52 protein-coding genes and 1 tRNA gene (1 of these 53 running past the window's edge) are annotated in these 57,671 nt (G+C 41.3%); 17 read left to right on the top strand and 36 right to left on the bottom strand.

Going from position 1 to position 57,671, the window contains the following annotated elements; all coding sequences use genetic code 11:
* The 7 genes from HRT96_RS12890 to HRT96_RS12860 all read right to left on the bottom strand — a co-directional run.
* Positions 1-121, bottom strand: the 5' portion of a protein-coding gene (locus HRT96_RS12890; RefSeq protein ID WP_006032062.1) for a hypothetical protein. The gene continues 209 nt to the left of window position 1, outside the view; only the first 121 of its 330 coding nucleotides appear in the window; the start codon lies at positions 119-121; the stop codon falls past the left edge of the window.
* Positions 122-247: 126 nt separating this feature from the next.
* Entirely contained in the window at positions 248-1,087 is an 840-nt protein-coding gene (locus tag HRT96_RS12885) for a DUF4198 domain-containing protein (protein ID WP_293157257.1), read from the bottom strand.
* Between the two features lie 13 nt (positions 1,088-1,100).
* Positions 1,101-1,634 carry a DUF2271 domain-containing protein gene (locus HRT96_RS12880; RefSeq protein WP_293157254.1) on the bottom strand — a complete coding sequence of 178 codons (534 nt, stop codon included), beginning with the start codon at positions 1,632-1,634 and terminating at the stop codon, positions 1,101-1,103.
* 10 nt (positions 1,635-1,644) lie between these two features.
* Positions 1,645-2,349: a PepSY-associated TM helix domain-containing protein gene (locus HRT96_RS12875; protein WP_293157251.1), complete on the bottom strand. Its 705-nt coding sequence runs from the start codon at positions 2,347-2,349 to the stop codon at positions 1,645-1,647.
* Between the two features lie 109 nt (positions 2,350-2,458).
* Positions 2,459-2,749, bottom strand: a complete 291-nt coding sequence (locus tag HRT96_RS12870) for a hypothetical protein (protein ID WP_293157249.1) — start codon at positions 2,747-2,749, stop codon at positions 2,459-2,461.
* A gap of 40 nt (positions 2,750-2,789) precedes the next feature.
* Positions 2,790-3,173, bottom strand: coding sequence for a type II secretion system protein (locus tag HRT96_RS12865; protein WP_293157246.1), 384 nt, complete (start codon positions 3,171-3,173; stop codon positions 2,790-2,792).
* Positions 3,174-3,449: 276 nt separating this feature from the next.
* Positions 3,450-4,844: a PhoH family protein gene (locus HRT96_RS12860; RefSeq protein WP_293157243.1), complete on the bottom strand. Its 1,395-nt coding sequence runs from the start codon at positions 4,842-4,844 to the stop codon at positions 3,450-3,452.
* Between the two features lie 159 nt (positions 4,845-5,003).
* Here HRT96_RS12860 and HRT96_RS12855 point away from each other — a divergent pair, with 159 nt between their 5' ends.
* The gene (locus HRT96_RS12855) at positions 5,004-5,432 is read left to right on the top strand and encodes a hypothetical protein (protein ID WP_293133027.1); all 429 of its coding nucleotides are present in this window, start codon (positions 5,004-5,006) and stop codon (positions 5,430-5,432) included.
* Between the two features lie 87 nt (positions 5,433-5,519).
* Here the strand turns inward: HRT96_RS12855 and HRT96_RS12850 are convergent, their stop codons facing one another.
* Both HRT96_RS12850 and HRT96_RS12845 read right to left on the bottom strand, forming a co-directional pair.
* Positions 5,520-5,870, bottom strand: a complete 351-nt coding sequence (locus HRT96_RS12850) for a RidA family protein (RefSeq protein ID WP_293157240.1) — start codon at positions 5,868-5,870, stop codon at positions 5,520-5,522.
* Positions 5,871-5,969: 99 nt separating this feature from the next.
* On the bottom strand, positions 5,970-6,773 hold the full coding sequence (locus HRT96_RS12845) for a transporter substrate-binding domain-containing protein (protein WP_293157237.1): 804 nt from the start codon (positions 6,771-6,773) through the stop codon (positions 5,970-5,972).
* Between the two features lie 206 nt (positions 6,774-6,979).
* Here HRT96_RS12845 and rcsF point away from each other — a divergent pair, with 206 nt between their 5' ends.
* The 3 genes from rcsF to HRT96_RS12830 are packed head-to-tail and all read left to right on the top strand — an operon-like array spanning position 6,980 to position 8,743.
* On the top strand, positions 6,980-7,369 hold the full coding sequence (gene rcsF, locus HRT96_RS12840; protein ID WP_293157234.1) for an Rcs stress response system protein RcsF: 390 nt from the start codon (positions 6,980-6,982) through the stop codon (positions 7,367-7,369).
* On the top strand, positions 7,369-8,112 hold the full coding sequence (tsaA, locus tag HRT96_RS12835) for a tRNA (N6-threonylcarbamoyladenosine(37)-N6)-methyltransferase TrmO (protein WP_293157231.1): 744 nt from the start codon (positions 7,369-7,371) through the stop codon (positions 8,110-8,112). Before rcsF ends, tsaA begins: the two co-directional genes overlap by 1 nt.
* Complete coding sequence (locus HRT96_RS12830) at positions 8,105-8,743, top strand: acyltransferase (protein ID WP_293157228.1); 639 nt, start codon at positions 8,105-8,107, stop codon at positions 8,741-8,743. The genes tsaA and HRT96_RS12830 overlap by 8 nt, the downstream gene beginning before the upstream one ends.
* A gap of 57 nt (positions 8,744-8,800) precedes the next feature.
* Here the strand turns inward: HRT96_RS12830 and HRT96_RS12825 are convergent, their stop codons facing one another.
* Positions 8,801-9,415 carry a hypothetical protein gene (locus tag HRT96_RS12825; protein ID WP_293157225.1) on the bottom strand — a complete coding sequence of 205 codons (615 nt, stop codon included), beginning with the start codon at positions 9,413-9,415 and terminating at the stop codon, positions 8,801-8,803.
* A 173-nt stretch (positions 9,416-9,588) separates the two neighbouring features.
* Between HRT96_RS12825 and HRT96_RS12820 the strand changes: the two genes are divergently transcribed.
* On the top strand, positions 9,589-11,310 hold the full coding sequence (locus HRT96_RS12820) for a proline--tRNA ligase (RefSeq protein ID WP_293157222.1): 1,722 nt from the start codon (positions 9,589-9,591) through the stop codon (positions 11,308-11,310).
* Positions 11,311-11,592: 282 nt separating this feature from the next.
* On the top strand, positions 11,593-11,988 hold the full coding sequence (locus HRT96_RS12815) for a DUF3465 domain-containing protein (protein WP_293157220.1): 396 nt from the start codon (positions 11,593-11,595) through the stop codon (positions 11,986-11,988).
* 83 nt (positions 11,989-12,071) lie between these two features.
* Here the strand turns inward: HRT96_RS12815 and HRT96_RS12810 are convergent, their stop codons facing one another.
* On the bottom strand, positions 12,072-15,683 hold the full coding sequence (locus HRT96_RS12810; RefSeq protein WP_293157217.1) for an SIR2 family protein: 3,612 nt from the start codon (positions 15,681-15,683) through the stop codon (positions 12,072-12,074).
* A 348-nt stretch (positions 15,684-16,031) separates the two neighbouring features.
* Here HRT96_RS12810 and HRT96_RS12805 point away from each other — a divergent pair, with 348 nt between their 5' ends.
* A complete protein-coding gene (locus tag HRT96_RS12805; RefSeq protein ID WP_293157214.1) occupies positions 16,032-17,159 on the top strand; it encodes a patatin-like phospholipase family protein in 1,128 nt (375 codons plus the stop codon).
* A 1-nt stretch (position 17,160) separates the two neighbouring features.
* On the opposite strand, the gene HRT96_RS12800 is transcribed toward HRT96_RS12805, so the two are convergent.
* Positions 17,161-19,125, bottom strand: a complete 1,965-nt coding sequence (locus HRT96_RS12800; protein WP_293157211.1) for a cation:proton antiporter — start codon at positions 19,123-19,125, stop codon at positions 17,161-17,163.
* A 225-nt stretch (positions 19,126-19,350) separates the two neighbouring features.
* Between HRT96_RS12800 and HRT96_RS12795 the strand changes: the two genes are divergently transcribed.
* Positions 19,351-20,226 (top strand): GGDEF domain-containing protein, encoded by an 876-nt coding sequence (locus HRT96_RS12795; protein ID WP_293157208.1) that lies wholly within the window; start codon positions 19,351-19,353, stop codon positions 20,224-20,226.
* A 68-nt stretch (positions 20,227-20,294) separates the two neighbouring features.
* Here the strand turns inward: HRT96_RS12795 and HRT96_RS12790 are convergent, their stop codons facing one another.
* The 7 genes from HRT96_RS12790 to rplU all read right to left on the bottom strand — a co-directional run bounded on the left by HRT96_RS12790 (position 20,295) and on the right by rplU (position 27,809).
* Positions 20,295-22,637 carry a zinc/cadmium/mercury/lead-transporting ATPase gene (locus tag HRT96_RS12790; protein ID WP_293157205.1) on the bottom strand — a complete coding sequence of 781 codons (2,343 nt, stop codon included), beginning with the start codon at positions 22,635-22,637 and terminating at the stop codon, positions 20,295-20,297.
* 181 nt (positions 22,638-22,818) lie between these two features.
* Positions 22,819-23,445: an HD domain-containing protein gene (locus HRT96_RS12785; protein WP_293157202.1), complete on the bottom strand. Its 627-nt coding sequence runs from the start codon at positions 23,443-23,445 to the stop codon at positions 22,819-22,821.
* Positions 23,446-23,492: 47 nt separating this feature from the next.
* Positions 23,493-23,840 carry a metalloregulator ArsR/SmtB family transcription factor gene (locus HRT96_RS12780; protein ID WP_293134838.1) on the bottom strand — a complete coding sequence of 116 codons (348 nt, stop codon included), beginning with the start codon at positions 23,838-23,840 and terminating at the stop codon, positions 23,493-23,495.
* Between the two features lie 184 nt (positions 23,841-24,024).
* Complete coding sequence (locus HRT96_RS12775; protein WP_293157199.1) at positions 24,025-25,374, bottom strand: NCS2 family permease; 1,350 nt, start codon at positions 25,372-25,374, stop codon at positions 24,025-24,027.
* Between the two features lie 404 nt (positions 25,375-25,778).
* A complete protein-coding gene (cgtA, locus tag HRT96_RS12770; protein WP_293157196.1) occupies positions 25,779-26,951 on the bottom strand; it encodes an Obg family GTPase CgtA in 1,173 nt (390 codons plus the stop codon).
* Between the two features lie 275 nt (positions 26,952-27,226).
* Positions 27,227-27,484 carry a 50S ribosomal protein L27 gene (rpmA, locus tag HRT96_RS12765; RefSeq protein WP_006034530.1) on the bottom strand — a complete coding sequence of 86 codons (258 nt, stop codon included), beginning with the start codon at positions 27,482-27,484 and terminating at the stop codon, positions 27,227-27,229.
* A gap of 16 nt (positions 27,485-27,500) precedes the next feature.
* Positions 27,501-27,809, bottom strand: coding sequence for a 50S ribosomal protein L21 (gene rplU / locus HRT96_RS12760; protein ID WP_006034531.1), 309 nt, complete (start codon positions 27,807-27,809; stop codon positions 27,501-27,503).
* Between the two features lie 332 nt (positions 27,810-28,141).
* Here rplU and ispB point away from each other — a divergent pair, with 332 nt between their 5' ends.
* The gene (gene ispB / locus HRT96_RS12755) at positions 28,142-29,113 is read left to right on the top strand and encodes an octaprenyl diphosphate synthase (RefSeq protein ID WP_293157193.1); all 972 of its coding nucleotides are present in this window, start codon (positions 28,142-28,144) and stop codon (positions 29,111-29,113) included.
* A gap of 138 nt (positions 29,114-29,251) precedes the next feature.
* Here the strand turns inward: ispB and HRT96_RS12750 are convergent, their stop codons facing one another.
* The 5 genes from HRT96_RS12750 to HRT96_RS12730 form a co-directional block, all read right to left on the bottom strand.
* Positions 29,252-30,550 carry an adenylosuccinate synthase gene (locus HRT96_RS12750; RefSeq protein WP_293157190.1) on the bottom strand — a complete coding sequence of 433 codons (1,299 nt, stop codon included), beginning with the start codon at positions 30,548-30,550 and terminating at the stop codon, positions 29,252-29,254.
* A 130-nt stretch (positions 30,551-30,680) separates the two neighbouring features.
* Positions 30,681-30,863 carry a DUF2065 family protein gene (locus tag HRT96_RS12745; RefSeq protein WP_293134813.1) on the bottom strand — a complete coding sequence of 61 codons (183 nt, stop codon included), beginning with the start codon at positions 30,861-30,863 and terminating at the stop codon, positions 30,681-30,683.
* 121 nt (positions 30,864-30,984) lie between these two features.
* Positions 30,985-32,310, bottom strand: coding sequence for a branched-chain amino acid transport system II carrier protein (brnQ, locus tag HRT96_RS12740; protein WP_293157187.1), 1,326 nt, complete (start codon positions 32,308-32,310; stop codon positions 30,985-30,987).
* Positions 32,311-32,524: 214 nt separating this feature from the next.
* Positions 32,525-33,268 carry a methyltransferase gene (locus tag HRT96_RS12735; RefSeq protein WP_293157184.1) on the bottom strand — a complete coding sequence of 248 codons (744 nt, stop codon included), beginning with the start codon at positions 33,266-33,268 and terminating at the stop codon, positions 32,525-32,527.
* Between the two features lie 48 nt (positions 33,269-33,316).
* Entirely contained in the window at positions 33,317-34,282 is a 966-nt protein-coding gene (locus HRT96_RS12730) for an inverse autotransporter beta domain-containing protein (RefSeq protein WP_293157181.1), read from the bottom strand.
* A 322-nt stretch (positions 34,283-34,604) separates the two neighbouring features.
* Here HRT96_RS12730 and srmB point away from each other — a divergent pair, with 322 nt between their 5' ends.
* Positions 34,605-35,870 carry an ATP-dependent RNA helicase SrmB gene (srmB, locus tag HRT96_RS12725; RefSeq protein ID WP_293157178.1) on the top strand — a complete coding sequence of 422 codons (1,266 nt, stop codon included), beginning with the start codon at positions 34,605-34,607 and terminating at the stop codon, positions 35,868-35,870.
* A gap of 1,630 nt (positions 35,871-37,500) precedes the next feature.
* Entirely contained in the window at positions 37,501-38,529 is a 1,029-nt protein-coding gene (locus HRT96_RS12720; RefSeq protein ID WP_293157175.1) for a nitronate monooxygenase, read from the top strand.
* 377 nt (positions 38,530-38,906) lie between these two features.
* On the opposite strand, the gene HRT96_RS12715 is transcribed toward HRT96_RS12720, so the two are convergent.
* Both HRT96_RS12715 and HRT96_RS12710 read right to left on the bottom strand, forming a co-directional pair.
* A complete protein-coding gene (locus HRT96_RS12715) occupies positions 38,907-39,563 on the bottom strand; it encodes a general secretion pathway protein GspB (RefSeq protein WP_293157172.1) in 657 nt (218 codons plus the stop codon).
* Positions 39,560-41,200 carry an ExeA family protein gene (locus HRT96_RS12710; protein ID WP_293157169.1) on the bottom strand — a complete coding sequence of 547 codons (1,641 nt, stop codon included), beginning with the start codon at positions 41,198-41,200 and terminating at the stop codon, positions 39,560-39,562. Before HRT96_RS12710 ends, HRT96_RS12715 begins: the two co-directional genes overlap by 4 nt.
* 253 nt (positions 41,201-41,453) lie before the next feature.
* Between HRT96_RS12710 and HRT96_RS12705 the strand changes: the two genes are divergently transcribed.
* The gene (locus tag HRT96_RS12705) at positions 41,454-42,623 is read left to right on the top strand and encodes a multifunctional CCA addition/repair protein (RefSeq protein WP_293157166.1); all 1,170 of its coding nucleotides are present in this window, start codon (positions 41,454-41,456) and stop codon (positions 42,621-42,623) included.
* Between the two features lie 122 nt (positions 42,624-42,745).
* Here the strand turns inward: HRT96_RS12705 and HRT96_RS12700 are convergent, their stop codons facing one another.
* From HRT96_RS12700 to folB, 3 genes are all read right to left on the bottom strand, one after another.
* Positions 42,746-43,600, bottom strand: a complete 855-nt coding sequence (locus tag HRT96_RS12700; protein WP_293157163.1) for an undecaprenyl-diphosphate phosphatase — start codon at positions 43,598-43,600, stop codon at positions 42,746-42,748.
* Between the two features lie 103 nt (positions 43,601-43,703).
* Positions 43,704-44,210: a 2-amino-4-hydroxy-6-hydroxymethyldihydropteridine diphosphokinase gene (gene folK, locus HRT96_RS12695; RefSeq protein WP_293157160.1), complete on the bottom strand. Its 507-nt coding sequence runs from the start codon at positions 44,208-44,210 to the stop codon at positions 43,704-43,706.
* On the bottom strand, positions 44,210-44,578 hold the full coding sequence (gene folB / locus HRT96_RS12690; RefSeq protein WP_006033361.1) for a dihydroneopterin aldolase: 369 nt from the start codon (positions 44,576-44,578) through the stop codon (positions 44,210-44,212). Before folB ends, folK begins: the two co-directional genes overlap by 1 nt.
* 189 nt (positions 44,579-44,767) lie before the next feature.
* On the opposite strand from folB, the gene plsY reads away from it, so the two are divergent.
* The 3 genes from plsY to purD all read left to right on the top strand — a co-directional run bounded on the left by plsY (position 44,768) and on the right by purD (position 48,736).
* Entirely contained in the window at positions 44,768-45,367 is a 600-nt protein-coding gene (gene plsY / locus HRT96_RS12685) for a glycerol-3-phosphate 1-O-acyltransferase PlsY (protein ID WP_293157156.1), read from the top strand.
* Between the two features lie 349 nt (positions 45,368-45,716).
* Positions 45,717-47,309: a bifunctional phosphoribosylaminoimidazolecarboxamide formyltransferase/IMP cyclohydrolase gene (purH, locus tag HRT96_RS12680; protein ID WP_293157154.1), complete on the top strand. Its 1,593-nt coding sequence runs from the start codon at positions 45,717-45,719 to the stop codon at positions 47,307-47,309.
* 137 nt (positions 47,310-47,446) lie between these two features.
* A complete protein-coding gene (gene purD / locus HRT96_RS12675) occupies positions 47,447-48,736 on the top strand; it encodes a phosphoribosylamine--glycine ligase (protein WP_293157151.1) in 1,290 nt (429 codons plus the stop codon).
* A gap of 131 nt (positions 48,737-48,867) precedes the next feature.
* Here the strand turns inward: purD and HRT96_RS12670 are convergent, their stop codons facing one another.
* From HRT96_RS12670 to HRT96_RS12650, 5 genes are all read right to left on the bottom strand, one after another.
* The gene (locus tag HRT96_RS12670) at positions 48,868-49,467 is read right to left on the bottom strand and encodes a DUF4136 domain-containing protein (protein ID WP_293157148.1); all 600 of its coding nucleotides are present in this window, start codon (positions 49,465-49,467) and stop codon (positions 48,868-48,870) included.
* Positions 49,468-49,611: 144 nt separating this feature from the next.
* Positions 49,612-50,121 (bottom strand): S-ribosylhomocysteine lyase, encoded by a 510-nt coding sequence (luxS, locus tag HRT96_RS12665; protein ID WP_293157145.1) that lies wholly within the window; start codon positions 50,119-50,121, stop codon positions 49,612-49,614.
* A 243-nt stretch (positions 50,122-50,364) separates the two neighbouring features.
* On the bottom strand, positions 50,365-51,960 hold the full coding sequence (gene gshA / locus HRT96_RS12660; RefSeq protein WP_293157142.1) for a glutamate--cysteine ligase: 1,596 nt from the start codon (positions 51,958-51,960) through the stop codon (positions 50,365-50,367).
* An 85-nt stretch (positions 51,961-52,045) separates the two neighbouring features.
* Complete coding sequence (locus HRT96_RS12655) at positions 52,046-54,922, bottom strand: pitrilysin family protein (protein ID WP_293157139.1); 2,877 nt, start codon at positions 54,920-54,922, stop codon at positions 52,046-52,048.
* A gap of 45 nt (positions 54,923-54,967) precedes the next feature.
* Complete coding sequence (locus HRT96_RS12650; protein ID WP_293157136.1) at positions 54,968-55,387, bottom strand: YqaA family protein; 420 nt, start codon at positions 55,385-55,387, stop codon at positions 54,968-54,970.
* Positions 55,388-55,624: 237 nt separating this feature from the next.
* On the opposite strand from HRT96_RS12650, the gene HRT96_RS12645 reads away from it, so the two are divergent.
* Both HRT96_RS12645 and HRT96_RS12640 read left to right on the top strand, forming a co-directional pair.
* On the top strand, positions 55,625-55,792 hold the full coding sequence (locus HRT96_RS12645; RefSeq protein ID WP_293157133.1) for a hypothetical protein: 168 nt from the start codon (positions 55,625-55,627) through the stop codon (positions 55,790-55,792).
* A gap of 274 nt (positions 55,793-56,066) precedes the next feature.
* Positions 56,067-56,873 carry an alpha/beta hydrolase gene (locus HRT96_RS12640; protein ID WP_293157130.1) on the top strand — a complete coding sequence of 269 codons (807 nt, stop codon included), beginning with the start codon at positions 56,067-56,069 and terminating at the stop codon, positions 56,871-56,873.
* Positions 56,874-56,965: 92 nt separating this feature from the next.
* Here the strand turns inward: HRT96_RS12640 and HRT96_RS12635 are convergent, their stop codons facing one another.
* Together HRT96_RS12635 and HRT96_RS12630 are read right to left on the bottom strand one after the other, a co-directional pair.
* Positions 56,966-57,376, bottom strand: a complete 411-nt coding sequence (locus HRT96_RS12635; protein ID WP_293157127.1) for a DoxX family protein — start codon at positions 57,374-57,376, stop codon at positions 56,966-56,968.
* 126 nt (positions 57,377-57,502) lie between these two features.
* A tRNA-Ser gene (locus tag HRT96_RS12630) sits at positions 57,503-57,594 on the bottom strand.
* Positions 57,595-57,671 lie beyond the last annotated feature (77 nt).

Below are 57,671 nucleotides of genomic sequence, written 5' to 3'. Positions count from 1 at the left end.
CTACTTTGTCAGACTCGAACCAACAGCTCATTAAGGGGAAATGGGCACTTGCCGTCCCTGAAAATAAACCAGTCATCAATGAAAGCGCTAACAGCGTCGATTTGATTGGCATTTTTGTCATGAAAACCTCAACGATTAATAAGTAATAAGTAATAGCTAAAAAGCCTGTCATCAGATTGCGTCTAATTACAGGCCATAATATAAATAATTCAGCACCACACAGCGCTGACTTAGTCGTCGTTAAAAACTACTGTAATAGTGCTTCAAAGGTGAAATGCACGTTCACACTGGCTTTATCTGCCATCGGATCATTTTTCAATTCACCTTTGTAGTTAGCTTTCATCAGATAACGACCCGCAACATTTGGCGTGAATGTCACGTTACCGTCCTTGTCACTCACCACATTAATTTGCTCTTGGTGGTTACGGTATAACGTACCTTCACGGGTAATATCAGCAACAACACCAGCTTGAGGTTCGCCGTTAAAGAAGAATTGGAAGCTTACCTCTTCACCTTCAACAATGTCAGATGGGTGAGTCAGTGGACGCATCTCTAGGTATTTACCTTCAATTTCTAATGCTTTTTCTGTTGGCATACCCACAGTTACATAGCTCTCTGCACGGGTATAACTTAATTGTGTACTTACGTCGCGTGCTTTTTCTGGTAGCAGGTTGCTACGCTCAGCTTTATTCGCTTTAACGTATTTAACGGTATCGCGACGACCCGCTTTATAATATGTGTAATAAGACGGTACGTTGTTGATTGCTACTTTATGCGTGCCTTCTTCAACAAAATAAAAGTCAAAGATAGAACGGCGTTTACCGCGGATCACAAAATTAGGACATTCTTTACGACCGTCGGGCATGATAACTTGTGCAAATTCACTGCCCGCAGGTTTATCAAATACAAAGGTACCGTGTGATGCAGTTACATCAAACGTTAACCAATCACCGCCCTCTTTCGATACCGTGAAGTGTGATGGTAATACCCAACGTGGATGGGCGTTTGCAGTTGTGGTAGCCGCTAGTCCTGCGATAACCGTACAGGCTAAACCTAATACTTTTAATTTGTTTCTTGTAGACATCATCTTTCTCGCTCTATTATTTAATTAGGTAGTTGATACGGATATCGCCAGTTTCTTCTGTCGGCGCAATGCTGTGACTAAACGGCTTATCACCTAACGTCATTTTTTGGCGGATGAAATTACGGCCGCCGTGTTCACGTACTACTTCAACATAAAATGTATACTTGCCCGCTGCTACGCGGTTGCCATCATTGTCTAAACCATCCCACGTGAAACGATAATCTCCGGCAGGACGTGTTGCCGATGTAACGCCGTCAACTAAAGCACGATCATAGCGACCCACTTTTCGCCACCAGCTACGTAAATCTTTTAGCCATTCATCTTTACCCACCCATAACTCAATGGTACGCACAGATTTACGCTTAGAATTTTCGATCCATATCGCCACATAAGGGCGGGCATACATGGTGGTATCAATCTTAGGCAGACTAAATTCAACATCGAGTGTGGCAGTGGCCGGAATTGGCGCGGCCGAGGCAAAAAAAGCCGGTAATAACAGGCAACTTAACAGTGCAACGCACTGAGTAAGACGCTTAAATAACAAAGTCATATAAGATCCTTTAAGGAACGGCCACCACAAAAATAGCCAAGGTAACGAGAGAACCAAACAAGGTCCATTTCAATGAGGTTGCGAAGGTTTTCTTTTTTGGTACCAGTAAACACACACCCGTTAATACAAAGAACACCATCAACAGCGCGGTAACATCAATAAACAACTTCCATACGTCACCGCTGTTACGGCCTTTATGTAAGTCGTTTAATACTGCAATAACACCATAATGAGTTTTCTCAATCACCGCTTCAGTCGTGGTCATATCAATAAATACCGCCACGTTATACCCCGGCCCCTTGTAGTCCATGGCGATCTCACCTTCAATTAATTCACCGTCTTCAACTTCGGTAAATACGTCTAATGCAGAAGGTTGACCAGAAAGCTTAGCGTGTTCGGTAAGGTAATGAATAATACCGGCTTTATCGACAGCAACGCCGCCATTGGCATCGCTGAATAAACCTTGCGGAAGGGTAATAATAGTCTCTTGGATATCAGGCTGACTGCTGACAAATAGACTTGGACGGTTTAAGGTAATGCCGGTGATCGAGAAAAACAACACGACCAACAATAACGCCATGGAAATATAGATATGTAAGCGACGCGCCCATAATTGCACTTGTTTGTTTTTTAAGAATGTTTTGTTCTTTGAATTAGCCGCTTTGTTTTTCGATCTTGCAGGTGTCTGGGTGAGCGGTTGACTGAGGGAAGACATGATCGTAATAACACTGCTTGATTATGGGATTTAAGTACAGGCAATGTAATTGATAATTGTTTTCATTGGCATTGAATTTACATTATTTACGTTAACTCATGCCAATGTGCTAGTAGTGATAGTTAAGTCCATTGACTCCTTCATCATCTTCAATATCATCGTCATCAATAATGTCACAATAAGTCTTAACTTCAGCTTCGGTATGAAGAATGCCGACTGCATCAGCAAGCTCCCACGAACGCTCACAGCGTTGAGTTCGTTCACACCACAAATAACCCGCGGAAGGCAAGCAACCATATTCGTCACGATCGCCGCCGATAGGCTTAGACTCTAAGTCAGAATTACTGCAGGCTGTGATACTTAATACTAACAAGGTGAATAAACCATATTTTAAATGCATAGTGCGCTCCTGATCCTATATAAAAAATTCTGGTTCATCGTTAGTATCCTTGCATAATAAAAGTCGCACTTTTAGCAGAATCCGTATGGGTTAAGATGCAAGTCGCGGTGGTACTTTCAGCAATGCTCATTGGCGTAACAGTGTAACCTAAAGGTAATGATGAACCACTGAGTAGACTTCCGGCATCATCACAATTATCAATGTGTACAGCCTCCCCCGTCGATAATCCCGATTTCGAAATCATCTTGGCAGCGTAATTAAACGTATTTGCACTTTCAATACTGCGAGCAATATTAATCACACTGACCTCTAATGCTGCATCGGCAAGATCAATAAATCGGGGTACAGCCATCGCACCTAATATGCCTGATATAACTACAACAGCACTTAATTCAACTAACGTAACTCCAGCTTGTTTTTTCATATCTTAGACCATCCATGATCATGAATTCACGATTATTTTTGCTGATAAATATAGACAGCAAAAACTCACAGCCAATTACGATATTAATTGGTAAATCTTACGCCAACAACTAAGAGTATAGCTACAAAACAACAAAGCATAACCATTGATACATAACTGGTTTCATACATAGTAACTGTAGTGCTACAATTTTTGTTTTGCATTCTAAAATTAAAAAAACTACAAAAAAACGGGCTTAAAAGCCCGTTATCGGTATCATGAAAACCGGATTATTAATTACATATTATGCTCAGCAAAAGAGGCTAAGCGACTACGTTGCACACCTTTTAAGAACACATTGGCACTGCCATCAAAGTCTTTAAAACGTTCCACTATATAGGTGAGACCGGAGGTGACGGCGGTTAAATAACTGCTGTCAATTTGCGATAGATTACCAGAACAGACTATTTTAGTGCCCTCGCCACAACGGGTAATGATGGTTTTCAATTGTGCCGCAGTCAGGTTTTGACACTCATCCAATAATACAAAGGCATTTTGAATCGAACGGCCACGCATAAAGTTTACTGACTTAAACTGTAAATTGGCTTTTTGTTTGATGTACTCCACTGAACCATCTTTACACTCATCGTATTTATGTAAAACTTCTAAGGTATCAGTGATCGCAGCCAGCCAAGGCAGCATTTTTTCTTCTTCGGTACCAGGTAAAAAACCAATACTTTCAGCAATCTCAGGGGTATTACGGGTCACGATCACCTTGTCATACATTTTGCGTTCCACGACTTGTTCGAGAGCTGCGGCCATGGCCAAAAGAGTTTTACCACTGCCCGCAGGACCCGTTAAGATCACCAAATCAATATGTGGATTCAGTAAGGCCTCCAGCGCCATGCCTTGGTAAATGTTTTTAGGATGTATGCCCCAGGCTTTTTTTGACATCAGGCGTTCACGCCCTAAATCAACAAAACTAATTTCCCCCTTGTCCTTTCCGACAACACGGGCGGCAAAGTGATCAGTTTCGTCAATCAAGTATTGGTTAATAAAAGTATCTTTCAACAATTCCGTTTCGACCGTATGAATGGTTTTCGAACCCATAGTTTCACTTTTCATACTTTCACTGTGACATTCATTTATTTCTTGCCAAAAGTCACCGGTAAACTTATGAAATCCGGTGGCTAAAAACTTAATATCATCAATCAATTGATCAGAGCGGTAATCTTCAACATGTCTCAGCCCCGCACCTTTGGCTTTTAAGCGCATGTTGATGTCTTTGGTCACTAAGACAATTTCTCGCTCTGACTGGCCTTGTAAAAACAACGCCGCGTTAATAATACGATTATCCGGTTCGTTATCAGTAAAAAAAGCATCTGGATGCATGACACTATGATCGGCAAAAATTGAGATTTTACCCAGCTTATTTTTATTTTCGACTTTTTGTAGTGGCACCCCTTCGCTAATTTCTTCGGGGGTCGCATTTGAAAAAATATCTTCTAGTGCACGAATAGCCACACGCGCATCGCGGCTGACATCTCTTCCTCGATCTTTAATATTATCGAGCTCTTCTAAAACCGTCATGGGGATCATGACATCGTGTTCTTGAAAGGTGAAGATAGACAAGGGGGCGTGCAACAAGACATTAGTATCGAGAATGAACACTTTATTGTTGGTACTTTCCATAGAAACACCTCATTTAGTTCGACTAACTCTTAAAGTTTAGTCGTTGACCTCGTTGATTTCATTTTTAGCCATTTTTTTACAATTTCTGTGCTGCAATACGATATACTTACAAAATACATATCTCTGATGACCCTATCAGGCTTTTATTACGGAAATAAGATGACAGCAACCAAGACAGCACTCGATCCTAAACTATTTAAAAAAATCGAAATCATTTGTGAGAAAGGTGAAGAGCAGCTCGAAGCTGAAGAATACAAGATTGCGATAGAGACTTTCATGCAAGCTTATGATCTTGTTCCTGAGCCAAAGATCCACTGGAACGTTTCAACTTGGATCTTAACTGCGTTAGGTGATGCTCATTTCATGTTAGGCGACTGGGCTTCATTAGAAGAAGCAACAGGCTTTGCTATGTTATGCCCTGAAGGTGCGATAAACCCTTATTTACACCTGCGTTTAGGTCAAGCACACTTTGAACTAGGTAACATGGAACCAGCTAAAGAACAGCTAGTAAAAGCGTTTGAAGCGGAAGGAGCTGAGCTCTTTGGTGACGACGATCCAAAATATTTAGCATTCGCACAAGCTGCATAGTGAGTTAATTACTCATCACGAGCTTAATAACTCAGTCGATAGCGAATACCACCCACAGCAGATCCACTGTGGGTGGTATTATCGACTTTATACTATCTCAGCCGCAACCACTGATATTTCAACCAATAACGCTTCACGCGCCATACTCGCTTGTACACATGCACGTGCAGGTGCGTGACCAGCAGGAACCCAAGCATCCCAAACCGCATTCATTTCAGCAAAATCTGCCATGTCTTTAATATAAATAGTTGCCGATAACATGTGATTTTTATCACTGCCCGCTTGGCCTAATAGCTCAGTCACTTTTGCTAACATAGTTTCTGTTTGCTCTTTGATACCATACGTTGCATCTGCGCATACTTGGCCACATAAGTAGATAGTGCCGTTATGCTTTACAATACGACTCATTCTTGGTTTCGTTCCCATACGTTCTATCATGCTAAATTCTCTTCGTTAAATATCAAGGTGAATACCCAAGCATTGGGCTAATCTATTAGTTTAGTTTACCTTGCCTAACGAATAAACTTCAGCAAAAAATTAATAGTTATGCTCTAGACTCCATTTACGTAAAATTTTGTTTTCCACTTTCGGCTCAATTTGCATGATCGCCTTGTCTAGAATTTTACGTAACATGGCTTGGTCTTTACGTACCCCAAAACGATAACGGTTCACGTATTTGGTACGTCCTGAAACGGTTAAATTCTTTAGCCCCAGTTTAGCGATTTTGTAACGCAGTACGAATAAGGATTCTATGGTCGCGACGATCTCACCCTTAGCCGTTTTCAGCAGTGCTTCATCCGTGTTATCGACTCGGCTGACGATCACTCTGGGATAGTTGTTACGGAGATATTCTTCATACACATAACCTTCAACGACAGCGACGGTTTTACCACGAAGAGACTTTAAATTACGGATCCCGTGCATATTTTTCAAGGTTGCTAGTGCAGCCTCAGCTTCAACATAAGGCGCAGTAAAGATCAACCATTGCGAACGTCTTGGCGTTTGATTAAGAAATGACAGTAGATCACAACCACCATTACGAGTGACATCTAAACTTTGTTGCCAAGTCTTGGTTTGTCGCACTTTAAATTCGACATCGAGCATCGCCGAAAACACCGCAATATAATCAGCAGCAATACCAATATAACCAAGTTTAGGATCCCACGCTTCATACGGCATCCAGTTAGGATCAATACACAGCTTTATCGGTGCTCGATCAGAAAGATAGTTACGCTCTTCAGCTGTAAGGCGTATTTTATCAATCCGGGCATGGGCAGATAGACTAATACTGGCTAAACTTAGTGAACATAATAGCGCGATAATACAGCTCGTTTTTGTCATCGTGATACTTACCTCATATTGCGTTTATCCAATATAAGTTAAGACTATAAATCACCAGCTATCTAGTAAATAGTCACAATTATCCATCTGTAATACCGATAAACAGCGTAACAAAACCGCCTAATAGATAAATCAGGCTAAAAATAAATGTCTTTAAGTCAGTGATAGAATTATAATTAAAGCAAATATCATTTGATGAATATGCCATGAAATATTTACTATTACTGACGATACTCTTGAGCGGTTGCAGCAACTACCCGCTACAAACCAACTTAGATAAAAATAACTTTACCGAATACTTCTCAATTTCTGGCGTCGAGTATTACACCGCTAGCGCATTACAAAATTATCACGTTGAACAGCTTGGTTTAGTGGAAAGCGAAAGCTGTCAATCTGCCAAAAATCTGCCACCAGCAGAACAACAACAAGCTAAAATAACCGCCAAGCGCAAGGCCGCAGCACTTAATGCCAATGGTATTATTATCCGTTCATGTATCGCCCCACCTGCATCAAAAGCCTGCCTCAGCAGTTATGTGTGTTATGGCGATGCAATCAAAGTAACCCCTTTAACCAGCAGTAATAACGATAGCCAATAATGAAACTAGAACTCGATACAGTTGGGATCATCCATACCCCATATAAAGAAAAATTTGCCGTACCGCGTCAACCAGGTTTGGTTTCTGCCGCAAAAGCAAAGCTCATTTTAACGCCACCCTATGATGAAGCCGATGCGCTGCGCGGCATTGAACAATTTAGTCATGTGTGGCTGATTTTTGCTTTTCATGAAACCATGGATAAAGGTTGGAACCCGACCGTACGTCCGCCACGTTTAGGTGGCAATGAACGTTTAGGTGTCTTTGCCACACGTTCGACTTTCCGTCCGAACCCATTAGGTTTATCGGTAGCGAAGTTAGATGGTATTACGATTAAAAATAATCAGTGTATTTTGAATCTATCTGGTGTTGACCTGGTCGATGGCACGCCAATTTTAGACATCAAACCTTATGTACCTTATGCCGACAGTTTACCTGATGCCGAAGCGGGTTACGCGACGGATGCGCCCATTGCTGATATGCCTGTCGAGTTTACCGATGAAGCCTTAACACAAATATCGGCGCAGCGAAAAAAGCATCCTGAATTGCAGATCTTTATTGCACAAGTACTGGCGCAAGATCCGCGTCCGGCCTATAAAAAGAATAAAACAGCACGCCAAGAATACGGGGTAAAACTGTATGACTTTAATGTGCGTTGGGCAGTGGAAGATAATATCACCACTGTATTTTCTGTCATGAAAACAGTAGCTAAAGCCGTCACTGAATCGGAAAGCAGCAATGATTGATTATATTGCTCAGCATAAGCGCCGCTTGGCGTGGATGCCGGGCTTATATTACAAACTCAAACCGAAAGCATTAAGCTGGGCAAGAACATGGCAAGCCGATTTGCAGGCTTATGTCATGTCGGTCGAAACGGTGGAGTTTGGTCACCACTGTTTTATTGCCCCCGATTGCCATATGTTTGCCGAACCCGGTCGTAAAATTACCATGGGCGATCATTGTTTCTTTGCTTCGGCGAGTTTTATGCACGGGCCAATGACGCTGGGAAACAACGTTGCAATCAACCACAGTTGCTCTTTCGATGGCGGTAAAAATGGCATTAGCATTGGTGATGATACCCGTATTGCCAATAATTGCGTTATTCATGCCTCTAATCACGGTATGCATCCTGACCAAGTGATCTGGCAACAAGCCTCGACTTCCCAAGGGGTGTGCATAGGTAAAGATGTGTGGATAGGGGCGAATGTCGGTATTGTCGATGGTGTGACGATTGCTGACCATGCCGTGATTGGTATGCACAGCATGATCACCAAAGATGTGCCGCGGTGGGCGATAATGGCAGGCAATCCCGCGCGCCAAATTGGCGACAGACGAGATAAACAAGACAGTCTGCTCAAACACATTCAGGCAGACTAATGCTGATTTAACCGCGACAGTCGCCTAAACTATGCCCTGCTATGACAACATTCGCCGTTATAAGAAGAATAGACGCCACAACCAATTGGAGTCTAAATCATCTTTACAGGTACGATATTGGCCCGCGTATTTTAATGAACGCTTATTCACTTTCTTGGCGACTTTCTTCAACCAAGGTTTCTTATTATAGCTTTTACGCTTATAACCGCCCCACCCTTCGTGGTAATTCAAGTATTGTTTTTCTGCATCCCACTTAGATACACCGTTGATTTTTTGGGATTTATTAATAAACCAGCCCATAAAATCCATGGCATCATGAAAATCAGAACGACTTGACCAACTATTGCCAGTTTCCTTCACGTAATCACCCCAGGTCACCGTTTTTGCCTGGGCATAACCATAAGCAGAGCTGGCGCGACCTGTCGGAATGATCCACCAATACTGCATTGGCGGCTGGGCATTATGCTTAAATGAGCTTTCTTGGTACATCATCGCCATAGGCACGTGTACAGGCACGCCCCATTTGTCTTTACTGTCGATGGCAGCTTCGTACCAATCGTATTTTTCAATAAAGATATCGCAAATATTTTCCGGATTACGAGGTTGCGAAGCACAACCAAATAATAAACTGCTGACCATTATAAGTGCAGCTAACCTCAGTATTTTATTCATTTTTAATAACACAAATCCAATTTTGGCTGCCAGTATATGACCTCCGAGAAACGAATAAAAGGACAGCAGTCAAAAATAAATAAAACTAATCATTAACTTTTACTGTTTACTCTGGCGTCGCCCTGTTAAAATCACGCTCTTAAATCGATTTTATTAGTAAATAAAGGAACGTTATGCGCAGCAGCAATTACTTGCTTTCAACTTTGAAAGAAACTCCAAATGACGCAGAAGTAATTAGCCACCAGCTAATGCTTCGTGCAGGTATGGTTCGTCGTCTTGCATCAGGTCTATATACTTGGTTACCGACAGGCTTACGAGTTTTACGCAAAGTAGAAAACATCGTACGTGAAGAGATGGACAAAGCAGGTGCTGTTGAAACTCTAATGCCAATGGTTCAACCAGCAGATTTATGGCAAGAAACAGGCCGTATTGATAAGTTTGGTCCAGAGTTGTTACGCATTAACGATCGCCACAACCGTTCTTTTGTTTTAGGTCCAACGCACGAAGAAGTGATCACCGACATTGCACGTAAAGAGATCAACAGCTACAAACAACTGCCGTTGACCCTTTACCAGATCCAAACGAAATTCCGTGATGAAGTTCGTCCTCGTTTCGGTGTGATGCGTTCACGTGAATTCATCATGAAAGATGCGTATTCGTTCCATATATCAGATGAATGTCTAAACGATACGTACAACAAAATGCATCAAGCATATTGCAACATCTTCGATCGTATTGGCCTAGAGTACCGTCCTGTACTTGCTGATACCGGTTCAATTGGTGGTGCTGTATCTCACGAATTCCACGTACTTGCAGAAAGCGGCGAAGACGATATCGTCTTCTCTGACGGCAGTGATTACGCAGCAAACATCGAAAAAGCAGAAGCACTAGCACCTGCTGGCGAACGTCCTGCAGCAACGCAAGAATTAACAGTTGTTGATACACCAGATACGCACAGCATCGAAGACGTTTGTAAATTGTTAAGCGTTGACGCAACACAAACAGTAAAAACACTGCTTGTTGCTGCTGAAGCAGAAGAAGGCGCAGTACAAGGCGTTATCGCACTTGTTCTACGTGGCGACCATGAACTAAACGAAGTAAAAGCAGAAAAAATTGCAGGCGTTGCGTCTCCGTTAACATTTGCTAACGAAGAACAAATCCAAGCAGCAGCAAACTGCGATGCGGGTTCTATCGGTCCTAAAGGTCTGAACTGCCCTGTTATTGTTGATCGTTCTGCAGCACACCTAGCAGACTTTGTTTGTGGTGCTAACGTTAATGGTCAACACATGACTGGCGCTAACTGGGATCGTGATATTAGCGATTACACAGTTGCAGATATCCGTAACGTGGTTGAAGGTGAAGCAAGCCCATGTGGTAAGGGTACACTTTCTATTAAACGTGGTATTGAAGTGGGTCATATCTTCCAACTTGGTACGCAATACGCAGAATCAATGAAAGCTGGCGTATTAAACATGCAAGGCAAACAGCAAATCATGACAATGGGTTGTTATGGTATTGGTGTTTCTCGTATCGTTGCAGCGGCAATCGAACAGAACCACGATGAAAACGGTATTATCTGGAACGAGTCAATCGCACCATACAAAGTATCTATCATCCCAATGAACATGCACAAATCAGCAGACGTGAAAGAAGCAGCAGAGAAGATCTACGCTGACCTGCAAGCGGCTGGCATCGAAGTGTTCTTCGATGATCGTAAAGAGCGTCCAGGTGTTATGTTCGCAGACTCTGAACTTATCGGTATCCCACACAACATCATCATCGGCGATCGTAGCCTGAAGAATGGCCTGGTTGAACATAAACTACGTCTAACAGGTGATAAGACTGAAGTTGCTGTTGCTGATATCGTCGCGCACGTTAAAAGCCTACTAGCATAAGCTAATAGACAATTAACTGACATCGGTTAAATCAACAATCAAAGCCAAGCATCTGCTTGGCTTTTTAACATCTAGAGAAATATGACAATATTTTTTTAGATAATCATACTTAAAATCTGAGAGTTTAAACTCGTGCAACATACAGATTGTTAATATAGTTTATACTTGTTTTTTAGTTTCACTGTCGTTTTTAAAATAGTTATATTGACGCCTGCATAACAAGCGCAATAGATAGGTATTTATTCGTTAAGTGTAAGTAGTCAAAAAGAAAAGGTCATCACCATGAAACGGTTTTTTACTAACCTATTAATACTTTTAAGCGTGTTGTCTTTCAACGCTTGGTCAAATGACGGCGTCTTGAAGCGTGCTTATCAATCGCAGCAAAGTGATATTCAAGTTAAGGGCTCAGGTAAGGTGACGCGAATATTGCCCGATGACAATGACGGTTCCCGCCATCAAAAATTCATCTTACGTTTAAAGAATCGTCAAACCATCTTAGTCGCCCGTAATATTGACTTAGCACCTCGTATTAACAAGTTAAACGTCGGTGATTTTGTGCAATTTTACGGTGAGTATGAGTGGAACAGCAGAGGTGGAGTCATTCATTGGACCCATAAAGATCCGCGTAATAATCATCAGCACGGTTGGTTGAAGCATCGAGGTCGGGTTTATAACTGATTCACCTAAATTCGATTAAGTGAACAATAAAGCCAAGCATTTTCTTGGCTTTATTGTATTTTATTTAACTATTTCCAATCAATTTAGTTTTTGATTTCTCTTTTACAATACTTGATGTAATTTTGAATATGTCCACTAAAATCTATTCCATCTGGAAGTGGATAATCAGCTTCATTATAAACACTTTCAACTTCACAGGTCAGTTGTAAAAAACTATGCTGTAAATACCTATAATGAAATTCTTTTGAAAGCATGACCCCTTCTTGATTAATTTCATCAAAACTCGGCAAGTTATTTTTTTTCAGCCATTTAGCATATAAATAAAGAGCCTCTACATAAGAAAACTTAATATGAATTAATTCAGGTAAGCTCAATTCAAAAAATTTTTTACTTTGCTCTATATCATCACAATGTCCTGCATACAGTAGGTATTTAATACCTTGAGTATAAGGGTTTACCACAACTAACGAGTCTATTTCAGTAATATTTAAAGGTACTAATTTGGATTTTATAAACAAAAAGTTCGCTATGGACAGATGATTTTTAGGGTGAATATGTTCAAAAGCAGCGTTAAATTCTTTTATACTTAATTGACCTAAAGCAAGTTTGACATCAATGCTAGATTCATCTTGTAATGCAGAACCAGCATAGTCAGCATCAAATACACCCAAATGACTTAATTGGGGATTATACCAACTAGACATTTTATTTTTTTTATCAAAATGGTTAAGAATAGTTTCCATCTCATACCCCTCATTTAAGTATATTGCTGAAGCAGTATTCCAACAACCATATTCAATATCATCAGATACATTAAAAGCACACCAATCATCAATAGAAAGAAGCTCTTTTAATTCATACAAGGCACGATTAAAGTCACCTGAAAAGTATCTCAATGTAAGCAAGAGTATTTTTATATATAAGTTCAACTTTTTTGACCGATTAAAAATAGATGAAATCCTTGATAAAGCATCTCGAAACTCACTATAAGCACCAACTTTAAATACTAACAAACTGACTAAATTTAAAAAATATGCAACTGTGTGATCGTCATAATTCTCATTTATATTTTCTACTGACGTTAAAATATTCCTGAGCTGTGCATCAAATATCATATCGGCCTTAGCTCGTTTTTTTACATCACCAGATCTGCCAAGTTGATTAAGTGATGAAGCTAATGCTGCATTATAATCAAATACAATTTTTAGATATGTTACTTCTTCTTCATTCCTAACTACCCCCCTCGCAAATCTTACAACTAAAGGATGCAAGCGAATATGTTTGTTGTTGGTTTGCACTAATGATTTATCTTGTAGAACTTTAATTGTCGCATCTTTGATCGCAGCCTTACCTCGAGCTTCAGTATCATTTTCAGTCAACTTTTTAAAATTCTCAAGATCAATTCCATCAGGAAAATACGATAGTTTAATTAATGCATCCTTCTGAGTTTCATGTAATGCCCGATAAGAATAATCAATACTATTATAAATTGAAGATTTTCTATCAATGTTACGTTCTTCAGGGTTTGTAAATGAGGCTTGTTGAATTTTCGTCAACTCAAAGAAATTATCTTCTAGTTCAGACTTTAAGGCTTCAAGACTTTTTCCTTTAACCAAAGAACTAGCGACCAATGAAATAGCTAATGGATTATTATCAAGCAACTCTTTGAGAATATGCTGTCTTAAGTATTCACGTTCGCGCTCAGTAAAGTTTCGATTTGATTTTTCTTCAAATAATACAAGAGCTTCATCAGTTACAAAATCTCGAAGCATAAATATTTTTTCTGAAGTGATATTTAATGGTTCACGGCTAGTGACTATAATCGTCGCATACTCAAGTGTACTGCCGATCAGTCTACATATTTTATCTTTCTCTGTTAATTGAAGCAGGCTCTCTGCATTATCAATTATAATTAAGCGGTCTCCTTCTTGGAGATCCTTATTTTTCTCAATATGAGCTATAAAATCAATGGCATCTTCTAATTCAAAAGCACCAGCAATGAAACGATGAAATTGTTGATAATTACCCAGGTTTTCACAATCAATAAAAGTAATACTTTGACCAAAATTCTGTCGTTGGCTATACTCAAACGCAAGTTTTTTAACTAGCGTTGTTTTACCTAGCCCTCCTGTCCCTTGGATGGTCAAACATTCTTTATAGATACTCGCATCATAAAGCGCTCGACTACAATCTTCTAAGTCCTGCTTGCGACCTATAAACTTCTTTATTTCTTCTTTTGAGATTTCTTTTGGTAATTCTTGAATAACCGCCTGCTTCTTACCTTTGAATTGCTTTACAGGTATCCCCAAGTCAAATTTACTTATATTATGCAGTAAGCAAGTACTTTCAAATGTTGTAAACGATTGTTTTTTAAATAATTGAAACCAAAGTTTATCTAAACAATTATCTGGCATATCTAATTCAGGTATAAAGAGTATAGGTAAAGTAATATTCTCAAGAGCATCCATAGCTGGATTCTTATCACAAATAACAATCACACCTTTTAGATCGTCTAATTCTAGGTTAGCTTCTAGCTCTTCAATTGTTAGGGGCTCTCTGCCCAACCATTCATTTTCAATTAATAACTTATTATTTTTGATTCGACACGCGAATACAAGATAGTCATACCCGGTAAGATCTTGTAGAGAAGCTTCAGTCAGTGGAAAAGAATGCAGATCATATGGTAGGCGTCTTTCTAACTTATTGTCTAACGCGATAAAGTCACAATATGTGCCTAATGGATTTGCACTTAAGTAAGCTATTTTTGGTTCTTGTCGTATTAAATCGTCATTTGGTTGATTAGCAGCTTGAACCGTAATTTCTTCATCGGTATCTGGTTCATTTAGGGCTGTATTTTTATGTACTGCAAGTTCGTTGATTAAATCAACGAATGGTTGACCAAAATCGGAAAAAGGGATGAGTATTATACTTGGGAAATTCTTTAACCTTTCTTTAATTACATCTTTTTCATTTTCATGAACAAATGCAAAATGTAGTTGGGTATTACCTTCAAATAAATCATGTTGAGCGGCTAACTCAGCCAATAGTTCAACATCATTTAAACTGCAGCCAATAAAAATTAGGCTGCGTGTAGCAAGCACTGTTTTTAAAGCTTTTAATGCAGCAAGATACTCTGTGTTGTCATCATATAATCGGTTATATCCATCAGGTGTTAAAACTAATTTGTCTGGCTCATCGACATGTCCATGCAAGTGCCATATCATTTTATCATCACTAACGCTTTGCATTTTATTAATACCTGCAAGCAAGTAATTTTTGATAATCTGCGTTTTACTAGAATCCGAACAGAACTCCATCACTTTATCATAATTTAAGGTGATAATTTGAGAGCTTAACTTCCAAATAGCTTTAGGTAATGCAAAACTATTTTTATCACATGCAAGTAATTCAATGTTAAATTGAGATTCTATAAACTTGAACCACTCTGAAGCAGGCAAGTTTTTTTTTGCTAAATCCGCAGCTGTATGTAGTTCATTTGCTGTAACTAAACCTTTAATCAACGGTTCGAGAGAATCTCCCACCTGAATAGCAGCATTGTTTAGCAATTCAGGCCAACTAGGAAAAACCCTTTTGCCTTCAGTATCCTTGATCGACATTGAGACTCCAGCACCAACAAGGGGTAGCAAAGTACCATCCTTAAGTGCTGAAATAAGAGTTTTATGAAATTGGCTCATGAGGTGGCTCCGGCTTGAAAAGAAACAAAAAATCACAGAATAAGGTCTGAAATAGCGTTTTGATTAACAACACAACAACGTTCCAACATTGTAAATTAAAAACACTTTAAATCATACGCTTACAGCCAATGTAAATTGATAACTGCAGAGAGTATCTAATTGAATCCCATTTATTATTTACCCAGTTCCAGTTACGTAAAGTTTTACTTCGCTCTACCACCCGAATCCCTTAAACTTCCCCCTACTCCACAGTATTAATCTGGCGAAGGCGTTAGTCTTTAACAATAATTAATAAAGCACACTACAGTTTTGATTAAACAGCGCTTTATCGATAAATTTGGGGGGATTATGACAGACACGAAACAAGGATTGTTACTGACTGGCGGTGGCGCGCGGGCGGCGTATCAAGTCGGTGCGCTCAAAGCCATTGCCGAATTTTATCCGCGTAATCACGGTACACCCTTTAAAATCATCACAGGTACATCGGCAGGGGCAATCAACAGTTGCGCCATCGCGTGTTATGCCAGTTGCTTTCGCTTAGGGGTGAAAAAGCTCGAATATATCTGGAATAACTTCCATGCCAACCAGGTATTTCAATGCCGTTTTAATGAAATATCACGGCACTTGCTGCTGACCTTCTTATCCAAATTCCAATCACCGCATGTGGCGCGCCAACCGGTATCTCTGCTTAACAATAAACCCTTACATCAACTGCTGGATCGGTATTTGGATATGCGCCGTATCGATATCAACATTCAACGCCAGCACCTGGATGCTATTTCGATTACCGCGTCTGACTATAACAACGGTGATTCCATTAGTTTCTTTCAAGGTAATCAACAATTACAAGAATGGCAGCGTGCTCGTCGCTGTGGTTTGCGTACGCGCTTACACCCCCACCATCTGTTAGCCTCGTCCGCCATCCCCTTGGTCTTTCCTTGTACCCAGATAGGCCGTGATTTTTATGGTGACGGTTCGGTGCATCAGCTATCACCACTCAGTCCTGCCATCCACCTCGGCGCAGAGAAAATACTGGTAATAGGTGCAGAGCAGCCACCGCAGACATTCAAACAAGGGGAAGAACGGCAAACCCCATCCGGGGCCGATATCGCCGGGCATCTGCTTGATACGATCTTTACCGATACCTTAAACTCGGACATCGAGCGCTTGAGCCGTATTAATGATACGCTCTCGTTAACACCCACGTCACAGCAATCGTCGTTAAGCATGAAACCCATCGGTTTGTTTCGAGTCGCCAATGAGCATGATATTAATGCTATTGCCGCTAAATACTTTCACGATCTGCCGATCACCATCCGCACCCTGCTACGTACTATTGGCGTTAACCAAGGTAGCAATTCTTCAATTACCTCTTACTTAATGTTTGAACAAAACTATACGCGGGAGTTAATTAACTTGGGCTATCAAGATGTGCTAAAACAAGAACTGGAATTAAGAGCATTTTTACATATATAACCTAACCTGCCCAACCGCCTAACAAGCAATGTTCCGCTCGTTTAACATAACGTGAAGGCCCACAAAGCAGTACCACATCGCCCACTTCGAAGATGAAATCTTGATGAACCTGAGTAAGCTCAACCCCTTGTCGACGAATGGCACGATAACTGACTTCTTTTAATTTTACTTCTGCAACGGTTTTACCAATCGCATCAGCACCAAACTCAAGGCGAATAGCGTGTAACCGTTCCAGAACTTCACTTTCTTCAAAAGACATCGTACTTTCGCCACCAAAATAAAAACCGTGTAAATGGTTATAATGGCCTTGCCGTTCGTACTGTAATCGCTTCAAAATACGTTTGATCGGCACCCCTGAAATAGCCAGTACATGCGATACCATCATCAAACTGCCCTCTAACGATTCAGGTACCACATCTGTCGCCCCCGCATCATGTAATTTTTGAATATTGGAATCATCGGTGGTTCGCACTAATACCTTGGCTTCGGTTAAAGGTTTAACGATCTTTAATAACTCGATGGCTTTTTCGGTGTCTTTGAAGGTAATAATAATCGACTTGGCTTTTTCGACCCCCAGCATCATTTGAATTTCGCGGCGACTGGCATCACCAAACTCAATTTTTTCACCTCCATTTAAAGCTTCCTGTACCCGCACGGGATCACGATCGATCACCGTATAAGGTATGCCTTCAATTTTTAAGAAACGGGCAATAGTTTGACCGCCGCGACCATAACCGCAAACAATCACATGATCCATATATTGCCCTGGAAGTGGTGGTGACAATCCGCTTTTAGATTTCGGCTTAGACTGAAATAACAACCGCCTAACGACCTCCTGGTGGCAATCAATTAACCAAGGTGTCATCGCCATACTGATGATCCCAACACCCACCAGCGTCGAAATTAACGGTAAGGGTAATAATGCTAACTTGCCTGCTAATGCCAGTAGTACAAAACCAAACTCGCCCATTTGCGCTAACACAAGTCCAGTACTAAGGGCATTACTGCTACTTTCACCGAGCAGTTTGGCAAGGATGAATACCAAGACGATCTTAGTTAACATCATCACCACCAGTACCATGATCAAGCGCGGCCAATCGGCCAGCAAACTAGGTAAGTTGAGTAGCATACCGATAGTAATAAAGAACAGCCCCATTAGTACATCACGAAAAGGGCGAATATCAGCTTCGAGCTGGTGTCGATAAGGTCCCTCGCCTAACATCATGCCCGCTAAAAAAGCCCCGAGTGCCATCGACAACCCTAACCAATGGGTGATCAGTCCTGCAATTAACGCCACTAATAGAGTCGACATCACAAACAATTCATCAGAGCGGGTTAAGGCAATCTCTTTAAACACCGCAGGTAAAATCCAACGCCCGACTGATAGGATCAGAAATACCGCAAACAAACCTTTAACTAATGCCCAGCCCATCTGCTCGGCAATCAAGATAACATTGCCACTTTGCTGCGCCAACAAAGGGATCATAATAAGGAAAGGGACTACTGCAATGTCTTGAAATAACAGTACACTGATCGACAATTTCGACATGCGGGTATTGAGTAGCTTCGATTCTGCTAACTGCTTGATCACGATCGCGGTCGATGACATTAACAACGCCGAAGCCACCACAAATGCTTGAGACCAATACAATGAAGCGAATAACCCCAGCACTGTAAAGAGCACACCGACACTCATCACCTGACCACCACCAAGCCCTAATACCAGATGCCGCATCGATAATAACCGGGGCAGAGAAAACTCTAAACCCAATGAGAACATTAGAAAAACGACGCCCAACTCGGCAAACAATTCAATATCAGCTTGTTCGACAATCAATTGAAAACCAAAAGGCCCGGCAATCACACCGGTCGCCAGATAAGCGAGGATCGGCGGTAGGTGAATACGCTGAAATAACGCGACAAGCGCAACTGCGAGAGAAAGTAATAGAATGATATCAATAAACAAATTATTACCTCCGAAACAGTTAAGCAGACGTTATCGATAAGCAACCAACAATAATAAATACAATGCCATTAAAGAATATGTACTAGCGCCCGATTTAACAAGTCAGTGCAAGGATCAATAAAAAGATCACCATTAATTTAACTATAGGGTTTTTTAAATAATGGTACGCAATATGCATATTTTATCGTGATACTAATTATTGTAATTTTTTTGACAGAGGTAAAAATGGATAACTTAAGCATCATCAATACCCCTAAAACACATACATATTATGGGTTTACTGCGCCAAAACGGCAGCAGAAATTGACGTCGTCGCAAACCATTGCTACTTTAAAAAAGTTACAGACCAGCTTAGATGTCGATTCTTTGTTACATAACTTTGCCGCTATAGCGGCACAGCATGTCCGTTTTACCGCGCTGAGCTTTACAGATGCTATGAACAACATCCATTTAAAAACAGACTGCTCTGCGACGTTTCAACAAAATTACCATTTGGCTGTCGAAGGTAAAGACCTTGGCTCCTTGCGGTATAGCTCAGTAAAACCATTTAAGATTAGTGAACTGAGCATATTAAAAGAACTACATCAGCTATTAGAGACCAACCTGATGCATGCCTTGATGTTGCAAGAAATGCAGGTCCGGATCATGAAAGATCATCTAACCGGTTTAGATAATCGCGCCAGTTTTGATGAAAACATTCAACGTTCTTACAGTCTTTGCCAACGTCATAAATCAAACATGGCGTTATTAGTGACTGACTTAAATGATTTCAAACGGGTAAATGACACTTATGGTCATCCCTTTGGCGATAAGATCCTGAAACATTATGCGCACGTATTACAACGATGTATTCGTAATAGTGATGTGGCATTTCGGTTGGGTGGTGATGAGTTTGCGATCATCTTACAACCTGCCTCAGTCCAGTCAACACGCTTAGTCATCGAGCGAATTGATAGTGAAATTAAAAATGATGCTTTGCTTAGTGAGTTCAATATCACGTCGGCAATAGGCTCGGCAACTTGGCGTGCCGGTGAAACCATTGAAAGTTTGTTTAAACTCGCAGATGAAGACCTTTATAACAATAAATTCAACACCAAATAAAAAAAGCTCAGCAAATTAAATTTGATGAGCTTCATTGAGTATAGAACAGCTTAACGTTACATTGTCTGTTATTTACGTAATAGTCTTAATGCATTTGCTGTTACCAATGCAGTCGCACCTGAATCCGCTAAGATAGCCACCCACAGTCCAGTAACCCCTAATAGGGTTGTCACCAAGAATATCGCTTTAAGCCCAACGGCTAAACTAATATTTTGTTTAATATTGGTAAGGGTCGCCTGACCCAGTTCCACCATTTGTGGTAATTCAATTAACCGATTATGCATGAGAGCTACATCGGCCGCTTCTAATGCGACATCTGTCCCACCGCCCATCGCAATACCTAAATTGGCACTTTTCATGGCTGGTGCATCGTTAATACCATCCCCTACCATCGCGGTATCTTTACCTTGGCTCAGTTCCCCGACAATGCGAGATTTGTCTTCTGGCAATAGTTCGGCGCGGAATTCCATGCCTAACGAATCGGCAATCACTTTCGCGGTGCGGCGGTTATCACCGGTTAGCATCACCGTATTAATACCGAGTTTTTGCAATTGTTCCACTGCTTGACGGGCATCGTCACGAATACTATCAGCCAGCGCGACTAAACCAATAACGTGCTCACCTTGCAGTACTACAACGGTCGTATTCCCCCCATTTTCAAGATCTTCGATAGCCGTGCGTACATGCGCTAATTCAGCCAGTTGCGCGGTCATGTGATGTGGCGCAAGCAGTTTAATTAACTGTGCCGAACCACCCAACTGTACTTCACCTTGCACACCTAAACCTGCTAATGTTTGGTCATTGCTAACCGCCAATAAAGCCACTGATTTGAGCTCCGCATGGGCGAGGATCGCAGTTGCTAATGGGTGATTTGAGGTTTGCTCAATACTGGCCGCAAGTTGTAATACTTTGGCTTCATCATCAATGAAGCTCACCACGCTTGTTACTTTTGGTACACCTTGGGTCAAGGTACCGGTTTTATCAAAGGCGATTTGTTGAATACGACCAATCTGCTCGAGCGCCGCGCCACCTTTCACTAATACACCACGTTTACTGGCTGATGATAATGCCGATGTTACCGCTGCGGGTGTTGAGATCACCAAGGCACAAGGACACGCAATCAGTAACAATGTTAAGCCTTTATATACCCACTCCGTCCAATCACCACCAAATAATAAGGGTGGCACGACGACGACCAATAACGCTAAAAACATCATTGCCGGTGTATACCAACGACTGAATCTATCGAGGAAACGTTCGATTGGCGCTTTGTTTTCTTCTGCTTCTTCAATAAGATGTAAAATACGATCAATCGCATTATTACCCGACTCTGATACCACACGTAATTGCGCGAGACGGTTCACCGCCAGACTACCAGCCATCACAATATCGTCAGCTTGGTGTTCAACAGGGACTGATTCCCCCGTTAATGCACTTTCGTCAAAGCTAATACCAGATGCTAATAACGCGCCGTCAGCAGGTAGCCTATCACCGGGTTTAATTTCGATAATATCGCCTGGTTGTAAATCACTTGCGGCGACGACGATACGCTTATCATCCACAATTGTTGTGGCTTCTTCAGGCACCAGCGACATTAATGATTTAACACCTTTACGTGCTTTACCTGCGGCAAACGATTCCAGTTTCTCACCGACCATGAACAGTACTAATACCATCGCAGATTCTGCGGTTTCGCCTAAGATAAGGGCACCGACAGTCGCCACTGCCATCAATGTTTCGATGGCAAATGGGGTACCCGAGCGGGCTAATTTAATCGAACGGTTAATAACAGGAATAACACCAAACACACTCGCAAAGGTAAATAACCACTGACTGGCATCGCCGTTAAATTGCGTCAGAATAGTGGCAATAACAATCGCGCTGACTAAGGTAATAGCATGCCAATGCTCGCGCAGGTTTTGCTTTAATGAAGCGTCATCGTCAGTGTTTGTGGGCTTTTTACCCACTTGTTGTAACTTGAAACCGACATTAACGACGGCGTCATTGACTTGCATTTTGATGCTATCAACAGCAGTACTGCTATTGTCGTGGTCAATATCAACAAGTAATTTTTCAGTCGCGAATGCAACACGGCATTGCTTAACTTGGGGTAAGGCTTGAACGGCTTTTTCTACTTTACGGGCACAACTTGGACAATCCATGCCAGTCACTAACCAAGATAAACGGGCAGTTAAACTACGGGACTCGGGTTCCTCATCATCAGCAATAATGTCATTTGATTCTGAGTGTGCGCAGCAAGAATCACGGCTACTGCTTGCAGATGTTGAATGGTGTTCATCACTGTGCTGGTGTTCGTGTACGTGCGTTTTGCTGTGATCGTTAGCACAGCATCCTGATGTTGTTTTTGCTGCAGTCGCAGTGGCAGTGGCAGCGTTACCGTTACATGACATAAGTTTATCCTCGTAAATAGAATTGGTGTTATTGATATAAATACCAGTTAAGCGTTCAAGCTAGTTAACTTACATATTAATATATATTCATATTAACTTTCATTCAAGTGTAATAACAAAAAAAAGCGAACACAAATGCTCGCTTTTCGTTTTGGTCATCACTATTTTTGAGTCTATCGGCTTAATTCGACGATAACAATTCCGACTGCAGTTGGACTAAGAAGTCACGCATATACACACTGCGTCGTTGTGCTTCCGCCTTTGCCGCTGGTGTATGCATGCGATCACCCAGCGTTAATAGCTTGGTAAAAAAATGATCTAAGGTATACACATTATCATCTGGTTCGCGTTCTGCACAAAGTGGATCAATACTGCTATACAACTGACGGTTTAACTTGCCCCCGACTAAAATACAACGGGCGATACCAATCGCACCGAGTGCATCCATACGGTCAGCATCTTGTAATATTTTCGCCTCCAACGTTTCAGGCGTAATATCAGCACTAAAGCTATGTGCGACGATGGCATGATGAATAGCCCTGTGGTATTGCTGAGGGTAGTTAATCTCTTGTAAGTACGCCACAGCGCGATCGGCAGCTAACAACGAGGCTTGCTGGCGCTGCGGGTGATCTTTAGCAACTGAAACACAATCATGCAACCAAGCAGCTGGCTCTAAGATCGCCAACTCTGCGCCTTCACGCTCGCCCAATAGCCTCACGGTCGCAACCACCCGTTCAATATGATCGATATCATGGGCGCGATCGGCACAGCCCAGTTGGGTTAAAAATTCAATAAACAGATTGCGCATGATACTCTCGTTAAAATAACGCTTTAAGCTAGGAGCTTTAATACAAATTATTCATGCTCGGTCACGTGACAAGCCAGATCATGCACCACATGACGAATATGGTGATCATCCAGTCGATAGAGGATTTGTTTACCTTGACGTTCAGAACGTAAAATACGCGCTTCACGTAAATGACGTAAATGATGGCTGGTCAGTGATTGTGACATACCAGTAACCGCTGATAACTCAGAGACAGGAACAGGTCCAGCCATACAGGCCAGCACTAAGCGGATACGGCCTTCATCGCCTAACAAATGAAAAAGATGCGCAAGAGTAGCAATATGCTGATCATCTAATGCAGGTAATTCAGCACTACATTGTGGTTCTGGGCAACATTGAGATTCTAATTTTGGCATTCTGCCCCGCTAAGATAAAAATGGATGAAAGGAAAGTGTAACACTTAAGGTCATAGGGGCAACACCTACCGGGTTTGCAGATCAAAAATGCCAGCCTAATATACACGCATCGCGCATACTCAGCTGGCACTTTTTTATCCCATTAGCGGCACACAGGTACCGTCAATGTTGGCTATCTAACGCATTAGATAAACGCGAGTTTCGCAATGAATACCACCGCCAATACATTCATACCTAAAGACACATCGGCAGAACGACCTGTACCATGCTTAATGATAGTGAATGATAAGAAGCCTAAGATAATACCGTCAGCGATTGAATACGTTAACGGCATCATGATTGCAGTGATTGCCGCTGGTACATAATCGGTGAATTCATCCCAGTTAACTTTATGTAAACTGCCAACCATTAAGAAAGCAACGTAGATCAACGCACCCGCAGTCGCATAACTAGGTACAATCTGGGCAATCGGCGCAAAGAACATCGATGCTAAGAATAACAGACCAACAACAACCGCAGTTAAACCAGTACGGCCACCTTCGGCAATACCGGCATTACTTTCAATATACGTTGTTACCGGTGGACAACCAATTACCGCACCAACCACACTTGCCACACTGTCAGCGGCTAAGGCTTTGTTTAAATTTTCAATTTTTCCATCTTCGTTATACATATTTGATTTTTCGGCCACCCCAATCATAGTGCCGGCAGTATCAAACATGTTCACAAATAGGAAGGCGAGAATAACACTTACCATCGATACGTCTAACGCACCCATGACATCCATTTTCATGAATGTTTTTGATAAACCGGTTGGTAGTGATACAAGCTGGTCAGGTAAGGAGACTAATCCCAGAACCCCACCCATCACAGTAACCGTAATAATACCAATTAATACGGCACCGAATACTTTACGTGTGGCTAAGATAGCAATAATAAGGAAACTGACGGCGCCTAAGATCACTTTCGGATCATTAAAGTCACCCAGTGTCACGAGTGTTGCAGGGCTTGCAGTGATAATACCAGCAGCTTTTAAACCAATGATACCTAAGAACAGACCAACACCCGCAGTCATTGCATAACGTAAGCTACTTGGAATGCTATCGATGATCCAGCTACGTAGTCTCGTCACACTCATCAATACAAATACAATGCTTGAAATGAATACCGCACCTAATGCAACTTCCCACGTATAGTCCATGCCCTTTACGACAGCAAAGGTAAAGAAGGCGTTAAGCCCCATGCCTGGCGCTAGACCCACAGGCCAGTTCGCATAAAGACCCATGAAGATACAGCCAATTGCGGCACTTAATGCTGTTGCAACGAATACCGCTTGGTAGTCCATGCCTGCAATAGACATGATATCAGGGTTAACAAATAGGATATAAGCCATGGTAACGAAAGTCGTTAAACCTGCCATTACTTCTGTTTTAATCGTGGTGTTATGTGCTTTTAGCTTGAACAACTTTTCCATCAAAGTTGCAAAAGCAGAGGTGTTTGTTGCTGCCGGGGTAGACTGACTCGCGGAATTCATTAAGGTACTCACTTTTGGTTTTGTTCACCTTACTCACTGTATGACAGTGGCTGTCTGACCTTATTGCTCTTTAATGCAACTGATAGATACAAACCAAGGTGACTGGCTGTTTAATAAATGGCTGTCGCTTAGCGGAAAAGTGGAAAGTTCTAAGCTGACAATTATTAAATAACCGGATTTAAAATATAGGTAATTATTACCTGCTATATTCACTTTGTGAACGGGCGGGATTATCTGCTAATTCATATTAGAATGGAAGTTTTTTGTCATAAAAGCATACCTTATTACATAAAACTATGATTTCAGTAAGAATTACAAATCAAATGCCTAAAAGTATAGTTTTAATTAAAAAAATACCAGCACGAGGCTGGTATTTTCACTATAAACATATATAAAGTAGACGCTTAGTCACGAGCATAGATAACGTGGCCGTCATCTTCTTCGTCCCAGTCATCCCAATCATCATCTTCTTCGATAACGGCGTGATTAGCAATTTGATCTTTATGGTATTCATCCCATAAGAAACCAACATCACCGTCATCTTCAACTGGCATTTCAATCTTCGGACGCGGCAGTGATTCAATTTGCTCCATCATCGCGCGAACAAGATCTTTGGTACCAACACCACTTGAAGCAGACATAGTATATACTTCGCCTTCCCAATTAATCGCTTCTACAACGCGTTTAATTGTTTCGTTCGCTTCGTCTTCTAATACAAGATCGGTTTTGTTAAATACTAACCAACATGTTTTTGCTGCGAGTTTTTCACTGTATTTCTTCAGCTCACTCACAATAACTTTTGCGTTTTCTGCTGGATCACTTATGTCCTCAGGTAATAGATCAACAATGTGAACCATTAAACGACAACGTTCTAAGTGACGTAAGAAACGGATACCTAGACCAGCACCATCAGAAGCGCCTTCAATAAGACCAGGAATATCGGCAACCACGAAGCTACGTTCAGGCCCTGCACTTACTACACCTAGGTTAGGTACTAATGTGGTAAACGGGTAGTTAGCTACTTTTGGTTTCGCTGCAGAGATTGCACGAATAAAAGTAGATTTACCTGCGTTTGGTAGACCTAATAGACCTACGTCAGCAAGTAACATCAGTTCTAGGCGTAAACTACGCACTTCACCTGGTGTACCTAACGTCTTTTGACGTGGTGCACGGTTTACACTGCTTTTAAAACGGGTGTTACCAAGACCATGGAAGCCAGCTTTCGCGACCATTTGACGTTGGCCATGCATAACAAGATCGGCAATAACTTCACCAGTATCATCATCAGCAACACGCGTACCAACCGGTACACGTAAAGTAATATCTTCGCCACGTGCGCCAGTTTGATCTTTAGCACGACCATTCTCACCACGTTCAGCTTTATGGAAACGAACAAAACGAAAATCGACAAGCGTATTTAAGTTTTCATCAGCAATCATATATACATGACCACCGTCACCGCCGTCACCACCATCTGGGCCACCACGGGCAACATATTTTTCACGGCGGAAGCTTACACAACCACTGCCGCCATCACCGGCTTCAACTTTGATTCGGGTTTCATCTACAAATTTCATTTCGCTATCGCTCCTACAAATTAGGAATGCAGTTAGTTGCACGGATTAATTAATCGCGTACTGACCTCATTTTCACTCGGTTGGTGAATTAATCAATCCGTGCAACTATCAACTTATTATGGAGTATCATGACTAACCAAGCTTAACCAGCAAGTATGGGTCAATATTCTCTCTCAATGTTTACTATTTTAGTTTTTTATTGCTCATATTAATTTTAGCAATAAAAAAACCCCGCCATATAGGCGGGGTTTTAAAATTCTTAGTTTGTACTGAAATTATTCAGCTACAATGCTAATGAACTTACGGTTTTGTGGTCCTTTAATTTCGAACTGCACTTTACCGCTAGCTTTAGCGAATAGAGTGTGGTCACGACCACAACCTACGTTTGTACCAGCGTGGAATTTAGTACCACGTTGACGAACTAGAATGTTACCCGCAAGAACAGATTCGCCACCAAAGCGTTTAACGCCTAAGCGTTTACTTTCTGAATCACGACCGTTGTTGGTACTACCACCAGCTTTCTTATGTGCCATCTTTTAGAACTCCTAATTAAGCGATTTTAGTAATCTTAACTTCTGTAAACCATTGACGGTGACCCATCTGTTTACGAGAGTGCTTACGACGACGGAACTTAAGGATTTTAACCTTGTCCGCACGTCCATGAGATACCACTTCAGCAGTGATTTTCTTACCTTCAAGGTAAGGTGCGCCAACTTCGATATTCTCGCCGTTTGCAACCATTAATACTTCGTTAAATTCGATGCTTGAACCAGCTTCAACGTCTAGAAGTTCTAGACGAAGAGTTTGACCTTCAGCAACGCGGTGTTGTTTGCCACCGCTTAGGAAAACAGCATACATGTTTTCTGACTCCGATCCGTGTCCAGCATACCTTAGGTAGCGACACGTCATGATAATTTATAACAATGGCGCGAATTCTACTCAAAACTCCCCGGTTAGGCAAGCTCATTTTTAAAATAAATATAAATAAGCAGGAAAGTAGTAAATCGCGACCGCTTAATCCTTTCTGCAATTGCAATTTAGTGTACAATTACGACATAAATTTGACAGGGATTTTATCTTATCACCTACGACCAAGATAGGGCTTGCGATGAATGTAGCTATAAACATTCTTCAATAATAGTCTTAAAAAATCGTCATACAACTATAAAAGTAGCACGGAACTTATACACATGGACATTAAAGCCATTCAAGCGTTATCGAAACAAGATATGGACGCTGTCAATGAACTCATTTTAGCTCGACTGCAATCCGATGTTGCCCTCGTTAATCAAGTGGGTTATTACATTGTAAATGGTGGCGGTAAACGCATTCGTCCACTAATAGCAACGTTAAGTGCACGCGCACTGGGTTACCAAGGCCAACAACACGTAGATGTAGCTGCTATTATCGAATTTATTCATACTTCAACCTTATTACATGATGATGTGGTTGATGAGTCTGACATGCGCCGTGGTCGCAAAACTGCGAATGCGGCATTCGGCAATGCGGCAAGCGTGTTAGTGGGTGACTTCCTTTATTCACGTTCTTTCCAAATGATGGCAAAACTGAATAACAGTAAAATTATCGATATTTTATCTGATGCAACCAATGTGATTGCTGAAGGTGAAGTATTACAGTTAATGAACTGTAATGATGCCGACACTGACGAAAAGCGTTATATGGATGTTATCTATTACAAGACAGCCAAGCTATTTGAAGCGGCAACGCAACTGGCTGCAGTTATCTCTGAGCAACCAGCTGATATTGAACAAGCTATGATTGATTACGGTGTACATTTAGGCGCTGCGTTCCAGCTTATTGATGATGTAATGGACTATACTTCTGACGCCCAAGAAATGGGTAAAAACGTTGGCGATGACCTTGCCGAAGGAAAACCAACACTACCGTTAATTCATGCAATGGTTCATGGCACCGAACAAGAAGCATTAATGGTGCGTGAAGCTATCGAGAAAATGAATGGCATGGATAATCTTGAGGCGATCTTGGCAATTCTTGAACGTAACGGGTCACTGAACTATTGTTTTGATAAAGCCCAGCAAGAAGCCGAGTTAGCCGTTAAAGCAATTGCGGTACTACCTGAGTCAGAATATAAACAAGCGCTTATTTCACTGGCTTATATTGCAGCTAACCGCAGCAATTAAGCAGTAACCGATTAGCGATATTAAAAGCCGCCTGATTACTCGATAGCGAATAATCAGGCGGCTTTTTTGTACCTGAAATTCAAGATACAAAAAAGCCGCACCAGCGACCTTTTATTTATCAGTTATAACCAAATAGACTTATACGTCGTATGGGTTAACTAATATTATTGTTTCGTTACGATCTGGGCCAGTTGATACGATATGAATTGGCACGCCCGTAATTTCTTCAATACGCTTGATGTAAGCGATTGCAGCTTCTGGAAGTTGCTCTAGTGTTGTCGCACCGTATGTTACGTCGCTCCAACCTGGCATTTCTTCGTATACAGGTTCAACAAGTTCATAACCGTCAGCAGCCATAGGTGGCACGTCAAGAATTGAACCGTCTTGTTGCATGTAGCCAGTACAGATTTTCAACGTTTCTAAACCATCTAATACGTCTAGTTTAGTTAGGCAGAAACCTGTGATGCTGTTTAACTGAACTGCACGTTTTATTGCAACTGCGTCAAACCAACCACAACGACGTTCACGTCCAGTAGTTGCACCAAATTCATGGCCTTTAGTACCTAGGTGATTACCGATTTCATCATCAAGTTCAGTTGGGAATGGACCAGAACCAACACGTGTAGTGTAAGCTTTAGTAATACCAAGAACGTAATCGATGTGACATGGACCAAAACCACTACCAGTAGCTACGCCACCTGCAGTTGTATTTGACGATGTTACATACGGGTAAGTACCGTGGTCGATATCGAGTAACGTACCTTGAGCACCTTCAAACATGATGTCATCACCGCGGCGACGTGCATCATCAAGCAGTGACGTTACGTCTACGATCATGTCTAGCAGAATAGGGGCAACTTCGTGCATCTGTGCTAGCACATCTTCGTAGTTTACTTCTGGTTCGTTATAGTAATGCTGTAGTTGGAAGTTATGGTATTCCATTACTTCTTTCAATTTAACAGCAAACTGTTCCATGTTGAATAGATCGCCAACACGTAAACCACGACGCGCTACTTTATCTTCGTAAGCGGGACCGATACCACGACCAGTTGTACCGATTGCTTTTTTGCCCAGTGCTTTTTCACGGGCAGCATCTAGCGATACATGGTATGGCAGGATTAATGGACACGCTTCACTGATAAGCATACGCTCACGAGCTGGGATGCCTCGTTCTTCAAGCATTTTAACTTCAGTCATTAATGCATCAGGTGCTAGAACTACACCATTACCAATGATACATTTTACGTTTGAACGTAAAATACCAGATGGAATTAAGTGAAGAACTGTTTTTTCACCATTGATTACTAATGTGTGACCAGCATTGTGACCACCTTGGTAGCGCACAACATATTTAGCTCTGTCAGTTAGTAGATCAACTACCTTACCTTTACCTTCGTCACCCCATTGTGTGCCGAGAATAACTACATTCTTTCCCATGATACCGTCGCGGTTGTTGGTTAAAAGAGGATTCTAGCAAAAATTAAATCAAAATGTTTAAAAAATTTGATTTCTATCTCATTAAAATCAGAAAATACAAGTTTACTGGTTGTTCTGCTGTACAAAAAAATTACAACATAAACAATAAAACGACACCCGTCACCACCAGGCAACCAGCATATTTACGTACTTTGTCAGCGGGCTGCTGGGTAATCAACGAGAGCATTTGTTGCCATTGCTTAGGCAGCAACAGCGGCATAATACCTTCAATGATAAATACAATCGCTAACGCCAACCACAATTCATTACCCATCAAACCACCTCATTATAGTGTGACAAACCATAAGCACCAAAAAAATAGCATAAAAAATCCGTTCACTCAGGAACGGATTGTAAATTAGTTTAATCAGGTCTCATTTAGAGCATATGATCGACTATTTTGCGGTAGCGGCACTCACATTTGCTTGCGGGCGCATTGCAACAATCGATACTATGATAGCAAGTGCAGTCGGTAACACCCAAGCTAAACCTTGATCAAATAGTGGTAAGAAGTCAAAACCACTCATTGCAAGACCCGCCACTTTCATGCCGTCTAATACACCAAACATGAATGCAACAACCATGACGAAACGGAATGCAAACTGTGGATTAGGGAAACGTTCTTGCAATAAAATCAGCGCAACAATCGCAATAGCCAGCGGGTATACCGCAAATAATACCGGTACAGAAATACTGATTAATTGAGATAAACCAACGTTAGCAACAATCGCACATGCGATGCAGTTAATAATAACCAGCATTTTGTATGACCATTGTGGTTTTAATTCATGGAAGAATTCTGCCACTGCACTTGCTAAGCCAATAGCCGTAGTTAAACATGCTAATGTTACAACCGCCGCTAAGATGTATTGACCAGGCAACCCGAATAAGGCTTGCACATAAGTTGCTAAGATCATCGCACCATTTACATCAGCACCGACGGCAATAAGCGATTGGCTCGTTGCACCTAAGTAGAATAATGAAATATAAACAAATGCTAGACCAGCAGCAGCGATAGAACCCGCCATGACTAGATATTTAAATTGACCCGCTTTATCTGTTACGCCTTTGCTTTTAAGTACATTAATGATCAACATACCAAACATTAACGACGCAAACGTATCCATGGTGTTATAACCTTCGAGGAAGCCGGTAGTAAATGGACTATCAATATACGCTTCACGTGCTAGACCAATCTCACCTTGTGGCATAATAAATACCGAAATCGCTAATACCGCTAATAATATAATTAATACCGGTGTTAATATTTTACCAATATTATCAATCAGTTTACCTTGGCTTAAAGCGAAATAGGCGGTGATAATAAAGAAAACAACAGAATACAAAGCCAGTGTCGTATCGTTAGCAGCATCACCTAAGAAAGGCTTAATCCCCATCTCATAAGCAACTAAACTTGTTCTTGGGGCCGCAAACGCAGGACCGATAATGACATAAATAGCCACTGCAAACGCAGTTGCCGCCATTGCAGGTAAAAAACGTGTCATGGCAATTAAACCACCGCCGGCTTTTGCGACCGCGATAATTGTAATAAGAGGTAAACCGACAGCGGTAGCAAGGAAGCCCAACATTGCAGGCATGTATGATTGCCCTGCAAGGTTACCAGCTAACGGTGGAAAGATGATATTACCTGCGCCTAAAAAGAAGGCAAACGTCATAAAACCGATGGCTAAAACATCAGCTGTTTTTAACTTAGTAGTCATTAATATACTCTCTGCTTAGATATTGTTGTGTGTTCATTCATTCACTTCTTCCATGAAGCAAGCAAGGAGAAGTAGTCCCCCCAGCCGGTGTAGCACAAAGTATTATAATTATATTCTTGTAAAGAATTTTGTATTAGCCACTCACCCATTAATAATCGATACTAACAATCTGGTCATTAAGTGCAAGCGTAAATCTAATATCAGCTTAGTGAAATTACATTTTTAGATAAAACGCTTTGGTGATCCGCTGATAGTTATTAGAGTAACGGCCATCGGGATCATGAATAGTAAGCGATTGTTTTTCCAAGTTGTTATCACCGCGTTGGATATTCATCAACATACGTTTGTAAGGTTTTGTAGGGGTGGTTTTTATGTTTAAGCAAGTTATTTTCAAATCACCTAATTGTTGGCAATAAGTAACAAGTTCACATCCCGACGTATAAGGCAGTACGAGGGCAATGCGGCCATTAGGTGCTAACAGTTGCAGCGCACAATCAACCAGTTCTTGATGGGTTAAACTGCCCGTGTGTCTTGCAATTTTACGGGCGTCATCAGCAAAATTTTGGCCATGAACAAAATAAGGCGGGTTAGAGACGATAAGGTCAAACTTAGCAGATTCATCTTTGCAGGCTTGCGTGAACGCCTGTAAAGCAACATGTTTAACTGCTATCGAAGATGACCATGGTGAGTTATCTACATTGATTTTTGCCTGCTGGCATGCCGACACGTCAATATCAATCGCAATGGCCTGCATATTTCCCTGACAACGTTGCGCTAGCATTAAGCTAATAAGCCCGGAACCGGTGCCAATATCCAGTACTTTTAATGGTGCTGTGAACGCTGTTGTTACGTCTGCCCAACCACCGAGTAAAATTCCGTCGGTCCCCACTTTCATCGCACAATCGGCATGTGAAACATGAAACTGCTTAAAGCTAAAACCATTATTTTTATCGTTCACAGACTACTCTTCACTCTCTAACATAACGGTAAAATATCTCACTTATTATTACTCAGCAGTGCGCGCAAGCACTTTAGAACGCGAGAATGGGATCATTTGATGCATCGAAAAACCATTATCTAAAATAAATTCAAGCTGTTCATTTAATGGTCGCCATGGATCATAATTAAAGTAGATATAAACCCCGTAGCCGACATCATGATCTTGCACTTTGGTGGCTTCAACACCTAATTGCAATAATGGGATTGGCGTGTAATCCAGCCCCGCAGTTAGTTTATGACTATTATCCGTTGGCTCGTAATCATGACTCACTGTAATGTCATCACCAAAGAAGTATTCCAAAGAACTATGAAATTGCAAGGTCGGAGTGATAGCCCCTTCCGCACGAATATCGATGCTGTTAACCAGATCATCTTTACTGCCTTTACCTGACAAGGGGAAATAAATATTCGATGAAAGATTGAAGATATAATTTGGATCATCGTATTTACTACCGATAGATAGACGATGATTGCCCGAGTTCATTTCAACATCCCAAAAAGCATTCACACCAACGCCGACAGGACTGTCTTCAGGTAGGATACCGATACCATTAGAGATTAATATATCCTCATTTTTGTAATCGATATTCGCTTGCCAAACCAGGTCATCGGCAAAAACATTATCGAGCACATAATCAAACCCTGGGTTATTCGCTAACGATGTACCGTGTCGGTCGTAATCACCATAGTTACTGTGCAGCTGTAAACCCAAACTGAGATTAGAATAAAGTGGTTTTAAAAATTCGAAAGATTCAAATGCAGGTTCTTCTGGCGCTTCGACTACAAGCGTTGGTTTACGTTGCTCTTCACCACCAAGGTGACCACGCTGTTTACCCCAATAACCTTTATTAGAGATAGCACCATCATTCTCAGAATAATACTTATCTTCAGCAGCATGAATTGAAGGGGATAAAGACAGTAACAATGCCATAGATGACAATAATACAGCAGAAAATAGACCACGAGGGTTCATCGAAAACACACCTTAATAATAAAATAACTCCGCTAAGATAACAAAAATACAGCATTCAAGCTAATGAATATAACCAACCATCAAACATGTTTATAGCGTATTTCTAGATCCAAACTGACACTACAACCGCGCTGCTAACACCGATAAATCATAAGTTTTATAATAGTGATTATTTCGTCATTTGAGTAGAAAACCAATACCCTCCAGGCCTCATATCTGCCATAATGACTGATTAACGTTCCAAAATTTGACGTGTCATTGTTTAATTACAGCAAATGATAACCTCATCTTCCTTTTTAACCTCTTGTTATACGGTAGTTTTATGGACTTCGAAAGTCTCGATCTAGACCCTCAATTAATTGTAGCACTTACTGATAATAATCTTGTTCAACCAACATTGATTCAACAGCAAGTACTGCCAACGGCCATGGAAGGTAGAGATATCCTTGCATCTGCACCGACTGGTACAGGTAAAACGCTGGCATTTTTATTACCAGCTATTCAACATCTGCTGGACTTTCCACGTCGCGAATTAGGTCCTGGACGAGTACTTATCTTGACACCAACGCGAGAACTCGCGAGTCAGGTATTCCAACAAGCTAAAATGCTAGCGGCTTATACTGACCATAAAGTATCGATGGTCACAGGTGGTGTTGATTATGCCCTACACGCAGAAGTATTAAAAAATAACCTTGATATTGTCATTGCAACGCCGGGGCGTTTATTAGAATACATCCGCCGTGATGCATTTGAATGTGCAGCCATTGAAGTACTGATCCTAGATGAAGCTGACCGTATGTTAGATATGGGTTTCTATGATGATGTGAAAAGAATCACTAATGAAATGACCCGTCGTCAACAAACAATGCTATTTTCTGCAACCCTAGAAGGTCGCGGTATTGATCGTTTTGCTGAAGAACTATTGAATGAACCTGTTGAGTTTACAGCGAATCCTTCTCGTAGAGAAAAAGCTAAAATTCATCAGTTCATGCACCATGTTGATAATCACGCACACAAGCAAGCCTTGTTAGTGCATTGGTTACGAGATGAAAGCACAACACGTTCTATCGTGTTTGTAAAAACCCGTGAACGCCTTGCCGAGCTTGTTAGCTACCTGCAATCACAAGACATCCCGTGTGCATATTTACGTGGTGAAATGGATCAAGCGAAACGTACGCGTTCTTTGAACCAGTTCAAAAATGATAAAGTAAAAGTTCTGATTGCTACCGACGTTGCTGCTCGCGGTATTGACGTACAAGATGTAAGCCATGTATTTAACTTTGATTTACCACGTAGTGCGGAAATTTATGTTCACCGTATTGGTCGTACTGCACGTGCTGGTAAGAAAGGAACAGCGATCTCATTGGTTGAAGCGCATGATCTACGTATCTTTGGTAAAATTGAACGTTATACCGAAGAAACAATTAAGCGTCGTGTAATTCAAGATTTAAAACCAAAGAATAAAATTGCAGTATCGAAAACTAAGAAAAAAGCGAAAGTAGCGGCGACTGGTAAAAATAAAACATCAGCGAAAGCGAAGCTTAAAGCCAAAAAACGTACCAAGAAAAATAAATCTAAAAGTAAGTAATCGTTCAACCAACTATTACTTAAGTGAGTAAGAATCGATAAGGCGTTAAATTTATTTAGCGCCTTTTTTGTATCTGCATAAATCCCAGACATAGAAAAGGCGGCACAGTGTGCCGCCCTAAAGTCTATATATCTCAATCCATGAAACGCGTAGCAACCCTGCTAAATCCTGACTCTATTTATTCCGTTAAATTTCCACTTTCCAATCCGTCGGAGTGTCCTTTTGCCTTCCTAGCACAATAAATCGATCCTGATTTATTTCTGTGTTACATCCTGTAACGTAATCCTTTGGTCTTCGTCCTGAAGCTGTCCTTGTGTCGCGTCCTGCAACTTAATCCTTTGTCTTCTTCCTGAAGATGTTCCTTGTGTCGCATCCTGCAACGTAATCCTTTGGTCTTCTTCCTGAAGATGTTCCCGCCTCGTCCTTGTGCTTATAAATATACGTCATTAACTCTGAGCAACAAGCGCGTAAATTCAATTAAATTACAAAAATTTACAAGCTACAAAACACATTAAACACTAAGTTATTGATAATATTGAATATATAAATTAAATGCAAGTGTAAGACCAGGTCTAATACCGAGATAGACACAGTGATGTAACGACTATGTCCCTCACCATAAATAGTCGATGTCTTACACATCGAAATCTAGCCACTCAGTAGATAATATTGTGCATATAAAATACACAGAATAAACCCAAACTAAAGTTGTAAAACTTAAAATTTAACGATAAATAATATTGTTAAAAACAAACATACCATCAACACCTATAAGTAGATCTAAAGGTAAAAAACCAAGGAAGTAAGTTTATATAAGATGAGATGAGTTATGCCAGAAAAATAAGTTGGTGGAAAATCGTAAAAAAGCGTTTATTAAATCCCAGAAATAGAAAAGGCGGCACACTGTGCCGCCCTAAAGTCTATACTTTCAATCCATGAAACTTGTAGCAACCCTGCTAAAATCCTGACTCCATTTATTCCATTAAATTTCCACTTCCCAATCCGTCGGAGTGTCCTTTTGCCTTCCTAGCACAATAAATCGATCCTGATCTATTTCTGTGTTACATCCTGCAACTTAATCCTTTGGTCTTCTTCCTGAAGCTGTCCTTGTGTCGCGTCCTGCAACTTAATCCTTTGGTCTTCTTCCTGAAGCTGTCCGTGTGTCGCGTCCTGCAACTTAATCCTTTAGTCTTCTTCCTGAAGATGTTCCCGCCTCGTCCTTGTGCTTATAAATATACGCCATTAACGCAGCGCAACAAGTGAGACAAAACGATTAAATTACATTTATTTACAAGAAATAAAAACCACAAAGCAGTAAGCGCATGATATTAATGGTAATAGCTGTTATTTACGAGTGTAAGACCAGACATAACATCGAGATAGACACCGTGACATAACGGCTATATCCCCCACCATAAATAGTCGATGTCTTACACTTGAGGATCTGCTGACTCAGCAGATAATATTGTTGATTAACAATAGACAGGACATACCTAAACTAAAGTTGTCATTATTAAAATTTTATGATAAATAATTCTGTTAAAAATAAACATATCATTAACATCTGTATGTATTAGTGTATTTATGCTAGTTTATTTTCCAACCTTTTTTTGCATCTTGAGATAAAGTGATGAAAACACGGATTACAGAATTATTAGGGATTGAGCATCCTATCATCTTGCCAGGTATGAGTTGGATATCAAAACCAGAACTTGTTGCTGCTGTTTCCAATGCCGGTGGTTTAGGTATTTTAGCAACAGGGCCATTGAGCCAGGAAGAAACCCGCGCTGCAATTAGAAAGATCCGTGAACTCACCGATAAACCATTTGGCATTGGCGTCACGCTGCTTATGCCGGGTGCAAAAGAGAATGCTAAAGTAGGTATTGAAGAACAAGTACCTGTGATTAATTTTTCACTAGGTAAAGGTGCGTGGATCGTTGAACAGGTACATGCTTATGGCGGTAAAGTCATTGCGACAGTCGTTAACGAAAAACATGCAAAATCAGCACAGTCGATTGGTGCCGATGCCTTGATGGTAACGGGTCATGAAGCTGCTGCACATGGTGGTGAAGTTACCTCACTGGTACTTGTACCTGCAATTGCCAGTGCTGTTGATATACCAGTGATCGCAACGGGTGGCTTTGCTGATGGACGAGGCTTAGTTGCAGCGCTGTCTTTAGGCGCTGACGGTGTGGCCATGGGATCCCGTTTTGCCACCAGCCAAGAAAGTGCATTGCATCATGACGTTAAACAAGTCATCACCACTAAATCAGAAAACGATACTATTTATTCGAAGAATTTTGATGGTCTTTATGCCCGCGTACTAAAAACCCCAGCTTCGATTAAAGCAACCAAGAAACCAATGAACTTCGCTTTAGCATTATTTAAATCGGTGAAGGCCGCAAAAATGGTTGATCTACCATTTTGGAAGCTTGTAGCAGGGGTATTTGTGCAGTTCGACAAGATCAAGCAACTATCTTATTTTGGTGCCGCAACAGAGAAACTAGAAGCAGCAACGATTGCAGGTAACCTCACCACAGGCGTGCAATTTATTGGTCAATCGCAAGGTTTGATCAATGATGTACCGAGTGTTGCAGTGATCGTAGAACGTATTATGTCTGAAGCTGATAAGGTGATTAATAAATTAGCCAAGCAGTAATTATACCCAAGCTACTTCAAGATGCACAATCAGCAAACCGAATGAAGCGTATATTCAAGGCATGAAGTCGAGGATTTAGTTATTCTAAATCAAGACTTCATAACGCCGAAGATGCCTTCGTTCGTTTTGCCCTGCGGGAGGCGAGCAGGAATAACAGTACCGCGTTGCAATATATGAAAATGGAATAACCATTATCTACATATTGCGCCTTGTTCTGATATCCCTGCTCGTCTCTGATATAGCATCTTGAAATAACTTGGGTATGGACGATGCAATACTCTAGCTCAGAGACTAACTGGGATAGCGTAGATGATATAAGGGAGTATCACAACGCCCTTATATCTATATTGACCACTTAGATTAGCTGATTAAATTGATTATGCAGACCAGTCAGATAACGCTTGTAAACTGAAACTTTGCACACCAACACGCATAATCACCTCATTTTGTAATATTTCTAAGATCTCCACATCATCACTTAACCAACTACCTTCTCGTAAGTCTCGATTATTAAGACGCACACTGCGATTTTTAGCGTTCGACGAATATATATGTGAGCTATAACTAATGTCCGGTATTTGTGCGCGTAAGTACTGTGGTAAATCCGCGATAGGGACGGCATTATAACTTTCTGTAACCGCGTTGACAGGGATATTATCGTTATCATTTGTTGCTGTTAACGCACGATTAAACTTAGCCAGTAATTCTGCAGACACCTGCTCATTGGCTAATTCCGCATTCATGGTTAATAGTTCAGAGCGGCTATCCATCTTGGCTTTCGATTGACGGTTCGGTATCACGATAGTCTCTGAGTGCTTTGCTGAATATGAAGGTGTGACCACTTGTGCCGGTATCTTAACCACTGACAGCGGATGTTCAAATTCTATATCTGCTAACTTCAAAATAATAAGTGGATCAGTTTGCTCAACGCCCGCTGAAATATTGCTATTAGCGAGTAAGGTTGGGTTCCATAATGAACTAACGATCAAGCTGACAGCCAATATGCGTAATTTTTTACTAACTATAAAGTTCATTTATCCTCCGCAAGATGTGTGGCGATATTCAATTTAGGCACAGTGCTGTCAGCATAATGGACGACGGTTATCATAGTTTGAGGGCCCACAATACCATCTGCTGTTAAGCCTGACTGCTTTTGAAAACGCATCACTTTTTTCAGTAATGGCCAGTCAAACCTCGTCCCTGATAATGCATTTTCGCCAAGCGCAGCACTCACATTGTGATCTAACCAACGAATTAATTCACCTTTATCGTGTTGCTTTAAGCTATTTTCAAAACGACTTGGCGCGGTCCAAAATAAGGTAAAATCACCACTCCAGTATCGCTCAAACCAGGCCTGGCTCACCAGTAGATGACTGCTGCTTAATTGTAGTTCCACCCCCAATGGCGTAATACTCAGTAAGGTCGCGTAATAGCCTTCACCTAAATTATCTAACAGACGTACCACCGCAGGTAAATTATATTGCACTAACTGTGCATAATTACCTTGGCGCTGCAAACAACGTAAATTAGCGTGTTGTGCATTACGGCAAGTGGCATCGTTCAAGGCAATGTCGTAACCCCACTCTTTATATAAAAACTGGGTTGCCGCGCTACGTTGTCGCGCCGATTTAATATCGCTGAACAAGGCTTTGTCAGACATCACGTCATTACTAGCACGCGCTAACAGAATCTCTGCGTTAGTAGTGGCGATGATAGGTGTAACCTTGTCAACTGGCGTGGTGGCGCTGTCATCCTCAACAAAATTAAACAACCCAAACTGAAAGCCAGTGATCACCAATCCAAGACATACAGTGACTGCAAGTGCAGCTAAACTCTGCGCGTTGTTGTTGGCTTTAACCGGCGTAGTAATAGCAACGGCTGTAACCGCGGCTTTAACATGCTGAGAGGTAATTTTATCGTCCCTGGTTTTGAACGCATAATAAAGTGCTTTATCACAAACAAGGTTCACTAAACGGGGAAGCCCAGCGGTATGTCGGTGAATGAGTTTTAATATTTTACGACTAAATAACCCCGGATTACCCGATGCAATACTTAACCGATAAGCGACATAACTGGCCAGTTCTAATTCTGTTAAAGGCAATAAATGATAACGAGCGGTAATACGTTGCGCGAGTTGGCGTAACTCTGGTAGCTTTAGTTTTTGCTGTAATTCTGGCTGACCAATGAGGACGATATGTAACAGTTTTTTATGTTCAACATCGAGATTGGTTAATAAACGTAATTGCTCTAAGGCCGTTGTTGATAATAACTGTGCTTCATCAATGATAACCACACAGGCTTTATCTTGCTGACAATTATCTAACAGAAAGTAATGCAATAAATCGAACAACACTTTTAAACTCAAATTATGCTGATCATAATCAAGTTTAAATTCATCACACAAGGTCGCCAATAATTCTAATTCACTGACTGCAGGATTATGGATATAACCCACAACAGTCGTATAGGTGAGTTCTTGTATCAAGGCGCGTGATACTGTTGTTTTCCCCGTTCCAACTTCACCAGTCAACATGATAAAACCACCCGCACCTTGTAAGCCATAGGTCAGGTGCGTTAGTGCTTCTTTATGTCGATCACTCATAAAAAAGAAACGCGGATCGGGCGCAATGGAGAAAGGCATTTCTTTTAAATGAAAAAACTCAGTATACATCTATGATTATCATCCTATGGTTGATGCTTCACGTTAATAGCTAGACAACAAAATGTCAAAAATAGGCGACAGAAATACAACTTTATTCATGAATAAGTCGCTAGGAGCTCATTATCCATCAACTCAGACTTAATGACAGCAAGTAAACGCCCATAATCAACAGCAAAGATCGAGTTTCTAAGTAGTTAAGGTATAATTAATGAATACCATGTAATTATCTTGAAGCCATCAGCAAAGTAACAGGGGTTGTTTAGTGCAAATATATTTAGTCGGCGGGGCCGTTCGTGACAAATTATTATCTCTACCGGTAAAAGATAAAGATTTTGTGGTTGTTGGTGCAACACCCGCAGAAATGCTCGAACAAGGCTATCAGCAAGTCGGTAAAGATTTCCCTGTATTCCTACACCCGAGCAGTAAGCAAGAATATGCACTGGCACGAACCGAACGAAAAAGTGGTTCTGGTTATACAGGTTTTACCTGCTACGCAGCACCCGACGTGACGCTTGAGCAAGATCTTGTGCGCCGAGATCTAACCATTAATGCCATAGTTGAAGATATAAACGGTCAAATCATCGACCCACTCAATGCTAGATCAGATTTAGATAATCGCATACTGCGTCATATCTCAGAGAGCTTCAGTGAAGACCCATTACGCGTTCTACGCGTGGCCCGTTTTGCCGCGCGTTTTCATCAGCTTGGTTTTACCATTGCCAAAGAAACACTGACATTGATGCAAGAGATGACACAAGCAGGTGATCTTGCTGAATTAACCCCCGAGCGCGTATGGCAAGAAGTTGAAAAGACATTATCAGCAGCGAATCCAGAAATATTTTTCCACGTGTTAAATGAAATTGGCGCATTAGCAGTTATCTTACCCGAACTCGATGCTCTCTTTGAGCGAATGCTAAATACACATAGCGAAGGTGACAATGAAACTAAAACTGTCGGCCAGCAAGCCTTAATTCAGCTACAGAAAACGGCATTACTTTCGGCTGATTTAGCCATTCGCTTTGCTGCATTGATGCAGAAACTTGATAATTCTCAAGTCAGTATTAAAGCACTGGCCAAGCGCTGTAAAGTGCCTAACGAACACCGAGATTTAGCTTTGCTAGTTAGCGCACAACAAGAAAACATTCACAGCGCTCTAACCTTAGAGCCTACTGATATTATCAGCCTTTTCGACAATACCGACGCATGGCGTAAACCCGAACGTTTTCAGCAAATATTGTTGACCTGTTCAAGCAGCCAAGTCAGTAAATTAGTCGATGAATATAAACCGACCCAATATCTGACAAAAATGCTTCATGCGGCTTGTAATATTGCAGTACAACCGATCATTGCGGCAGGGTTCCGTGGCGCAGAAATCAAACAGCAATTAACAACCCAACGTATTGCAGCATTAACCACATTACGATCTCAATAAGTAATTGTCATAAATGATGATTAACATGCAAGATCAAAAAAGGCTGCTACCTCACTGGTAACAGCCTTTTCTCTCTTTAGTCTTTAGTCTTTAGTCTTTAGTACTAATGCTAATCGAGGGAATTAAAGCCCTTGAGTATAGATTAAATAAAACAGACCAGCGCCTAACAGTAGGCGGTAGATAACAAACGGCAACATGCCGACTTTTTCAAGCACTTTCAAAAATACATGGATACAGGCAACGGCACTAAAGAAAGAAACTACAACGCCTAAGCCCATTGCAAACCAATCAACAGCGCGTACTGTCGTAATGATGTCACCCGCTTGCAGGGTTTCAACGACATCACCATGCAGTACTAATTTCAGTGTTAAATAACCACCCGCCATGGCAATAATCGGAATCGACATTAAGAATGAGAAGCGCGCCGCGGCACTACGACTTAGCCCTAACATCAAACCAGCCGTAATGGTCACTCCCGAACGAGATGTCCCCGGGACCAGTGCTAACATTTGCGCAAAACCTATGATTAATGCGCCTTTCCAACCGGTTTTGTACTCGTCTTTTATCTGCGTCGCATTGGCATCTGCCCACCATAATAACAAGCCAAAGATGATCGTTGTCGTGGCGATCACCGTAGTACTGCGTAAATATAACTCAATAAAATCTTTACCAAAGAAGCCAAAAAATGCCGCCGGAATGGTTGCTAAAAGAATGCACCATGCCAACTGACTGTCTTTACTGTGTTGTTGTTTAAATATTGAGTGTACCCAAGCAACTGCCATTGTGCCGACTTCGTCACGAAAATAAATAAGTACCGCTAATAATGTGCCTATGTGTACGGCCACATCAAAAGCAAGACCTTGATCTGTCCAGCCTAATAATTGCGACGGTAAGATAAGGTGAGCAGAACTTGATACCGGTAAAAATTCAGTTAACCCCTGAATTAATGCCAGAACGATCACTTCCAACATACTCATTCATATTTCCTTTATGGTGATAATTAAAATAAATTAGTTTAAATAACATCAATGCTAATCAGTAATATTAACCTTAACGATTAACAATGAACAATGAACATAGTTAAGCTAGCTCAGTTATTTTCGGCCATTGCCACTCGGCTAGCCTTAATACCTGTGTTGACTTGTCAAAATCACGCCACAATTCAGCCATGGATAATCCAGACACCGGATGGCGTAAATCGGGGGCTAGCTCAGAGAGAGGCCATAGCACAAAAGCATGATAAATAATTTCAGGACGCGGTAAAACTGGGGGGGCCGATTGGATGATATTATCGAACAACAAGAGATCCAGATCTAACGTTCTCGGTGCATAACGACGATCAGTGGCTTTACGTCCATGTATGATCTCAAGATCTTTTAAACACTGCATTAATTCGTGAATAGATAACGATGTGGTAAATTCCATCACTAAATTGTAATAATTATCACCGATGCAATTAACCGCAGCACTTTCGAAAATAGGTGAAACACGACAATCATCAAACCGTTTATCCAGATCTTGCAGCGCATTCGCAACATGATATTCTTTATCAATGTTACTACCGATGCCGATATACACTAAGGCCATTACGCTAACGTTCCATCACGCTGACCACGTTCAATATACACACCGACAGTAGCAGCATTCGCCACCGCACCCGGTTTACTGAGTTTTAAGCTGATCCAAGGGATACCAAACGTCGTCATTAATAGCTCAGCCACTTGCTCAGCCATTGTTTCGACTAACTCAAAAATATTGTTTTGTGCAAAATCTGTGACTAATTTAGCCACAGCTGAATAATCCAGCGCCTTAGTAATATCATCAGTCAGTGCTGAAGGGCGATTATCGTGGCCCATTTTTAAATCAAAGACTAATCGTTGAATGATCTCTTTTTCCCAATCATATACACCGATCGTAGTAAAAACTTCCAATTTTTCAATAAATACAATGTCCATGAACTCGTCCGTAATAAACTTAATAGAGGTCGGATACCCTAGCGAATAAAAAACACGTATGATAGGTTTCTCAATTTTTATTTATATCCAAGATAAACTGCATAATTGTAAGCGGTATGGCAGTACGCAATTTATTAATCGATATAATAATGCAATAATACAGCAAACCTAGAGAAGAATTAATCAGTAATGACCCTATTGAGCTTAATCTTTATCATTTCCGCCTATCTGCTAGGTTCTATTTCTTCAGCAATTCTGATTTGCCGCCTTTTTCGCTTACCTGATCCTCGGAAATACGGCTCATTGAATCCCGGCGCGACTAACGTATTACGGTCAGGAAATAAAGTGGCCGCTGGTTTAGTGTTATTTTTTGATATGCTCAAAGGCGCATTACCGGTTTGGGTAGCTTGGTATTTTAATATGACCCCCTTTTATCTCGGACTGATTGCAATAGCAGCCTGTGTTGGTCATATTTATCCCATTTTTTTCCATTTTCAAGGTGGTAAAGGTGTGGCCACCGCATTTGGCGCACTGCTGACGATTGGATTTGATTTGGGCGCATCGATTGTCGCTAGCTGGTTACTATCCTTAGCAGTAACAGGGTATTCTTCCGCGGCGGCTATTTTCACCGCCCTCTTCGCCCCTATTTATACCTTAATATTCAAAGCCCAATATACCCTACCCGTCGCCATGTTATCTTGCCTTATTATTTTACGTCACTACGACAATATCATGCGTTTGCTGCGCGGCGAAGAAACTAAAATTTGGCATAAAAAGAAAAAACGTTAACATAACAATATAATAGCTGACGTCTATAACGCATTATCATAAAATCATAATCCATAAATATAGCTCGATTGCACTGAGTTTTTAGATTGATTGTACTAACGAAGTTAAATTCAAAGTATAAAAATACTGTTCGTGAATTTTTTATGAAAAAATCGACACAATTAATTAATTTTCAGTTAAAATGCCCCCCATCTGCGGTACGTTATATATCGAAAACACTTTAACAAGCAAATTGCTTCGTAAAGTTAGTCGATATAGAAGGGATATAGTGCAGGATGTTTCCGTAAAAGGCCCAGCCGACCTTTTCCGAAAACATCCTTCTATAAATGTACTTTGAGGTAATCGTAAAATGGACAACGCTCGACCTATTCGCCGTGCACTTATCAGTGTGTCTGATAAAACTGGTATTGTAGAATTTTCTCGCGGCCTAGTAGAACAAGGCGTCGAATTATTATCTACTGGCGGGACAGCTAAATTATTAGCTGAAAATGACATCCCAGTAATAGAAGTGTCTGACTATACAGGGCATCCAGAAATGATGGATGGTCGTGTTAAAACACTGCATCCTAAAGTACATGGTGGCATTCTTGGCCGTCGTGATATTGATGTTGAAGTAATGTCAGAGCACGGTATCAACCCGATTGATATTGTAGTTGTTAACCTTTACCCATTTGCCAACACTGTTGCCAATCCAGATTGCAGCCTTGCTGACGCCGTTGAGAATATCGACATCGGTGGTCCAACAATGGTTCGCTCTGCAGCTAAAAACCACAAAGACGTGACTATCGTCGTTAACGCGAGCGATTATGACCGCGTATTAAGTGAAATGTCTGCAAACAATACCTCACTGACTCATAAAACCCGTTTTGACCTTGCGATTACAGCCTTTGAGCACACCGCTGCTTATGATGGCATGATCGCAAACTACTTCGGTACTATGGTTCCGAGTTATGGCGACAATACTGAAGGTGATGAAGAATCTAAATTCCCACGCACATTCAACAGTCAGTTCATCAAAAAACAAGATATGCGTTACGGTGAAAACAGCCACCAAAAAGCGGCATTCTATGTTGAAAAGCATACTACTGAAGCATCTGTTGCAACAGCAACACAGCTGCAAGGTAAAGCATTATCTTATAACAACATCGCCGATACAGATGCGGCACTCGAATGTGTTAAAGAATTCGATGCACCTGCCTGTGTGATTGTAAAACACGCGAACCCATGTGGTGTTGCAATTGGTGACGATATCCTAAGTGCTTACGACAGTGCATTTAAAACCGACCCAACATCCGCATTCGGTGGCATCATTGCATTCAACCGTGAACTTGACGCAGTAACTGCACAAGCAATCGTTGACCGTCAATTCACCGAAGTGATCATTGCGCCATCAGTTAGCGCTGAAGCAAGCGTGATAGTGGCAAGCAAGAAAAATGTTCGTTTACTTGAATGTGGTGAATGGACAGCTAAAAACGGCGAGTTCGATATTAAACGTGTTAACGGCGGTATCTTAGTACAAGATCGTGACCGTGGCATGGTCGGCCTAGACGACTTAACGGTTGTATCTGAGCGTCAACCAACAGAACAAGAACTCACTGACCTGCTCTTCTGTTGGAAAGTAGCTAAGTTCGTTAAATCAAACGCTATTGTTTACGCAAAAGATGGCGTTACGGTTGGTGTTGGCGCAGGTCAAATGAGCCGTGTTTACAGTGCCAAAGTAGCTGGTATTAAAGCGGCTGACGAAGGTCTAGTCGTTGAAGGTTCAGTCATGGCATCTGATGCATTCTTCCCATTCCGTGACGGCATTGATGCGGCAGCGGCGGCGGGTATTAAATGTGTGATCCAACCAGGTGGTTCAATCCGTGATAATGAAATTATCGATGCGGCTAACGAACACGGTATGACCATGGTCTTCACCGGCATGCGTCACTTCCGTCACTAAGCACGTAAACTAAACATACAATAAGAGTGGTGACAAACCCCGCTCTTATTGTACTGCTCTCATTCAATTATAAATCTTGCTAAGTATTATAGAGTACCGCCAAGATTAGCGCATAAAGTAAAAGGAATAACAGCATTATGAACGTATTAATTATTGGTGGCGGTGGTCGTGAACACGCCCTAGGTTGGAAAGCGGCTCAGTCTAAACATGTTGAAACGGTATTTATCGCACCTGGTAATATTGGATCTTCGCTAGAAAACAAATGTAAAAATGTACCTATCCAAGTGGAAGATATTCCAGCATTGGTTGCATTCGCGCAAGAAAACAACATTGAACTAACCATTGTTGGCCCTGAAGTACCATTAGTACTTGGCGTTGTTGATGCGTTCCAAGCAGAAGGTTTAGCTATCTTTGGCCCTACTCAAGGTGCAGCGCAGTTAGAAGGTTCAAAAGCATTTTCGAAAGACTTCTTTGCGCGTCACAATATTCCAACAGCGGCATACCAAAATTTCACTGAAATCGCACCAGCGAAAGCCTACATTAGTAAAATGGGTTGCCCTATCGTGATTAAAGCAGATGGTCTAGCCGCAGGTAAAGGCGTGATCATCGCTGACACTGAAGCGCAAGCATTTGCTGCAATTGATGACATGCTTGAAGGTAACAAGTTTGGCGATGCCGGTGCCCGTGTTGTTGTCGAAGAATTTTTAGTCGGTGAAGAAGCAAGCTTCATTGTAATGGTTGATGGCGAAAATATTCTGGCCCTAGCAACAAGCCAAGATCATAAAGCGCGTGACAATGGCGATAAAGGTCCAAACACGGGTGGTATGGGTGCTTACTCACCAGCACCAGTAGTAACACAAGCTGTGCATGACTTTGCAATGAATGAAGTGATTCGACCGACGGTTGATGGCATGAAAGCAGAAGGTAATACTTACACCGGTTTCCTCTATGCAGGTCTGATGATTGCACCAGATGGTACCGCGAAAGTATTAGAATATAACTGTCGCTTTGGTGATCCAGAAACACAACCTATCATGATGCGTTTAAAATCCGATCTTGTTGAGCTTTGTCTAGCTGCGGTTGCAGGTAAACTTGATACTGTAACTGCAGATTATGACGAACGTGCTGCTGTAGGTGTGGTCATTGCGGCTGGCGGTTACCCTGCTGATTACGCAAAAGGCGACATTATTACCGGTCTACCGACAGCGGACTCAACAGAAAGCAAAGTATTCCACGCTGGTACTGCACTGCAAGGTGACAACATTGTGACTAACGGTGGTCGTGTTCTTTGTGCAACGGCACTGGGTAACACAGTGACTGAAGCGCAAGAAAATGCCTATAAACTGGCTGCACAAATCAGTTGGGAAGGTGCTTTCTACCGTACCGATATTGGTTACCGTGCCATCGCGCGTGAAAACCCAAAGTAGCATAGCAAGTAGCACAAATAGTCAGACACTATTTTGATGTTATCAAAAATGAGCAGCCATCGGTTGCTCATTTTTATTTCTGCAATACCGATTTTTCTACAATACCCAGTACGATGACCACTTAGTCAGGACTATTTGTCTACTTTAGGTGGGAATTTACTTAAGATACTTTTCACCACATCTGCAACTAATTTATCCATTTCAGCCGCATCTGTCGATTCAGGTAGACGTTTACTCCCTATGCCCCGCCAAATTAGCTCTAAGCTTGTTGGGTCAATTACATCGATAACGAGACTACCTTGCTGGTATTCGTCAATACGGGTTTCGGTGTGCGCGCTCAGTGACATGCCGCGGTATCCATAACCAACTCCCCAACCCCAACTTGGTCCGTAACCGGAATAATTATCGTAGCTGCGAATATCAGTTTTCTTTTCCGAGGTGATGCTGTAATTGATATAAAAATCAGCCGTCGTCGAAAACTTAAAACCTTGAGCAACTAATTGCTTATCAATAGCCTTAGTAATACGCACATCCATAATACGATTATTCAAATAGGCACTTTCTTTTTCAACCTTTGCCGACTCAGGTAACCAATTAAAGCCTTTTAGCGCGCTAAAATCAGCACTTTGATCGTAATCCGTACTGACTTTAACCATGGAGCATGCTGTTAAAGCTAAGCTAAACAACGCCACCAAATAAGATTTTTTATTAACCAATTGTCTTGCTTTCATAAACCCTCCTCGAGACCCAATACTTTCTATGATTAACGCGTGTTTATTGTTACTAATATGGTTCATTAACAGATAACGATAATAAAAAAGACGACTCAACTGTCGCCTCTACTGTTATTGCTTATTTAGATGCTCTGTTAAATATTATAGTTTATTTAAAATTTCATCCGCTAGCAGCAAATCATCATTTTTATTCACGCCAATACCAGCAGTAATAATCGCCTGTGCAATTTGTTTTGCTTCATCTAACGAATGCATCTGGTAAGTACCACATTGATATTCGTTTAACTCAGGGATCGCTTTTTGATCTTTAACCGTCAGCACATCTTGCATCGCAGCTAACCAAGCATCAGCAACTTGTTGCTCAGTCGGAGCGCCAATCAAACTCATGTAAAAACCAGTGCGACAGCCCATTGGTGAAAGATCAATAATTTCTACCGTTGTTGAATTAAGGTGGTCACGCATAAAGCCAGCGTAAAGATGTTCCAAGGTATGAATACCCTTTTCACTTAGAATATCTTTATTTGGTGCACAAAAACGCAGGTCAAAGACAGTGATGGTATCTTTGCTTGGCGTCGCCATGGTCTTAGCGACACGTACTGCAGGTGCATTCATGATGGTATGGTCAACCGTAAAACTATCCAGTAATGGCATTATTAACACTCCGTTGAAATAATTTAATAAACAAATAATAATTTTATGAACCATTGCTTAATGCTGACGTCAGATTAAGTGCAAGAGTTGTTTTTTCATTTTTTGGAGCCTTATTAAGGCTCCTTTTTTTTATCTATTGCACAACTTTTACAATTATTTATGAACCATAGCTTCATCCTGTAGTCTGATTCATTGCAAGAGTTGTTTTTTCATTATTTGGGGCCTTAGTAAGGCTCTTTTTTTTTAGCTATTTTTAGTTTCTGAAAAATATGCATTTAAAAACGCATCAAAATCAAGCGTATCAGCAGCTTCAATCTGCTGTTGTTGCGCAACAGACTGCTGCTGCATCTGCGCAAAGTAAACATCATCCCAATGTCCATAATCCGTTGCTAATAATTCTGCTTTATACTTATTGGCTAAGTTTAAAATAAAATCATTGTGCTCTAAACCTTGTTCTTTCATTATAGTCAGAACTTGGCCAGACAACAGCGCTTGCGGATCACAGATCAACGCTTGCTGTTCACTAACCGCTTGAGCAAAATTACTCGCTGCAGTATCGGTGGCGAGTTGCGCACCATCTAATAGCTGTGCAACTTGTTGAACTTGCGCTAATACATCGCTAGCAACATCGGTAAGTACCTGCTGTTTACCTTTTAATTCTAATGTTAAACCTGGTTTACGCCCTTCCATCACCACTTTGGTACTGTTATCACGACATACCGCCATTTCATCAGCCGTCATCGGCGCTGAAGGTTGTAGCGCCATCCACACTAGCAGACTGTCTAATACCGACATTTGTGCCGTCGTAATACCCGTGGCTGTAAATGGGTTAACATCCAAAGAACGGATCTCAATATACTCAATACCCCGATCAGCTAATGCTTCCGAAGGTTTTTCATTGGATTTAGCCACACGCTTAGGTCGGATCGGCGCATACAGTTCGTTTTCGATCTGCAGAACATTATCATTAAGCTGACGATATTCCCCATCAACTTTAATACCAATATTGGCAAACTCAGGTGCCTTGGTTTTAATCGCTTTTTTCAAACTATCGGTATAGTTATCTAAGGTATTATGGCAAATAACCAGATCGTCTTGGGCATTATTAGTATAACCTAAATCACTCATACGCAATGATGTGGCATACGGCATATATAACGTATCTTCACCCAGAGATGAAAATGGCGTTTGCTTTTCTACCGGTAAGAATGAACGGTTTAATGCTGGCGACGCACCAAATAAATAAGGTACTAACCAACCAAAACGGTAAAAATTACGGATCAAGCCCATATAACTATGAGAAATGAAATCTTGCAGTTCGCCAGTTTCACCTTTTAGATCATAAAGCGTTTGCCAAAATGGCACAGGCAATGACACATTATAATGCAGACCAGAAATGATTTGCATACTACTGCCATAACGGTGCTTTAGACCGATGCGGTAAGTGTGCTTCATTTTCCCGGTATTCGAGGTACCGTATTTAGCCAATGGGATTGCATCTACATTATTAACCTGACACGGCATGCTTGACGGCCAGAATAGCTCACCATCAAGGTTTTTTACTACGTGACGATGAATATCACTCAACTGCTGCTGGGCTGTCTCGGCACTATCGCTAACCGGGGTAATAAATTCGAGTAAGCTTTCAGAATAGTCTGTGGTAATGTGCTGATGACTTAATGCCGAACCAAACGCTGCAGGATGGTCATTCTGAGATAAATCCCCTGCTTCATTGACGCGTAAACACTCTCGTTCTATGCCACGAGTAATACCGTTTAAGGACTGTATATTGCTTGGCTCTGATAATTTCGAAATCAGAGATTCAAATGTAACGTTCAAATTAAATCCACCAATGAACTATATAAAAGTAGCACCTTAAAAATTGCGCTCTGTGAGACAATCTTTAAGGTTAATTTCAAGTCTATTATTTATCTAACAGATCAAAAACTTGAATATCTAAACCAAAGTCTTGAACCTGTTTTTCAATCAACTGACGATCACCAACCACAATAACAGAAAATTTATCGCTCGATAAGTAAGTCTTTGCCAATCCCTGAATTTCAGACTTATCCATGGTTTGAATAATATCAGCTTGCTGCTCAACAAAATCCGGAGATAAGTCCAATAACAGCAGCTGCATTAAGAAGTTAGACTTCTGTGCAGGCGTTTCATAAGACAGTGCTTCCTGTTGTGATACTGCACTCTTCATATAATCTAACTCAGAATCTGTAATACCATTTTCGGTATAATTTTTTAATTCTATGAGTGTTTCTTTAATGGCATCGCCAGTTACTTCCGCCCGAACATCCGCCGAAGCAGAGAAATAGCCGAATTCACGATCAGCATAAAATCCGGTGCTGGCGCCGTATGTATACCCCTTATCTTCACGCAAGTTCTGATTTAAGCGGCTATTAAAATTACCACCTAAGTTAAAGTTCATCAGATTGGCTTTAAAGAAATCCCCAGTTACATCATAAGAGATTGCTGGCGATACGACTTTAATTACCGATTGTACTGCATCGGGCTTATCGACAATATACAAGGTATTTGGTTGCCATAACGGTGCTTTTGCCAGCACAGGATAAGTCACCGCAGGTAATCGCGCGCCTTGTTGTAAGAAACCTAACGACTTGGTTATCGCTACTTCACTGACATCACCAACCACCACGATTTTCGCTGCCGCCAAATTATAATACTGCTGATAATAAGCCAGTACATCATCGGGGGTCAACGCCGCTTGATTTTTTAACGTACCCGAAGATGGGTTACCAGTAACACGCTCTTCACCGTACAAAATACGCTGCGTAGCTAACTGCCCTAACCAACCCACACGTTGTTGATCTTGTAATGATGCCTGTCTTGATTGTGCTTTAATGCGAATGAAATCGGCATCAACAAAACCAGGGTTAAATAATTTTTCTTCTAATATAGCCAGTGTTGCGGGCAAGTTTTTAGATAAACTATTTACACTGATAGTCGTGCCATACAAGCCTGCAGAGAAGTTAATACTACTGCCTAATGATTGCAGCTGATCATTGAGTTCTGCCGAGCTATGTAACGCTGTCGATTGATTCATCATTGCCGCCGTTAACTTAGCAATACCTAACTTATCTAAGCTTTCAACACGGCGTCCGCCTTTCAAATTGATCTGTATACTCACGGTTGGGGTTTCATCGTATTCCGTGCCAAGTACTTGAATGTCATTCGCAAGTGATTGACGCCATAACGTAGGTAATGTTTGCTGTGGGTTGCTACCCACCTTTGGCATAACCGAGCGATCAAAGTTATCTTGGGTAATACGCTCAGCCAGTAGTTCCACTGACGGCTGCGTGAGCTTATCTATATTACGCGGCGCAGGACTGAATGTCGGCTCGTGGGCGATATATTGTAATTGCCCTTTTGGTACCACACTCATAATTACTTTCGGCTTGTTTTCGAGGTATTTATGGTACCCAGCCACCCCTTCTTCAGCACGCATATGCTTAAAGACCGACAGCCCTTTGGTTAAATAATTAGGATCATTCATTAAAGTTTCACCTAACGCCAGTTCCTTGGCTTTACCGGCTACGCTCTGCATACCAAATATCGTTGAGCTTTCAATAATCGAGCGCAAACGAGTGACTTCAGAATCTGCGATACCTTGTTTTGCTAACTTTTTAATCGAGGCGTTGATCTTGTCTAGCAGAGGAGCAAGTGCCATGCCTTTGGCCGGATTAGGCTGAGTATAGATATCAAAGGTACAGCTCAGTTCACTGCAACTGTGATAAGCCGCCACACTGGTGGCATAGCCAGTTTCGACCAGATCTTTATATAACACCGAGTTTTTACCACCGCCCAGCGCGTAGGCAAATAAATCCAGAGGGGCTTCATCTTCATGCCCCATATATACAGTCGGATAGCTAATGTAAAGCATCGGCTGAGGGACGTTATCTTCTAACGTAATGTAGCGGTCCTTATCAAGGGTCACAGATACAGGCTCAACATCTTTGACTTCAGGACCTTCCGGAATGGTCGAAAAATACTTATTTACCCAAATGAGTGTTTCTGTTTTATCAAATTTACCGGCGATCGTTAAAGTTGCATTGTTCGGTCCATACCAACGTAAAAAGAACTGTTTTAAATCGTTTACATCAACACGGTCCAAATCTTCAATATAACCAATCGGTTGCCAAGAGTAAGGGTGGTCTCGTGGATATAAGGCTTCACCAACGCGTTCGCCCAGTAAACCATAAGGGCGATTATCGACACGTTGAGAGCGCTCGTTTTTAACGGTCGCACGTTGAATTTCAAACTTACGCTGGTCAACCGCATCTAATAAAAATCCCATGCGATCGGCTTCTAGCCAGAGCATCTTTTCTAATTGATTCGCCGGCACTGTTTGATAATAATTAGTCCGGTCTTGATTGGTGCTGCCATTCATCGACCCGCCAGCTTCATTGACGATTTTAAAATGTTGCTGATCGCCAACATTTTTACTGCCTTGGAACATCATATGCTCGAAGAAATGCGCGAATCCTGATTTCCCCAGTTCTTCACGTGCCGAGCCGACATGATAGGTCATATCAATATAAGTCAAAGGATCGGAATTATCTTCATGTAAGATAACCGTAAGACCATTACTTAACTGATATTTTTCATAAGGAATTAACAAGCTACCCGGTGTTTTGTCTTGCTTATCAACAAGGGTGATGCCTGCTGGTAATACCGCAACATCAGTCTCTTTATCTAATAATGAACACCCACTCAACAGCATTATTGCAGAACTCAGCACTACCACACTATAAAAAGCATTAACACGCATCAAAAATTCCCCGTCCGTTTAAAATTAAATATAACTATAAAGTCACTAACTAACTGCACTCATAAACCAGATCAAAATGGCATAACGAATTGATTTACCAAACATGATAGCGATAAAAGCAAGTAACGGATTTACACGTAACCAACCCGCTAATAAGCAAAATATATCACCAAAAATAGGCAACCAACTAAATAATAAACTACTCCAACCCCAACGCTGGATCACATCATGCACACGCTGGTAGTGCTTATTGACTGAAAAGTCGATTGGTTTTTTCGCATGAATGAAATACCCCATATAAAAAGTGAGGATAGACCCTAAAACATTGCCACTGGTGGCCATCACAAACAGTTGCCAATATGACCATGAGCCTTCAACCAGCATCGCGGTTAATAATATTTCCGAACTACCAGGTAAAATGGTCGCTGACGTAAAGCTACTGAAAAATAATAACCAAAGACCCATTTAATCCTCTAAATTCATTCACTCACAGCATGTCCAGCAAGAGTATAAGTCACACTATATATTGAAGTTAGACATATAATCAAAGTTAGGCATGTTAATATCATGGCTTAATGGACTTAACGACGTTTTTAATATCTAACAAAAACGCCAATATTAACAGTCTCATTAAAGGTGGTAGGACAGTTTAGCCACTATATAATTCAATAAACAGTGATAAATCGCTACATTGGGGAACTTATGTTTAAATTTTTTCTATTACCTTTACTGCTAAGCATCTTATGGTTTGCTTTCCTGCAATACAATGACTGGAGCATCCAGCAAGGTAAAAAGGGCTTTATCTATATTATTGGCGGCACCACAGCCATGATCGCATTTTTCAGCCTGATGATATTTTTAACTCAATAACTACCGCGTTCAAAGAACGCCCAACTTTTAGCTGCTATACAGTAATCACCTCATCCCTCCTCAATTAGAAACACAAAGTCGATAGTTAGTTACAACATGCTTATTTAATCACATAAGCATGATCTTACATTTAAAAATAATAAAATTGGAACCAGTTCGCAATCTAAGTGAAGAAGCATAGATCTGAGGTGAAAATAAGAATAGAGTAATTACTCTACCTCATTTACCCAATTAAATATTGCAACTGATAACCTTGCAGTAATAAGGAATAACTATGACAGAAAAATTCAGTATTGGTGATGTTGATGTGCTGATAGAAGGCACAGGGCAAGAAACTATTGTGATGATCCATGGTTGGCCAGATACTTATCGAATATGGGATGCTCAGGTTGCCGCATTAAAAGACACTTACCGCTGTGTGCGCTTTACACTGCCTGGTTACGCTACCGATAAACCACGTAAGTACTATGATCTTGAAGATATACTTAAGACTATTGATGCTGTTGTCAGTCAAGTGGGCGCTGGAAAACCAGTGACCTTGTTGATACATGACTGGGGCAGTTTTTTCGGTTACCAATATTATATGCGTAATAAATCTAAAGTAAGCAAAATTATTAGTATTGATATCGGCGATGCAGGTTCTCCCGACCATGTGCTCTCCAGCAAAGCTAAAGCCTTTATGTTTGCCTATCAAATTTGGCTGGCAGCAGCTTGGAAAATAGGAGGGTCCATCGGTGATAAGATGACTCGTAAGATGGCGAAGGCATTAAATGCACCAGGAGATCCTGCGAGCATAACCTCATCGATGACCTATTCCTACTACTGGAAATGGAGTCATACACTCACAGGACGTCCGTTAGGAAATCTGCCCATCGACATCACTTGTCCGCTGCTGTTTGTTTACGGTAAAAATAAACCGGGTATGTTCCATTCTCAACATTGGGAACACAAAGTGGCGGCAATCCCAGGCAATAAAGTGGTCGCGTTTGATACCCGTCACTGGGTAATGACAGAGCAACCGGAGGCGTTTAATCAGCTGGCAATCGACTGGTTAGAGAATCATCAACCCGAGAAAATTTAACGGCCATTTTAGCACCAGCGCGGAATTAATATTTTCAACCTATAGTTTCGCGTCTTTCATCTCAAGTTGACAACCAGCGCTTAAGTTGGGCATTACGTACCCGCACTGTCTTTTTTACGATTATCCAAAGCAAAATCCCCCGCCCCGTACGCAACCAAAATTAAAAAACCGCCGCTCAGCGCAATATTTTTGGAAAACATGATCATCTGCATGGTATCACTAAAATCGACATGGAATATCACCGCAGTCAATACACAAAAACCAGCTAAGGCAAAAGCCGCTATCCGGGTATAATAACCAAGGATAACCGCCAAACCACCGCCCAATTCGGTAATGATAACCAAAGGTAGCAATATACCCGGTACGCCCATGGCGACCATATAGTCAGCCGTACCTGCATAAGAAAATATCTTTCCTAATCCAGCTTGTACGAATAAGATACCAATAAGAAAGCGACCCAGCGGCGCTGCAAACTTTTGAATGGTGAGCGTGAATTGGAGCATGATAGATAGACCGACCAATAAAATAGGGTGTTTTCTAAGTCTAGCTCAATAATAGCAAGTGAAAATAATTGATGGGGTAAATTTCAGGTATAAAAAAACCGCTATTAAGCGGTTTTTTTATGTTAATGGCGGAGAGGGAGAGATTCGAACTCTCGATGGGATTTAAAGCCCATACTCCCTTAGCAGGGGAGCGCCTTCGGCCACTCGGCCACCTCTCCACACAAACTCTATTATCATGAAAAATATCAACAATGTAAAGACTTACATCGGAACAATTCATAATAATATAATAAAT

Origin of the sequence: Moritella sp. (assembly GCF_013215705.1) — a bacterium.
Classification (GTDB): domain Bacteria; phylum Pseudomonadota; class Gammaproteobacteria; order Enterobacterales; family Moritellaceae; genus Moritella.
Note: the sequence above shows the minus strand (reverse complement) of the source record. Positions and strands in the feature narration are given on the sequence as shown.

What these genes read in the sequence shown, in the direction of transcription:
- HRT96_RS12885 (WP_293157257.1), bottom strand. Translation starts at nt 1,087, where the DNA reads ATGATGTCTACAAGAAACAAATTAAAAGTATTAGGTTTAGCCTGTACG.
- HRT96_RS12880 (WP_293157254.1), bottom strand. Translation starts at nt 1,634, where the DNA reads ATGACTTTGTTATTTAAGCGTCTTACTCAGTGCGTTGCACTGTTAAGT.
- HRT96_RS12875 (WP_293157251.1), bottom strand. Translation starts at nt 2,349, where the DNA reads ATGTCTTCCCTCAGTCAACCGCTCACCCAGACACCTGCAAGATCGAAA.
- HRT96_RS12870 (WP_293157249.1), bottom strand. Translation starts at nt 2,749, where the DNA reads ATGCATTTAAAATATGGTTTATTCACCTTGTTAGTATTAAGTATCACA.
- HRT96_RS12865 (WP_293157246.1), bottom strand. Translation starts at nt 3,173, where the DNA reads ATGAAAAAACAAGCTGGAGTTACGTTAGTTGAATTAAGTGCTGTTGTA.
- HRT96_RS12860 (WP_293157243.1), bottom strand. Translation starts at nt 4,844, where the DNA reads ATGGAAAGTACCAACAATAAAGTGTTCATTCTCGATACTAATGTCTTG.
- HRT96_RS12855 (WP_293133027.1), top strand. Translation starts at nt 5,004, where the DNA reads ATGACAGCAACCAAGACAGCACTCGATCCTAAACTATTTAAAAAAATC.
- HRT96_RS12850 (WP_293157240.1), bottom strand. Translation starts at nt 5,870, where the DNA reads ATGATAGAACGTATGGGAACGAAACCAAGAATGAGTCGTATTGTAAAG.
- HRT96_RS12845 (WP_293157237.1), bottom strand. Translation starts at nt 6,773, where the DNA reads ATGACAAAAACGAGCTGTATTATCGCGCTATTATGTTCACTAAGTTTA.
- rcsF (WP_293157234.1), top strand. Translation starts at nt 6,980, where the DNA reads ATGAAATATTTACTATTACTGACGATACTCTTGAGCGGTTGCAGCAAC.
- tsaA (WP_293157231.1), top strand. Translation starts at nt 7,369, where the DNA reads ATGAAACTAGAACTCGATACAGTTGGGATCATCCATACCCCATATAAA.
- HRT96_RS12830 (WP_293157228.1), top strand. Translation starts at nt 8,105, where the DNA reads ATGATTGATTATATTGCTCAGCATAAGCGCCGCTTGGCGTGGATGCCG.
- HRT96_RS12825 (WP_293157225.1), bottom strand. Translation starts at nt 9,415, where the DNA reads ATGAATAAAATACTGAGGTTAGCTGCACTTATAATGGTCAGCAGTTTA.
- HRT96_RS12820 (WP_293157222.1), top strand. Translation starts at nt 9,589, where the DNA reads ATGCGCAGCAGCAATTACTTGCTTTCAACTTTGAAAGAAACTCCAAAT.
- HRT96_RS12815 (WP_293157220.1), top strand. Translation starts at nt 11,593, where the DNA reads ATGAAACGGTTTTTTACTAACCTATTAATACTTTTAAGCGTGTTGTCT.
- HRT96_RS12810 (WP_293157217.1), bottom strand. Translation starts at nt 15,683, where the DNA reads ATGAGCCAATTTCATAAAACTCTTATTTCAGCACTTAAGGATGGTACT.
- HRT96_RS12805 (WP_293157214.1), top strand. Translation starts at nt 16,032, where the DNA reads ATGACAGACACGAAACAAGGATTGTTACTGACTGGCGGTGGCGCGCGG.
- HRT96_RS12795 (WP_293157208.1), top strand. Translation starts at nt 19,351, where the DNA reads ATGGATAACTTAAGCATCATCAATACCCCTAAAACACATACATATTAT.
- HRT96_RS12790 (WP_293157205.1), bottom strand. Translation starts at nt 22,637, where the DNA reads ATGTCATGTAACGGTAACGCTGCCACTGCCACTGCGACTGCAGCAAAA.
- HRT96_RS12785 (WP_293157202.1), bottom strand. Translation starts at nt 23,445, where the DNA reads ATGCGCAATCTGTTTATTGAATTTTTAACCCAACTGGGCTGTGCCGAT.
- HRT96_RS12780 (WP_293134838.1), bottom strand. Translation starts at nt 23,840, where the DNA reads ATGCCAAAATTAGAATCTCAATGTTGCCCAGAACCACAATGTAGTGCT.
- HRT96_RS12775 (WP_293157199.1), bottom strand. Translation starts at nt 25,374, where the DNA reads ATGAATTCCGCGAGTCAGTCTACCCCGGCAGCAACAAACACCTCTGCT.
- cgtA (WP_293157196.1), bottom strand. Translation starts at nt 26,951, where the DNA reads ATGAAATTTGTAGATGAAACCCGAATCAAAGTTGAAGCCGGTGATGGC.
- rpmA (WP_006034530.1), bottom strand. Translation starts at nt 27,484, where the DNA reads ATGGCACATAAGAAAGCTGGTGGTAGTACCAACAACGGTCGTGATTCA.
- rplU (WP_006034531.1), bottom strand. Translation starts at nt 27,809, where the DNA reads ATGTATGCTGTTTTCCTAAGCGGTGGCAAACAACACCGCGTTGCTGAA.
- ispB (WP_293157193.1), top strand. Translation starts at nt 28,142, where the DNA reads ATGGACATTAAAGCCATTCAAGCGTTATCGAAACAAGATATGGACGCT.
- HRT96_RS12750 (WP_293157190.1), bottom strand. Translation starts at nt 30,550, where the DNA reads ATGGGAAAGAATGTAGTTATTCTCGGCACACAATGGGGTGACGAAGGT.
- HRT96_RS12745 (WP_293134813.1), bottom strand. Translation starts at nt 30,863, where the DNA reads ATGGGTAATGAATTGTGGTTGGCGTTAGCGATTGTATTTATCATTGAA.
- brnQ (WP_293157187.1), bottom strand. Translation starts at nt 32,310, where the DNA reads ATGACTACTAAGTTAAAAACAGCTGATGTTTTAGCCATCGGTTTTATG.
- HRT96_RS12730 (WP_293157181.1), bottom strand. Translation starts at nt 34,282, where the DNA reads ATGAACCCTCGTGGTCTATTTTCTGCTGTATTATTGTCATCTATGGCA.
- srmB (WP_293157178.1), top strand. Translation starts at nt 34,605, where the DNA reads ATGGACTTCGAAAGTCTCGATCTAGACCCTCAATTAATTGTAGCACTT.
- HRT96_RS12720 (WP_293157175.1), top strand. Translation starts at nt 37,501, where the DNA reads ATGAAAACACGGATTACAGAATTATTAGGGATTGAGCATCCTATCATC.
- HRT96_RS12715 (WP_293157172.1), bottom strand. Translation starts at nt 39,563, where the DNA reads ATGAACTTTATAGTTAGTAAAAAATTACGCATATTGGCTGTCAGCTTG.
- HRT96_RS12710 (WP_293157169.1), bottom strand. Translation starts at nt 41,200, where the DNA reads ATGTATACTGAGTTTTTTCATTTAAAAGAAATGCCTTTCTCCATTGCG.
- HRT96_RS12700 (WP_293157163.1), bottom strand. Translation starts at nt 43,600, where the DNA reads ATGAGTATGTTGGAAGTGATCGTTCTGGCATTAATTCAGGGGTTAACT.
- folK (WP_293157160.1), bottom strand. Translation starts at nt 44,210, where the DNA reads ATGGCCTTAGTGTATATCGGCATCGGTAGTAACATTGATAAAGAATAT.
- folB (WP_006033361.1), bottom strand. Translation starts at nt 44,578, where the DNA reads ATGGACATTGTATTTATTGAAAAATTGGAAGTTTTTACTACGATCGGT.
- plsY (WP_293157156.1), top strand. Translation starts at nt 44,768, where the DNA reads ATGACCCTATTGAGCTTAATCTTTATCATTTCCGCCTATCTGCTAGGT.
- purH (WP_293157154.1), top strand. Translation starts at nt 45,717, where the DNA reads ATGGACAACGCTCGACCTATTCGCCGTGCACTTATCAGTGTGTCTGAT.
- purD (WP_293157151.1), top strand. Translation starts at nt 47,447, where the DNA reads ATGAACGTATTAATTATTGGTGGCGGTGGTCGTGAACACGCCCTAGGT.
- HRT96_RS12670 (WP_293157148.1), bottom strand. Translation starts at nt 49,467, where the DNA reads ATGAAAGCAAGACAATTGGTTAATAAAAAATCTTATTTGGTGGCGTTG.
- luxS (WP_293157145.1), bottom strand. Translation starts at nt 50,121, where the DNA reads ATGCCATTACTGGATAGTTTTACGGTTGACCATACCATCATGAATGCA.
- HRT96_RS12655 (WP_293157139.1), bottom strand. Translation starts at nt 54,922, where the DNA reads ATGCGTGTTAATGCTTTTTATAGTGTGGTAGTGCTGAGTTCTGCAATA.
- HRT96_RS12650 (WP_293157136.1), bottom strand. Translation starts at nt 55,387, where the DNA reads ATGGGTCTTTGGTTATTATTTTTCAGTAGCTTTACGTCAGCGACCATT.
- HRT96_RS12645 (WP_293157133.1), top strand. Translation starts at nt 55,625, where the DNA reads ATGTTTAAATTTTTTCTATTACCTTTACTGCTAAGCATCTTATGGTTT.
- HRT96_RS12640 (WP_293157130.1), top strand. Translation starts at nt 56,067, where the DNA reads ATGACAGAAAAATTCAGTATTGGTGATGTTGATGTGCTGATAGAAGGC.
- HRT96_RS12635 (WP_293157127.1), bottom strand. Translation starts at nt 57,376, where the DNA reads ATGCTCCAATTCACGCTCACCATTCAAAAGTTTGCAGCGCCGCTGGGT.